Genomic DNA, 56,802 nt, shown 5'->3' with positions numbered 1-56,802 from the left:
GGTGATGGGCATGTGCGCGGCGGCGATCCCGGTGATGCCGCTCGGGCAGGGTCTGGCCACGCTGGTCCGCCGGCGGCTCTACACCGAGCAGGAGCGGGAGACGGGTCTCGCGGCCCTGTTCATGGGCTGTTTCGGTATCTCGGAGGGAGCCATCCCGTTCGCGGCGGCGCGGCCGGCGCAGGTCATCCCGGCGAACATGCTCGGTGGCGCGGTGGCCGGTGCGGTCGCGGGACTGGCCGGGGTGGAGGACGCGGTGCCGCACGGCGGGCCGGTCGTAGCGGTGCTGGGCGCGGTGAGCGGGGTGCCGATGTTCTTCGTGGCCGTGGTGATCGGCACGGTGGTGACGGCGCTGGTGACGGTGACGCTCATGGAGGTGAGCGGGCGCCGGGGGCCTGCGGAGGCCGCCGGGGCCGGTGCCGTCGAGGTCGGTGGCGTCGGGGTCAGTCCGGTGCCGGCCGGAGTGGTCGCCGGGGCGGTCGTACCGGGGCAGCCGGGCCGGGGCCTCTCGTCGGCCGGGGCCGGTGCGCCCGAGGTTGTCGCGGTGCGTGCCTCGGGTGCGCGGACGGCGACCGCGGAGGCCGGCGCGGCCGCGGAGGCGGCAGGGACCACGGCCGCCGGGACAGGCGCTCCGGAAGAGACCGCGGGGGAAGAGACCGCGGGCGAGGAGGCCGGTGCGCGGGCCGCGACCGTTGTGGAAGAAGCGGACGTGGACGCCGGGCCCGAGGTGTTGTCCGGGTATCTGACCCGGCGGACCGTGCGGGTGGCGCTCGGCGCGGTGGAGAAGGACGCCGCCGTCCGGGAGATGGCGGAACTGCTGGCGCGCAGCGGCCGGGTGGCCGACGGGGCGGAGCTGGTGGCGACCGCGCTGCGGCGCGAGGAGCAGGGGACCACCGGGCTCGGCGAGGAGATCGCGATCCCGCACGCCAAGACGGACGCGGTGACGGCGCCGGTCGTCGGCTTCGCGCGGTCGGCCGAGGGCGTGGAGTGGGGTTCGCCGGACGGTACGAAGGCCCGGCTCATCTTCATGATCGCCGTACCGGAGGCGGCCGCGGGCGACGAGCACTTGCGGATCCTCGCGTTGTTGTCCCGCAAGCTGATGGCCGCCGGTTTCCGGGAGCGGCTGCTGGCGGCGCCGGACGAGCGGGCCCTGCTCGCCGTGCTGGGGGAGGTCGGATGAGCTGAGGGGGGAGGTGCGGGTCCGGTTGTCCGGGCCCGCACCGGTTTCGTCCCGGGCGGGAGGGTGCCTCGCGCACGGTGGGTCACCGGCGGGCGCTATTCTCCGCGCCGCGGATGGGCCGCGTGAGCAGGAGGGGACATGGCGAGGAGAGGCCGAGGGCTCGGGATCGCGGCGCTCGTGCTGGTGTTGCTGGGCTCGGCACTGGCGATCGGTGACTTCGTCCGGCTGCGGGAGGCGTACGGCGCCTCCACCGTGGCGGGCGGTGGCAGCATGACGCCGACGTACGAGCAGGGCGAACGGGTCTTCTGGAAACGCGTCGACGGCGACGGGGTGCGGCGCGGCGATGTCGTGATGTTCAGTGCCCCGGAGTCCTACGGGGTTCACGGGCTGCTGATGAAGCGGGTCATCGGCGTGGGCGGGGACCGGGTGGCGTGCTGCGCGCGCGTGGGCTCGCAGGAGCGGGTGACCGTGAACGGGAAGCCGGTCGAGGAGCCGTACGTGTTCGGCGGCGACGCGGACGGCGTGCACACGCCGTACGACGTGACGGTCCCGCGGGGACGGCTGTTCCTGCTGGGCGATCACCGCGCGAACTCCCAGGACTCGCGTTTCCATCTCGACGAGCACGACGGCACGGTGTCTGTGGACGCGGTGCGGGGCCGGGTGACGGACGACCGTACGGCCCCGGCGCTGCTCCTCGGGTTCCTGCTGGTGGGGTGCGTGCTCGTGCTGATCGGTGTCGGGCTCGGGCTCGGGATCGGGGCGTGGGCCGTTCGGCGGCGGGGGGCGGTGCGGGTGCCGCCCGCGCCATGGCCGGTGCGGCCGGTCTGACGGCGGACCGGTCCGGACGGGCGGCTGTGACGACGGACGTCGACGGAGCCCGCCAAAGGTACGGGGGACGTCACGGGGCCCGCCGAAGGGTCGGCGGACGTCGACGGGGCCCGCCGAAGGGTCGGCCGGCCCCGTGGCCGTGGGTGGTGTCAGTGGGTCAGTGGCCGGTCGGGTGCGGGTTCGGGCCGCCGGGGGTCGCCGCCGGGTCCGGGCCCTTGGCCGCTTCGGCCTCGCTGTAGATGTCCGGCTCCAGGTAGATGACGCGGGCGATGGGGACGGCGGCGCGGATGCGGGCCTCGGCCGCGTTGATGGCGCTCGCGACCTCGGCGGCCGTGTCATCGTGCTGGACGGCGATCTTGGCGGCGATCAGCAGTTCCTCGGGGCCGAGGTGCAGCGTGCGCATGTGGATGACGCTGGTGACCGCGTCGCCGTCGACGATGGCGGCCTCGATCTTCTTGACCTCCTCGATGCCGGCGGCCTCGCCGAGCAGCAGCGACTTGGTCTCGGCGGCCAGGACGAGGGCGATCAGGACGAGCAGCACACCGATGCAGACGGTGCCGATGCCGTCCCAGACGCCGTCGCCGGTGATCAGGGCGAGGCCGACGCCGCCGAGGGCGAGGACCAGGCCGATGAGCGCGCCGAAGTCCTCCAGGAGGACGACGGGCAGCTCGGGCGCCTTGGCGCGGCGGATGAACTGCGACCAGGAGAGCTTGCCCCGCAGTTCGTTGGACTCCTTGATGGCCGTGCGGAAGGAGAAGCCCTCGGCGATGATCGCGAAGACGAGGACGCCCACCGGCCAGTACCAGTGCTCGACGTCGTGCGGGTGGACGATCTTCTCGTAGCCCTCGTAGATGGCGAACATGCCGCCGACCGAGAACAGGACGATGGAGACCAGGAAGGCGTAGATGTAGCGCTCGCGGCCGTATCCGAAGGGGTGCTGCGGGGTGGCCTCGCGCTGCGCCTTCTTGCCGCCGACGAGCAGGAGGAACTGGTTGCCGGAGTCGGCGAGCGAGTGGACGCCCTCGGCGAGCATCGAGGAGGAGCCGCTGAACGCGAACGCCACGAACTTCGATGCCGCGATCGCGAGGTTGGCGCCGAGTGCCGCCACGATCGCCCTGGTACCACCTGACGCGCTCATGTGTCCGCGTTGTCCCTTCGCCTCTGTCGGCCTCTGTCGCCCTCGTCCGTCCTGGCGGGCGCCCGGCTTTGCCCGGCCTTTGCCGGTGGGCCATTCTTGCAGCCCGGCCGGGCACCGGTGCGTCAGGTGTCCACAACGGCGGTCATATGATCCACCGGCCGTCCACAGTCCCGGTCATACGATCATGGTGGCTCATGCGATGACGGGTGCTCATGCGATGACGGTGGCGCGGAAGACCGTGCCCGCGCCCGAGATCTCCGCCTTCTCGCCGGCCGGGACGAACACGGACCGACCGGGTCCCAGCTCGTGCTCGCCCGCCCGGACGGCACCGGCCGTGCAGAGCAGGATCTGCGGGGTCTCCCGGGTGAGGTCGTGGATGGTGCCGCCGGCCGGGAGGACGTACCGGGAGAGCCGGAACTCGTCGATCGGCGTCTCGTAGACCTCCTCGTCGTCCGGGGACGCCTCGGGGCGCAGCACGCCCGGGTCGCTCGCTTCGAAGCGGACGATCCGCAGCAGTTCGGGGACGTCGACGTGCTTGGGGGTCAGGCCGCAGCGCAGCACGTTGTCGGAGTTGGCCATGATCTCGACGGCGAGGCCGCTGAGGTAGGCGTGCGGGATGCCGGCGCCGAGGAACAGGGCCTCGCCGGGCTGCAGCCGGACGTGGTTGAGCAGCATCGCCGCGATGACGCCGGGGTCGCCGGGGTAGTGGTGCGCGATGTCGGCGTAGGGGGTGTAGGCGCCGCCGAGGCGGGTGCAGGCGGCGGTGGCCTCGGCGACCGTGTGGGCCATCTCCTCCGGGTCGGCGCTGAGTATCGCCGTGAGGACCTCGCGCAGGGCGGCGTCCTCGGGGTGGGCGTGCAGCAGGTCGACGTACGGCTTGAGGGAGTCGACGCCGAGCCCGGCGAGCAGGTCGGCGGTCTCGCCCGGGGCGCGGAAGCCGCACAGGCCGTCGAACTCGGTGAGCGCGCAGACCAGCTCGGGCTTGTGGTTGGCGTCCTTGTAGTTGCGGTGCGGGGCGTAGACCGGGATGCCCCGCCGTTCCTCGTCGGCGTACCCCTCCTGGGCCTGCTTCAGGTCGGGGTGCACCTGGAGCGACAGGGGCGCGCCGGCGGCGAGGATCTTGAGCAGGAACGGCAGGCGCGGGCCGAACCTGGCGACCGCGCGGGCGCCGAGTTCCCGCTCCGGGTCGGCCTCGATGACCTCGACGAGGGTTCCCCGCGTGGTGCGCGAGGGCGCTCCCGGGTGGGCGCCCATCCACATCTCCGCCTGGGGTTCGCCCGTCGGCTCGACGCCGAGGAGGTGCGGGATGGCGGTGGAGGAGCCCCAGGCGTAGGGGCGGACGGTGTTGTCGAGGCGGTCCATGTGTCTTCTCTGTCTCCGTACGTACGCGGCTCGGCCGACCCTGTCGTGTCTCCTCGGGCCGCCTGCGGGCGCGGCCGGTCGGCCAGGAGCCAGATCAGGCCCCCGAAGCGAGCGCCAGGTAAACGGCGGAGAAATCCGTGACGGCGATCAGTTCCGCGAGGGTCTCCAGTTCGCCGCCCTCCTCCGGTTCGAGTTCGCTGACCGGCGTGTCGTGGCTGAGGGCCACGTCGCGGGCGGCGGGGGCGGCGGTGAGGCCGCTGATCGGGCGGTCGCGGAGCAGTACCACGCGCGCGTGCAGCGCGGGTGCCTCCTCCACGCGGTCGCGGAAGAAGTCGTCCGGGTCGGCGCTGGCGGCGAGCGGTCCTGCCAGCAGGGCGTTGTGCTCGGCGAGCGCCTCGGGCAGTTCGGCGACCAAGGCGGGGCGTCCGGCGAGTTCGGCGAGGGCGGCGGCGAACCGGCGGCCCGCCGGGCCGGCCGAGGGGCCTTCCGTCCACACCAGGGGCAGCGCGTCGGCGAGCTCGGCGGCGAGGGTCTTGGCCGCGTTGCTGTAGGTCGCGATGGCGGGGCCGCAGCGTTCCGCGATGTGGTCGAGGCGGTCGGCGACCTTCTCCAGGACGTCCGGCGGGGCGGTGAGCAGGCCGATCCGGTCCAGGACCGCCAGCAGCGGGGTCAGCAGCGCCCAGAAGACGCCCGGGGAGGACGCGGCGAGCGGCTCCTCCTGGTCGTACGGTGCCGTGGCCATGGGTACGAACAGGCCGTGCGCGCCGGCGACCGCCTCGGCGAGCGGGGTGCGGGGCGGGGCCACGCCGACGACCGAGCAGCCGCGGCGGTAGGCCTGGTCGGCGAGGAGGGAGAGGCTCGGTTCGGTGCCGTCCGGGGTGGCGATCAGCAGCAGGTCCACGGAACCGGTCCAGCCCGGGAGCTCCCAGCGCAGGGCGCCCGCGGCCGGGGCGACGCCGGAGGGGGCGAGCCGGACGACGGGGCTGCCGACGCCGGCGAGCGTGCCGAGGAGGTCGGCGGTGTGAGTGGCGGCGGCGCCGGGGCCCGCGATGAGGACCGCGCGGGGGCGGCCGTCGGGCTTGAGGTCACCGACGCCGGCCTCGGCGGCGTGCCGGGCGGCGGTGCGGACGCGGGCGCCGGCCTCCGCCGCGCCGCGCAGCAGACCTCGGTGGTCGGCCTCGGCGAGGCCCTCCGGGGTGTCGAGCAGCGATTCGTCCAGCATGGGCGGCAGCCTCCGATCGCCGGGGATCCTGGGGTCCTACGCGGTGCGGGGCCTCGTCACGCGGGGCGGCGGGCCTCGTCGACCAACAGGACCGGGATGCCGTCGCGAACCGGGTAGGCGAGGCCGCAGTCCTGACCGGTGCAGGTCAGCTCGGTGTCCTGCTCCTTCAGGGGGGCGTGGCAGGCCGGGCAGGCGAGGATCTCCAGGAGGCCGGCTTCGAGCGCCATGGGGTGTCCCTTCGGGAGGCGGTTGGGTGTCCGTGGATACGCCTGGTCAGCGTACCGCCGATGGGCAGGCGGCTCAGCCCCTGATGATCGCCAGCGCCTCGTCACGGACCTTGGTCATGGTCACCTCGTCCTTGGCCTCGGCGTTCAGGCGCAGGAGCGGCTCCGTGTTGGACGGGCGGACGTTGAACCACCAGTCGGCCGCGGCGACCGTGAGGCCGTCGAGGTCGTCGAGGGTGACGTCGGCACGGCCTTCGTAGGCGGTGCGGATCGCGGCGAGGCGGGCGGACTGGTCGGCGACGGTGGAGTTGATCTCACCGGAGCCGGCGTAGCGGTCGTACTGCGCGACCAGGGCGGACAGCGGGCCCTCCTGGCCGCCGAGGGCCGCGAGGACGTGCAGGGCGGCCAGCATGCCGGTGTCGGCGTTCCAGAAGTCCTTGAAGTAGTAGTGGGCCGAGTGCTCGCCGCCGAAGATGGCGCCGCTGCGGGCCATCTCGGCCTTGATGAAGGAGTGGCCCACCCGGGTGCGGGCCGGGGTGCCGCCGTTCTCCCGTACGACCTCCGGAACCGTGCGGGAGGTGATCAGGTTGTGGATGACGGTGCCCTTGCCGCCGTTGCGGGCCAGTTCGCGGGCGGCGACCAGGGCGGTGATCGCGGACGGGGAGACCGCGTCGCCGTGCTCGTCGACGACGAAGCAGCGGTCGGCGTCGCCGTCGAAGGCGATGCCGAGGTCGGCGCCCTCGGCCGGGACCCGCTTCTGCAGGCCCACGAGGTTGGCCGGGTCGAGCGGGTTGGCCTCGTGGTTGGGGAAGGTGCCGTCCAGTTCGAAGTACATCGGGACGAGGGTCAGGGGCAGGCCGGCGAAGACCGAGGGGACCGTGTGGCCGCCCATGCCGTTGCCGGCGTCGACCACGACCTTCAGGGGGCGGATGGAGGCGAGGTCGACCAGGGAGCGGAGGTACGCCGCGTAGTCCCGCAGCGTCTCCCGCGAGGACAGGGTTCCCGGCCGGGCCGCGGGCTCCGGGGCGCCTTCCGCCAGCCAGCGCTCGGCCAGCTCGCGGATCTGTGCCAGGCCGGTGTCCTGGCCGACGGGGGCGGCACCCGCACGGCACAGCTTGATGCCGTTGTACTGGGCGGGGTTGTGGGAGGCCGTGAACATCGCGCCCGGGAGGTCCAGCGCGCCCGAGGCGTAGTACAGCTGGTCCGTGGAGCACAGGCCGATCTCGGTGACGTCCACGCCGCGGTCCGCCGCGCCGCGCGCGAAGGCGCGGGACAGGCCCGGGGACGAGGGCCGCATGTCGTGGCCGACGACGATGGCCGCCGCTCCCGTCACCTCCGCGAAGGCGGCGCCGAAGAGGCCGGCCAGTGTCTCGTCCCACTGGTCCGGGACCACTCCGCGCACGTCGTACGCCTTCACGATCTGCGACAGATCAGCAGCCACGGCCAACCTCCTGAAAGTCCTATGGGTGCGCCCACAAACTACCCGCCGGGAGCGGGGCGGAGATGCGCGGACGGCGGGTGGACGCCTGGGGCCCCTCACGCGTAACGCCCGGGCGAGGCGAATCGTCACGTCGGGCGGGGGTGGCGGAGGGTGGCGTCCGGCCGTGGCGCGCGGCGGTGCGCGAGGCTCTCGATCGTCCGGGGGGGACGGAGCCCCGCTGGTCCGGTGGGTCCGGAGTCCTCAGTTGTCGGGCGAGCGCAGGACCCTCAGGTGGCCGCGGCGGGCGACCTCCATGGGATCGGCGGCGCGGGATCCGCCGCCGCCCGCCTCGGCCGCGCGCTCCTGGGGGCGGGCCGCCTCGCGCACGGCGTTGGCAAGCGCTTCCAGGTCGTCCCCGCTGGGCCGGGCCGGCGCGGAGCCGTCGAGGAGTCGTACGACCTCCCAGCCGCGCGGGGCGGTGAGGCGCTCGGAGTGCTCGGCGCACAGGTCGTAGCAGTGGGGTTCGGCGTAGGTGGCGAGCGGGCCGAGGACCGCGGTCGAGTCGGCGTAGACGTACGTCAGCGTCGCGACGGCGGGTCGGCCGCAGGCGGTGCGCGAACAGCGACGTACAGGGCTCACGACGTTGGACGGTACCGCACTCTTGAGCGGGCCGCGACGACTCCCCACCCGGTCACTCCACCGTGTCGAGCGGCGAAACGCCTCACACACCCTTTCGAACAGACCTCGCTGACCTGCACGGACGGACTTCCGGCCGAGGCCCGCAGGGACCGGGCCCGGTCATGAGCCGGTACAAACACCGTCAATTGCCTTGAGTTCGGCGGTCCTGGAGAGTTATGGAAACGAGCCAGACCTTGGCCGGAATGGTCATCCCGCGACATGGGGCCCGGGGCCCCTTGCCGCGTGGAGCCGGACGGGCGGAGGGTGCGGGGACTACGCTTCACCAGTGATGGACAACCGTGTATCGCCCCGCGCCACCGGCCCCGGGCCCCGTCGCCGTGATCGCCACGGGAGGGGCATGCGAGGGCCGATCGCCCCGCCGCAGGTGCCGCTGGCGGCCAGTCGTGCCGAGGTGTTCGCGGATCTGGTGCAGGACTCCGTGGAGCGTCTGGAGCGGCGCTGGCCGCAGCTGGCCGACATCGATTTCCTCGTGCTGGAGGTGCCCCGGCTGGACGGGCGGGGCGACCAGCCGGTGTGGGAGGACGAGGCCGTACCGCTCGGCGGGACCATCCCCGCGGGTGACGGACGGCGGGCTCGGGTGGTGGTCTACCGGCGTCCGGTGGAGATCCGCACCAAGGGGCGGGACGAGCGGGCCGCGCTGGTGCACGAGGTGGTCGTGGAGCAGGTGGCCGAGCTCCTCGGACTGACGCCGGAGACGGTGGATCCCCGCTACGGCGAGGACTAGGACCTCTCGCCCGGACCAGGCCCCTCCTCGCGGGACCGGGCCCCTCGTCGGGACAGGGCCCCTTCGCGCCGTCCGGGGCCGGGCCTTCGCGCCGTCCGGATCAGGCCCCTTCGAGGCAGGGCGCCCCTTCGGCGGGCGCCCCGACCGGTCCCCTTACTTCTGCAGTATCGCCAGGTCCTCCTCCGTCTGCGGTACCGCCACCATGCCGTGGTCGTCCGGGAGGGTCTGGACGGTGAAGGCGGGGACGCCGTCCTCGGTGGCGGCGAGGGTGCGGGAGGCGTAGACCGGGCCGCCGGAGACGGGTTCCACCGTGAGGGCGTACGTGCCCTTCAGGCCCGTCGGGACCGGGGCGTCGACGTTCTGGGTGGTGCCGGACCTGACCGTGTAGGTCTTGGTCACCGGGCTTCCGCCCTCGCTGCCCGCCGAGGCGGTGACCTTGACCGTGGCCGTGCCGCCGGGCGCCGTCAGGGCCAGGGTCGTGCCCTTCGCGCTGTTGTCGGCCGAGGTCGCGCGCGCGCCCACGGCGGCGGTGGCCGGGATGAAGGCCGTCTCCTTCTTGTCGCCCTTGCCCCGGACCACCTGGAGGGCCGCGACGACCGGGACCGCCTGGTCGGCGGGGGTGAGGACCAGGGAGCCGGCCTCGCCACGGGTGACGTCGCCGAGGTCGACCGCCGTGGTCATGCCGGACTTGACGTGCAGGGTCTCGCTCCCGGCCGGGGTGATCAGGCCGGCGGGCGAGGCCAGGCGGACCTTCAGGTCGGCGTCGTCGTCGCCGTGGGTGAAGGCGATCAGGCGGACGTCGGTGGCGTCCTTCGGGATACCGGGCAGGACCAGGCTGTCGGAGGGGTCGGCGGCGGCGGCCAGCCAGTCGCCGCCCGCCTTGTCGTCCAGGGCCTGCACGGCCGCGCCGACCCGTCCGCTGCGCACGCTGACGTGCACCGTCAGGTCCTGCTGCCGTTCGTCGGTGAGCGTGGAGAGCAGGATCGGGTCACTCGCGTGCGGGTCGACGGTCAGGTTCTCGCCCAGCGGGGCCTTGATCGCGCCGTTCTTGCCGTACAGCTCGATGTCGACCACGGCGGCGGAGTCGTCGGGGTTGGTCAGGTGGACGTAGTCGGTGCGGCCGGCGGCCGTGGCGGCGCCCGGGAACCAGAACTCGGTGTCGGCGCCGGTGCAGTTGACGCCCTGGAGGCCGCGGCCGGTGCCGGCGGCGACCTCGGTGGTCTGCTGGACGGTCCAGCCGGGCGCGAACCCGCCGTCCGCGGTGCCGATGAGCGCGGGCTCCTCGCCGCCGGAGGTGTCGCCGGTGGCCGGTGTGCCGGGCGCCTTCGGCGTGAGCACCGGCCGACCGGCCTTCTTCCCGCCGGCCTCGCCGCCCTTGCCGCCCTTGCCGTCCTTGCCGTCCTTGTCCTTCTGGCTGCCGGCCCCGTCCGCCGACTGCCCGTCGGCGGCCTGGAGTTGCGCCTTGCCGCCGCTCGCGGCGCCCTTGGTGACGGGCGTGAACGACGTGTACGACGTGTCGGCGATGTCCGACGCGCTCGGCGCCGGACACAGCAGGCTGGTGCGCTCCACCGGCAGTCGTGCGGCCGCCTCGGGAGCGGCTCCGGAGGCGGACGGCGGGTCGAACGCGGCGAACGCGGTGACGGCGGCCAGCGCGGTCGTGCCGGCGATGAGGGACAGGGTGGTGCGGTTCACTGCTGGCTCCCGTCGGGGCGCTGGCTGCCGGTGCCGTGGGGCTGCTGGGCCGGGTCGTAACCCTGCCGGGCGGGGTCGTAGCCCGGCTGGGCCGGGTCGTACCCCTGCTCGGCCGGGTCGTAGCCCTGCTCGGCCGGGTCGTACGCCGGGTCGTAGCCCGGCTGCCGGTAGGCCGACGGGTCGTAGGGCATCTGGTCGGCCGTGCCGCTGTAGGCGTACGGGTCGTACGGGGCCGTCTGGTAGGGGTCGGGCTGCTGGTACGTCTGCTGGTCGTAACCCGTGGCGGTCCCGTACGGGTCGGTGTCGTAACCGGCGTACCCGGCCTGCGGGTAGGCGGACTGGCCGGGGCCCCAGTCCTGGCTCCGCTCGTCCGGCGGGTCCCCCAGGTCGTACGACTGCTGGTGCGGTACGGCGGCCGGGGGCTGGTCCGGGAGCGGGGGTGTGCCGGGCTGCTCCTCGGCGGCCGCTTCCTCGGCCTGGGCGCGCAGGCGGCGGGCGCGGCGGCCCTCGCCGGCGGTGGCCTCGGCGGGCACGGGCTCCGCCTCGGGCAGGTCGTCGTCGACGTCCCGGCGGCGGCCGGGCAGGGCGAGGACGACCAGGACGAGGGCGAGCGCGCCCTGCGCCCAGAGCCAGGCGGTGTGGCCGATCGGGGCGTCGTAGGTGACGTCCAGCCTGCCTCCGGTGGAGGGCAGCTGGAAGCCCTGGGCCCAGCCGTCGACCGTGGTGCGGGTGAGCGGTTTGCCGTCGAGGGTGGCCGTCCAGCCGTCGGCGGCGCTGTCGGCGAGGCGCAGGACGCGGTCACCGGAGCCGGAGGGGATCGTGGTGTGGATCTCCACCGGTCCCGCGGTGACCGGCTGGGCCTTGCCCGAGCCGCCGGCGGGGACGAGGGCCGCGCGGGCGACCTCCTGGTCGACACGCCACAGGGCGTTGCCGTTCTGCTGGCTGAGCCGGGCCAGGCCGGGGGTGGCGTCGAGGACTCGGGCTACCTCGCGGGGGGCGCCCTGGTGGACGAGGACGTACCGCACGGCGAAGCCGCCGAGCTCGTCGGCCTGGTCGGCGCCGGAGCCCGCGACCAGGTTGGCGACGATCTTGTCCAGGCGGGCGTTCCGGCCGTCGGCGGCGGTGAGTTCGGCGTCGCCCATGCGGGCGCCGGCGCCGCGGACCAGGCTGTAGCGCACGCGCGCGGTGGAGTCGCTGTCCAGGACCAGGGTGCGGGCCCGGTCGCCGCCGGTGGAGTCCTCGGCGACGAACGCGGGCACCTGGGCCGGCGTGCGGCGCTCCAGGGGGCCGTCGGCGCCGCGGATCATCCAGCCGGCGGCCACGAGCAGCGGGCCCGCGGCCGCGGCGAAGGCGATCAGGGCCGCGACGGGCTGGCGCCAGCCGAAGCTCTGCTCGGCCACGCGTGCGCGTGCGCCGTCGGCGCCGAGGGCGGCGGCGGCCAGCAGGGCGATGCCGTAGACGAGGGTGGCCGGTCCGGCCCAGGCGGACTTGTTGGACAGGACCGCGAAGACGAGGCCGGCCAGGGCGACGGCCCAGGCGGCGCGGATGCCGAGCTGCCGTTCGGAGCGCAGGAGGGCGGCGAGCGCGGCGAGCACGATGCCGATGAGCATCAGGCCGCTCACGGTGCCGGGGCCGCCGGGGGCGGCACCGAGCAGGTCGGACGCGGAGGCGGCCGAGGGGCCGTACTCCAGGCCGGCCTCCTGGAAGAAGCCGGTCGGGAGCAGGGTCAGCGACCAGGGGGCGAGGACCAGCAGGGGGGTGCCGAGCTGGGCGAGGAAGCGCAGGCCGTGGGCGACGAGGTCGCGGCGGCGCAGTGCGAGCACGCCGAGGCCGAGCAGCAGCGCGATGGGCCAGACGATCGGCGTGAACGCGGTGGTGACGGTCAGCAGCAGGGCGTACGCCCAGGTGGCGCGCCAGCTGCCGCGCGCGCCGGTGCGGTTCGCCAGGCCGGCGGCGGCGATGCCGGCGCGTGCGATGAGCGGCAGCAGCACGGCGAGGACGGCGGTGCCGATGCGGCCGCCGGCCAGGGCGCCGGTGGTGGCGGGCAGGAAGGCGTAGGCGATGGCGGCCCAGGCGCGCAGCAGCCGGGAGGTGACCAGGGGCCGGGAGGCGAAGTAGGCGGTGAGTCCGGCGAGCGGCACCGAGCCGACCAGCAGCACGGTGACGGCGAGTCCGGTGGAGCCGAACAGGAGGGTGGCGAGGGTCGCGACGACGGCCAGGTAGGGCGGTGCGGAGGAGGTGCCGCCGGCGCCGGCCGGGTGCCAGCCGTCCAGGTAGCGCGACCACAGGTCGCCCGCGTCGGCCGGGGCGGGCAGCAGGGCTCCGCCGGCGAGCGCGCCGCCACCGAGCAGGGCACGGCAGGCGGCGAGGGAGATGAGCAGCAGCGCGAGGAAGAGCACCGGGCCGGGCCTGCGGGCGATCCGCTTGAGCCGGGCGAACTGCTCGACCTCCAGGAACTCGGCGTCGTCGCCGCCGGGCCCGGATTCCACGGCGCCGCCGTGCCGGCCGGCCGAGGAGGTCTCGGAGTCGCTGCCGCGGGAGAGGTTGCCCGCGATCTGTTCCACGGTGGCCCGGACGGTGGCGCCGGGCGGCGGGAACAGCTGGCGCAGTTCGCCCTTGTCGATCTGGGCGGGGCCGCGGCGGCGCCGGGCGGCGATGATCCGCTCGGGCCGCAGCAGGGTGCTCAGCAGGCCGCGGATCTCGTCGACGGCCTGGCCGGGGACCTTGCCGACGAGGTAGGCGAGGGTGCGCAGGACGGTGCCGAGGACGAGCCGCAGCAGCACCCAGGGCAGCGCGGCCGTACGGGTGTTGACGAGCAGGGTGTAGACGGCGCCCGCTTTGTCGACCTTGTGCGGGGAGGCGGTGGTGCGGCCGGCGCAGTCGACGGCGCGGCGTTCGCGGGAGGCGGCCTCGGCGTGCCGGACGATCGCGTCGGGGGCGATCAGGACCCGGTGGCCGGCCATGTGGGCGCGCCAGCACAGGTCGACGTCGTCGCGCATGAGGGGCAGCCGGCGGTCGAAGCCGCCGAGCTGTTCGAAGACGTCGCGGCGGATGAGCATGCCGGCGGTGGAGACGGACAGCACCGTGCGGACGTGGTCGTGCTGTCCCTGGTCCTGTTCGCGGCGGTCCAGGCCGGTCCAGCGGCGGCCGGAGTGGGCGATGGAGACGCCGACCTCCAGCAGCTGGCGGCGGTCGTACCAGCCGCGCAGCTTGGGGCCGACGACGGCGACGTCGGCGCGGCCGAGTTCGAGTTCGTTGTCGACGACCCTCAGCAGCTGGGCGAGGGCGTCGGGTTCGGGGGCGCAGTCGTCGTGCAGCAGCCAGAGCCACTGGATGGGCTCGCCGTGCGGCAGGTCGGGCATGTCGTAGGTGTCGTCGCGCCAGGTGCGCGTGGCGGGGTCCCAGCCGCTGGGGCGCTTGAGGTACGGCAGGTCCTCCGGGGTGAGGACGGGCGCGGTGCGGCCGGCCTCCTCCACCGCCTGGCCGAAGCCGGTGCGGCGGGCGAGGTGCAGCACGCTCGCGTCGCCGAGGGCTTCGGTGAGCAGCTGGGCGGAGTGGTCCGCGCTGCCGGTGTCGGCGGCCACCGCGCACTGGACGGGGCGCTCCTGGCCGAGCAGCCCGGCGAGCGCGTCGGGCAGCCAGCGGGCGCCGTCGTGGGAGACGAGGACCGCGGTCACCACGTGACGCGGGAACTCGGGCGGGCGGGACGGGTCAAACACGGCGGTGGCAGCGTCGTGTTGGGCTGCCGCATGGCTGTGCACGGACATCGAGGTACGGGCCCCGGTTCGATGGACTGCGGTGGACGCCTGTGTCTCCTCGTGTCGTGCGTCGGGGGGACAGCGGGGCGTCTCGGACGAGCGCCCACACTATCGGCTGCCCATGACGACGGCCCGCCCCCTGTGGATAACCCACCGGTGACGGGCCGTTCGTGAGGTTTTCGCGGGTACGCGTGCGTGGGTGTTCCGCGGGTGTCACGCGCGCGGGCGGCCGTCTTCAGACGGCGGCCTTCTTCAGACGGCGGCGTTCGCGCTCGGACAGACCGCCCCAGATGCCGAAGCGCTCGTCGTTGGCGAGGGCGTACTCGAGGCACTCGGAGCGGACCTCGCAGGCGAGGCAGACCTTCTTCGCCTCTCTGGTGGAGCCGCCCTTCTCGGGGAAGAAGGACTCGGGGTCGGTCTGGGCGCACAGCGCGCGCTCCTGCCAGCCGAGTTCCTCGTCCGCGTCGTCGACCAGCAGTTGCTGCACCAGCTCGGTCATGTGCGCCCCTCGTCTGTCTTTCGCGTCCCCGTGCGTAGCCGTTACCGATTTCGGCTGAACGACACGAGTGAAATTACAAGTGTGCTGCTCCGGGCGAGTCAAGCCGAGATCTGCTATTGGGCCCGTTATTCACTCTGCGGAACCAAGGCCATGCGGAAAGTGTTCAAATCGCCATAAACCTCTGCACGCAGCCGAACCCGCGAGGGCGGTCGAACCCCCGTACAGATTCTCTGTACGGAGCAAGACGCCTCCGTGTTCGATCGCGTTCCGCCAGGCTTCAGCGCTCGGATGTGCCCCATGTGTCCCGGCACCCCCGAGAACAAACCTTTCACCTGACAGAAGAACCGGATGAGGTGAAACATGTCCCACATACCGGGCGCCGAGTTGACAGTGCGGGTGTGAACCGCTGTCCTAGGGGGCATGCTCGCGAACTTGGCACCCACCTCGACCCGCATCGCCGGGTCCCTCGGTGCCGCCCGCGCGCGCTGTAGCTGTTGTTGCTGTCCCAGCTGTTGAGCCAAGCCCGCTCCGGCTGTTCCCGAGTCCATCCCGGCTCGGTCGCGTCTCCCGCTTGCTGATCCCTCATCCGGGACACCCCGCCCGCCCGTGATCCGGGCGGACCGCACGCGTCACGCCGGCTCCACCTCCCAGCTCCAGCCCCCCACTCTTCGCCGAGGACCACCGCATCCGATGAACAGCGACAACGACCTCCAGATCGCCGGCGACATCCTCGAAGTCCCGCACCTGCTCCAGCCGCCGCGCGAGCACCCGGCCACCGTCGCCGAGTTCGTGGGGCTGGCCCGCTCGATCGCCGCCGACCGCGCCCAGTGGGCCCACCTCGTCCGGTACGACGCCACCACCCGCTGGTACCACCGGCTGCGCACCGGCCCCGGCTACGAGGTGTGGCTGCTGTCCTGGGTGCCCGGCCAGAGCAGCGGGCGGCACGACCACGGGCGCTCCTCCGGCGTGCTCACCGTCCTGGAGGGCACCCTCACCGAGCGCACCGGACGCGGCACGCGCGCGCTGGCGGCGGGAGCGCAGCGGGTGTTCGCGCCGGGGTACGTGCACGAGGTCGTCAACGACGCGCTGGAGCCGGCGGTCAGCCTGCACGTGTACCACCCGGGCCTGTCCGAGATGCCCATGCACACCTCTCCGTACTGCGAGGCGCGTCCGGTGACCGCCTGACGCCCTGTCGGGCCGGCCCGCGAGCCCCGTCCACCCGGTCCCCGGACCCGGCCACCGCCCCGCGCCGAGCGGCCGGCGGCTGACACACTGTCCCCATGCGCATTGTGGTTCTGGCAGGCGGCATCGGTGGTGCCCGTTTCCTGCGTGGTCTGAAGCGGGCCGTGCCGGACGCGGACGTCACGGTCATCGGCAACACCGGCGACGACATCCACCTCTTCGGGCTGAAGGTGTGCCCGGACCTGGACACGGTGATGTACACGCTGGGCGGCGGCATCAACGAGGAGCAAGGCTGGGGGCGGACCGACGAGACCTTCCACCTCAAGGCGGAACTGGCGGCCTACGGGGTCGGCCCGGAGTGGTTCGGGCTCGGTGACCGGGACTTCGCCACGCACATCGTGCGGACGCAGATGCTCGGCGCGGGCTTCCCGCTGAGCGCGGTCACCGAGGCGCTGTGCGACCGCTGGCAGCCGGGCGTGAAGCTGATCCCGATGAGCGACGACCGGATCGAGACGCACGTGGCCGTCGAGATGGACGGCGAGCGCAGGGCGATCCACTTCCAGGAGTACTGGGTGCGGCTGCGCGCCTCCGTTCCGGCCGAGGCGGTCGTCCCGGTCGGCGCCGAGCAGGCCAAGCCGGCCCCGGGCGTGCTGGAGGCCATCGCGCAGGCGGACGTGATCCTCTTCCCGCCGTCCAACCCGGTCGTGTCCATCGGCACGATCCTCGCCGTGCCCGGCATCCGCGAGGCCATCGCCGACGCGGGCGTGCCCGTGATCGGCCTGTCCCCGCTCGTCGGGGACGCGCCCGTGCGCGGGATGGCCGACAAGGTCCTCGCCGCGGTCGGCGTGGAGTCCACGGCCGCGGCGGTCGCCGAGCACTACGGCTCCGGACTGCTGGACGGCTGGCTGGTCGACACCGTGGACGCGGGCACGGTCGAGCGGGTCGAGGCGGACGGCATCCGCTGCCGGGCCGTACCGCTGATGATGACCGACGTGGACGCGGCCGCGCAGATGGCACGGGAGGCGCTGGCGCTGGCCGAGGAGGTGCGGGGGGCGTGAGCACGACGGCGTCCGCCGGGGCGGAGGAGCGGCCGGGGTACCGGGTCTGGGCCCTGCCCGGCATCCCCGAGGTGCGTCCGGGGGACGACATCGCCAAGCTGATCGCGGCGGCCGAGCCGGGCCTGGCCGACGGGGATGTGCTGATCGTCACCTCCAAGATCGTCTCCAAGGCCGAGGGCCGGGTCGTGCGGGCGGCCGACCGGGAGGCCGCGATCGACGCCGAGACGGTCCGGGTCGTGGCCCGGCGCGGCACGCTGCGGATCGTGGAGAACCGGCAGGGCTTGGTGATGGCCGCCGCCGGGGTGGACGCCTCCAACACCCCTTCCGGAACCGTCCTGTTGCTGCCCGAGGACCCGGACGCGTCCGCCCGCGCGATCCGGGCCGGTCTGCGCGACACCCTCGGTGTCGACGTCGGTGTCCTCGTCAGCGACACCTTCGGGCGGCCCTGGCGCGCGGGGCTCACGGACGTGGCGATCGGCGCCGCCGGGGTGCACGTGCTGGACGATCTGCGCGGCGGCACCGACGCGCACGGCAACCCGCTCAGCGCGACCGTCGTCGCCACCGCCGACGAGCTGGCCGCCGCCGGCGACCTGGTCAAGGGCAAGGCGACGGGGCGGCCGGTGGCCGTGGTCCGCGGGCTGCCCCACGTCGTGCGCCCGGCGGACGGCGGCGACGACGGGCGCGACGGCACCGGCGAGGGCGCGCGGGCGCTGGTGCGCGCCGCGGCCGACGACATGTTCCGGCTCGGCACCTCCGAGGCGGTCCGGGAGGCCGTGACCGGGCGCCGGACCGTGCGGGCCTTCACCGACGACCCCGTCGACCCCGGCGCGGTCCGCCGCGCGGTGGCGGCCGCGGTCACCGCACCCGCCCCGCACCACACCACACCGTGGCGGTTCGTGCTGCTGGAGTCGGCGGAGTCGCGGGTACGGCTGCTCGACGCGATGCGCGACGCCTGGATCGCCGACCTGCGCCGGGACGGCAGGAGCGAGGAGTCCATCGCCAAGCGGGTCCGGCGCGGTGACGTCCTGCGCAACGCGCCGTACCTGATCGTGCCCTGCCTCGTCATGGACGGCTCGCACACCTACGGGGACGCCCGGCGGGACGGTGCCGAGCGGGAGATGTTCGTGGTCGCGACGGGCGCCGGCGTGCAGAACCTGCTGGTCGCCCTGGCCGGGGAGCGGCTGGGCTCGGCGTGGGTGTCGTCCACGATGTTCTGCCGGGACGTCGTGCGCGAGGTGCTGGAGCTGCCGGCGGACTGGGACCCGATGGGCGCGGTGGCGGTCGGCCGCCCCGCGGAGGAGCCGAGGCCGCGGCCGGAGCGGGACGCGGGGGCCTTCGTCGAAGTGCGGTGAAACCCCCCGGACACCGCCTAGTCTCGTAGGACAGCCCCGGCACCCCTAGGACCTCACCAGTGGCAGGACGTTTCGCCCCGCGCCCCACCCGCGCGACCGTGCGCGGCGGGCATGTCGGCGTACCCACGGTGGCCTCCGCCGGGATACCGCGGCAGAGCGCCGGACCCGCCATGGTGCGGCGCTGGGTGCCGGACGGGCCGCTGGACCTCGGGCTGACCGTCGGACCGCTCCGGCGCGGGCCCGCCGACCCGACGTTCCGGGCCGCTCCGGACGGATCCGTGTGGCGGGCCTGCCGTACCCCCGCCGGACCGGGCACGCTGCGCGTGCGCGCGTACGGCGGTGAGGTGCTCGGCGAGGCGTGGGGCCCGGGCGCCGCGTGGCTGCTGGACGGGCTGCCCGCACTGCTCGGCGCGGCCGACGACCCGGACGCGTTCGTACCCCGGCACCGGTTGCTGGCACAGACCCGGCACCGGCGGCCGGGGCTCCGGCTGACCCGGACCGGGCTGGTGCTGGAGTCGCTGATCCCGTCGGTGCTGGAGCAGAAGGTCACGACCGTCGAGGCGTACGCGGCGTGGCAGACGCTCGTGCGGAGGTACGGCGAACCGGCGCCGGGGCCCGTGCCCGGGCGGATGTACGTGATGCCGGCGCCCCGGACCTGGGCGCTGATTCCCTCCTGGGACTGGCACCGGGCCGGGGTCGACGACAAGCGGGCGTCGACGATCCTGCGGGCCGTGCGGGTCGCCGCACGGATGGAGGAGGCGGCCGGGATGGAGCCGGAGGCCGCGCGGGCACGGCTGGAGGTCGTACCGGGGATCGGGCCGTGGACGTCGGCCGAGGTGGTGCAGCGCAGTCTCGGCGCGGCGGACGCGGTCACCGTGGGAGACCTCCATCTGCCGGGGATCGTGGGGTGGGCGCTGGCCGGGGACCGGAACGCGGACGACGCCGAGATGCTGCGCCTGCTGGAGCCGTACGCGGGCCAGCGGCACCGGGCCGCTCGGCTGATCCTGCTGAGCGGGCGGGTGCGTCCGCGCCGGGGCCCGCGGATGCCGGTCGGTGACATCGGCGGGCTGTGAGTCCTGGCCGGGCGGCGCGCGCCGTGCGGTGCGGTGTGGTGCGGGCCAGGCCGGAGGTCAGGCCGCACGGGGTGTGTCAGCCGTGAGCGGCGGGTCAGGACGCGCGGTGCGGGACGGGCCGTGAGAGCGGTTCGGTCCGTGGTGAGGTGGTGGTGGCCGTGCCGTGCAGCCGCAGCGCCTGGGCCAGGCACACCACCGCGGCCGTGGTCAGAACGGTGCGCGCGAGGTTGGCGGCCGACCAGGCGCCCTTGAACCGGTCGGCCAGCGACGGGTCCGCGATCTTCGCCGGGTCGCCGAGACGGGCGAGTTCGCCGTTCAGCGGAAGGTTCACCGCGACGGTGAGCACCAGGACGGCCAGGTAGAGCACACCGGCCCCGGCGGCCCACGCGGCCGCCGCCCGGCGCCCCCGCCGGTGTTCGGCGACGGCGGCGCACACCGTGGCCGCCAGGGCGCCGAGGAAGAGGACCGCGAACGGACCACTGTTGTCGATCGCGTCGTTGAAGTTGCGCATCGCCGTGAGATAGGCGGCGTCGTCGAGACGGGAGAGCCCCGGCATGACCGACAGGTCGTAGGCGTAGAACAGGCCGGACAGCAGGCCCATCGCGACGCAGGCCACGGTCAGCAGCACGCCGGCTGCGCCGCCGGGACGGCGCGGTTCCACTGGCATGATCATTTCCTCACTGTCTTCGGGTGTGCGGATGTACGGGCGGGTGGACGGGCTGCCGGTCCAGGACGACCGTCCCGGTCGGCGTCGGCCGGGAGACCGCCGTCGGCTCGCCGCCGTTCGCCCGGTACTCCTGCGGGCTCACGCCCCGTACGCGCTTGAACGCCGAACTGAGCGCGAACGCGCTGCCGTAGCCCACCTCGTGGGCCACCTGGGTCAGGGTCGTGTCCGGCCGGCACAGCAGGTCGGCGGCGAGGGTCAGTCGCCACCCGGCCAGGTAGGCCATCGGCGGCTCCCCCACCACCTCGCTGAAGCGGCGGGCCAGGGCCGCCCGGGAGGCGCCGACCTCGCGGGCCAGCGACTGAACCGTCCAGGGCCTGGCGGGGTCGTCGTGGAGCAGCCGGAGAGCGGGGCCGGCGATCGGGTCGGACTGCGCGCTGTACCAGGCGGGGACGCCGTTCTCCGGCTGCCGGAGCCAGTCCCGCAGCAGGCCCACGAAGAGCAGGTCCAGCAGGCGGTCGAGGACGAGTTCCTGTCCCGGTTCGTCGCGGGCGATCTCTCGGGCCAGCAGGGGGATCAGCGGGTCGTCGGTGTCCGCGGCGGTGCGGACCAGGAGGGCGGGCAGGGCGTCGAGCAGACGGCGGCCGACCGCGCCCGGCGCCTGATAGGTGCCGCTGAGCATCACGGAGGCGTCCGGTGCGTCGGCCTCGCCCCAGGTGCGCACGCCGAGCGCCATCGAGTCGGTGAGATCGGTGCCGTCGACGGTGGTGCAGCGCTGGTCGGGGCCCACGATCACACGCACGGGAGTGCCCTGGTCGTCGGCGAGGGTGTACGGGTCGGGTCCGCGCAGGACGGCGAGGTCGCCCGGCCTCAGCAGGACCGGGGTCGCGCTGTCGGGCATCACCCAGGCGTCCCCGCGGACCATGGTGACGAGGGACACGGGGGCACGGTCCTCGACGCGGAGCGACCAGGGCGGCCGGAACACCGACCTGAGTACGAACGCGCCGCGTGCCTTCGGGCCTTGCAGCAGGCCGGCCAGAACATCCATGGGACGACTGTCGCAGAGGGGGCGGACGCGGAACCGTCAGACGGACCAGACGCCGGTGGCGGCGGTCTTCCTGGCGAACTCGGTGAAATCCAGGGGCGGTCGTCCGAGGGCCTCCCGCACGCCCTGCGTGACACTGGCGTTGCGCCCGTCGAGGATGAGCCGGAAGAGGTCGGCGAACTCGGCCGGCAGTCCGTTCTCCGCGAGCAGCCGGCGGTAGTCGTCCAGGGAGACCGGCGTGTATCTGATCTCGCGTCCGGTGGCCTCGGACAGTTCGGCGGCGACGTCGTGCAGGCTCAGCAGCCGGGGGCCGGAGACCTCGTAGGTCCGGCCGATGTGCCGGTCGTCGGTGAGGGCGGCGGTGACGACGTCCGCGATGTCGTCGGCGTCGACGAACGGTTCCACGGCGTCCGCGGTGGGCAGCGCGAGTTCGCCGGCCAGGACGGGCTCGAGGAAGAAGCTCTCGCTGAAGTTCTGGTCGAACCAATTGGCCCGTACGACGGTCCAGTCCGCCCCCGACGCCTTGAGCAGGTCCTCGCCGCGCACCGCGCCCTCCTCGCCGCGGCCGGAGAGCAGGACCAGTCGGCGCGCGCCCCGGCGTACGGCCAGTTCGGCGAACGCGCCCACCGCCTCGGCGGCTCCGGGGAAGGCCAGGTCGGGGTAGTAGGTGACGTAGACGGCCGCGACCCCGTCGAGCGCGGGCTCCCAGGTACCGGGGTCCTCCCAGCGGAAGGGCGGCTCCCCGGCGCGTGAGCCGACGCGCACCGGCAGGCCGCGGAGGGTGAGCCGCTCCGCGACGCGCCGTCCGGTCTTTCCGGTGCCGCCGATGACGAGTGTCTTCGGGTCCTTGGTGTCCGTGCTGTGTGGTGTCGTCATGTGTTCAGTCAACGGCAGCGGAACGGCGACGGCCATGGCCCCAACGCTCGGACGCATAAGCAGGCGTCTACGGGTGGCGGGCTCCCGGAGCCGGCCGGACCGGGCGCGGCGGCCACGGGAGCGGCCGCGGCACCGCCTACTGGTCGGAGGAGAACCGCACCGCCCCCGCCGGGATGCGGGCGTCGCACCACACCCGTACGCCGTCGCGGAGTTCGTTGTCGGCGCCCACGATCGCGCCGTCGCCGACGACCGTGCCGGTCAGGACGGAGCGTTCGCCGACGCGGGCGTGGCTGCCGATGAGGGAGTCGGTGATGACCGCGCCGGGTTCGATGACGGCGCCCGGCAGGATGGTCGAGCCGAAGACCCTGGCTCCCTGCGCCACGGACGCGCCCTCGCCCACCACCGTGCCGCCGGTGAGCTTGGCGTCCGGCGCCACCCTGGCCGTGGGCAGGACGAGGCGGTCGCCGCAGCGGCCGGGGACGGCCGGGGACGGCGCGCGGCCGAGGACCAGGTCGGCCGAACCGCGCACGAAGGCGGCCGGGGTGCCGAGGTCCAGCCAGTAGGTGGAGTCGACCATGCCCTGCAGATGGGCGCCGGCCGCGAGCAGGCCGGGGAAGGTCTCGCGCTCCACGGAGACCGGGCGGCCCGCCGGGATCGTGTCGATGACCGAGCGGCGGAAGACGTACGCCCCCGCGTTGATCTGGTCGGTGACGATCTCCTCCGGGGTCTGCGGCTTCTCCAGGAAGGCGAGGACGCGGCCGGTCGGGTCGGTGGGGACGAGGCCGTAGGCGCGCGGGTCGGTCACCTTCGTCAGGTGCAGGGAGACGTCGGCGCCCGTCGACTCGTGGGTGTCGACCAGGGCTTCGATGTCCAGACCCGTGAGGATGTCACCGTTGAAGATCAGCACCGGGTCGTCGGGGCCGGAGTGCAGGCGGGCGGCGACGTTGCGGATGGCGCCGCCGGTGCCGAGGGGCTCCTCCTCCGTCACGTACTCCAGGTGCAGGCCGAGCGCGGAGCCGTCGCCGAAGTAGGGCTCGAAGACCTCGGCCAGGTAGCTGGTGGCGAGGACGATGTGCTCGACGCCCGCCGCTCGCGCCCGCGCCAGCTGGTGGGTGAGGAACGGCACGCCGGCGGCCGGGACCATCGGCTTGGGCGTGTGCACCGTGAGCGGTCGCAGCCGGGTGCCTTTGCCGCCGACCAGGAGGATCGCTTCTGTCACCTGTCGTCTCTGCTTCCTGCCGGGACCGGCCGAACTACTCGTGGGCTCTCGTTTCTCGGCCGGTCAGTGTATGCAGACCGTGCGACGACGCCTCCGCCGGCCGCGCGGTGTCCCGCGGGATCGGTGTGCGGTTTCCCCCGGCCGCGCCGGGCCGGTCCCCCGGCCGGCCCACCCTGTCCCCCGGGCCGCCCGCCCGTCGCCCCGACGGCGGTGGACACGGGCCCGGCCTCAACGTCCCTGGTAGTGCGAGGCGCTGGAGCGGGCCGTGCCGAGCTTGGCGTAGAGCCGCTTGCCGGGGCATTCGGTGGCGAACCCGTCCCGATGGCCTGAGATCACGTTCAGTCGTACGTTCTTCCCCTTGGGGTAGAGGTTGCCACCGGCCGACGTGAGATATGTCTTTCCGCTCGGATCCACCCCGTAGAGTCCGAGCTTCCACGCGGTGAGCCGGGCGACGGCCGTCACGGCGGCGCCGGCCGGCTTGTTCGTGCCGTAGGTGCCGATCACGGCGATGCCCATGCTGTCGGTGTTGAACCCGGCGGTGTGCGCCCCGAGCACCGCCTTGGCCACGCCACCGGCCCGGCCCTCGTAGAGGTTTCCGCACTTGTCGACGAGGAAGTTGTAGCCGACGTCCCGCCAGCCCATGCTCTGGACGTGGTAGCGGTAGATACCGCGGATGACGGAGGGGGCCTGGGCGCAGGTGTACTTGTTGCCCGTGGCCGTGTGGTGCACGAAGGCCGCCTTGATCTTCTTCGTGTAGACGAACCCGCGTCCGCGCAGTGATTCGTCGGCTCCCCAGCCCCGGCGCGTGACGATCCGGGGGCGCGGCCCGATGTGCGGCTTCTCCCGCGCGGGGCCCTGGAGCCGCGTCATCTCGTCCTCGGTGGCCGCCTGGTCCAGCTCCGGGATCGCGGTGGCGCCGAAGGCGGTGATGTCGGAGTTGGCGCCCGAGGCGGCGATCGCGGCCTCCGTGTCCAGCTCGGTGCGGGGCGGGTCGTCGAGGGGCAGGTCCACGGGCAGCGCCTCCCCCGCGTCCGCCGGCTCTCCGGTGTCCTTCCCGGGGTCGACGAGTTCCAGCCGCAGCCCCGAGGGCAGCGGGGGCCGGGGGACTCCGGCACGCATGCCCGCGCCGCCCGCGCCGTCGCCGTCGTCCGCGCCGTCTCCCTTCTCTCCGCCGCCTCCGCCCTCTCCCTTCCCTTCGACGGCGCCGCCGTCCGCGCCGCCCTCGACGTCCGCCGTGCCGGCGCCGTCCGCGCGCACCCGTACGTCCACGCCGTCCGAGTCGCCGACCCACAGGGGTGCCGTCGCCCCACGCACCCGCCGGGCGGAACGTTCCGCCGTGTCCGGGTCGGCGCCGTGGTCGGCGTTGTCGGCCTCGACGTCCTGCCAGTCGGACCACTCCCCCGTCACGGCGGACCGGGTGCGCACCCGCACCCGGCCGCGCAGCTCGCTGCCGGGGTCGTCCCAGACGACGCCGACCAGGGCGAACCGGTCGAGGCCGGTGCGGTACAGCCCCTGCGCCCGCGCCGCGCCGAGGCCGCGCCGGCCGGAGAGCGGGACGAGGGGCAGTGATCGCGTGCTGCCCGGGATCACTGCCCCGGCCGACCGTTGCACGGTGGCGGACCGCTCCGTCCACCCGGTCGCGGCCGTCGCGCCGGTCGCGGCGGACGCGGGCGGGGCCGGTGCGAGCGCGAGGACCGTGGCACAGGCGGCACCGATCGAGCAGGCGGCGAGCGGGGAGACGCCAGGGGCGGAAGTAAGGAATCCAGGCATACGCATGATCTTGGACATAATCACTCATATCTGTCCATAGGCGAACTGACGGACCGTCGGAGACCGTTCCGCCGAACCGGTGGCCCCACGGCCCCGTGCGCGCGCCCGCCCGCGCGTACTCTGTGCCGGGTGAACGCCACCGATCGCACCCCTGCCGACCTGCTGACTTCCGCGCTCGCCGCGGACCCCGGACGCCCGCTGGTGACCTTCTACGACGACGCCACGGGCGAACGCGTCGAACTGTCCGTGGCCACCTTCGCCAATTGGGTGGCCAAGACCGCCAACCTCCTCCAGGGCGACCTGTCCGCCGGGCCCGGCGACCGCGTCGCGCTGCTGCTGCCCGCGCACTGGCAGACGGCGGTGTGGCTGCTGGCCTGTTCGTCGGTGGGCGCGGTCGCGGACGTCGGCGGCGACCCGGCGGCGGCCGACGTCGTCGTGAGCGGTCCGGACTCGCTCGACGCGGCGCGCGCGTGCGCCGGTGAGCGTGTGGCGCTGGCGCTGCGGCCCCTCGGCGGGCGCTTCCCGCAGACTCCGCCCGGCTTCGCCGACTACGCCGTGGAAGTGCCGGGACAGGGCGACCGGTTCGCCCCGTTCGCCCCCGTGGACCCGGAGGAGCCGGCGCTCATCGTCGCCGGGCGGGAGTTCAGCGGGGCGGAGGTCGTCGAGCGGGCCTCGTCGGAGGCGGGCGAACTGGGGCTCACGGGGCCCGGTTCGAGGCTGCTGTCCGGGCTGCCGTACGACACGTGGGAGGGGCTCAGCGCGGGACTGTTCGCGCCGTTGGCCGTCGGCGGGTCCGTGGTGCTGTGCCGCCATCCGGAGCAGGCGGACGAGGAGGCCCTGGCCAAGCGGATCGAGAGCGAGCGGGTGACCGCGGTGCGACGGTAGGCCGCCCCGCGGGCGCGGGTCCGCCCCGGTTCCCCGCGCCCGCACGGCCGGGCCGCGCCCCGGCGCGGCCCCGCGCACCCCGCCCTGCCTCCGCCCCTGCCACCGTCCCCCGGATGGAGTAACAAAGGGCGCTGCGGGACCTCCTCCCCCGCCATCGTCGTAAGTGCAGGACGCGACGCTCGTACGCCATGAGGGGATGGCTCCACCGTGACCGACACCGCAGGCAAGCCCGTCGGTCACGGCTCCCGGACGGGAGCCTCCGCCACAGGGGACGGGCTGATACGACGCCGGCGGCGGCGCTGGCTGCGGAACTCCGCGCTGGGGGCGGCCGCGGTCCTGGTCGTGACGGGCGGCGCCGGCTGGGCCGTCTACGCCAAGCTCAGCGCCAACATCACCGCCGACGAGGCCGCCGCCGCCGAGCTCGCCCGGTACGAGCGGGAACGGCCCACCGCACTGGTGCGGGGCGCGCTGAACATCCTGCTGATCGGGTCCGACACCCGGGCCGGGGACGGCAACCGCCAGTACGGCAAGGACGTCGTCGGCCAGCGGTCGGACACCACGATCCTGCTGCACCTGGCCGCCGACCGGGAGAGCGCCACCGCCGTCTCGATCCCCCGGGACCTGATGGTGGACGTCCCCTCCTGCCGGCAGGAGGACGGCAGGCGCAGCGACCCGGTGTTCGCGATGTTCAACCACGCCTTCCAGGTCGGGGGTTCGGCGTGCACGATCCGGACCGTCGAGAAGCTCACGGACATCCGGATCGACCACCACATGGTCGTCGACTTCAGCGGGTTCAAGGAGATGGTGGACGCCGTCGACGGCGTCGAGGTGTGCCTGAAGGAACCCGTGGACGACAAGGCGGCGAAGCTGCGGCTGCCGGCGGGCAGGGTCACGCTGGACGGGGAGCAGGCGCTCGGCTACGTGCGGGCCCGCAAGTCGCTCGGGAACGGCAGCGACACCGAACGGATGGGACGGCAGCAGCGGTTCCTCGGCGCGCTCGTCAACAAGGTGCAGAGCAGCGACGTGCTGCTGAACCCGGTGAAGCTGTATCCGCTGCTGGACGCGGCGACCTCCGCCCTGACCACCGACCCGGAACTGGCCAGTCTGCGTGGCTTGTACCAGTTGGTGCGCGGGCTGCGCGACATCCCCACGGAACGCGTGCGGTTCCTGACGGTCCCGAGGGAGTCGTACGTCTACAACGCCAACCGTGATCAACTCGTGGAGCCGGAGGCCGAGAAGCTGTTCGCCCGGCTCCGGGCCGACCAGCCGGTGGCCGTGGCCCCGGAGACTTCACAGAAAGTTCCCGGGGAGGACACAGGTGCGGGCGGCCAGGACGGCCCTTCGCCCGCCCCGACGTTCCCCGGGTACACCGCCTCCGAACACACCTGTGAGTAAGGCGCGCACCAAGTCGGCGAACTTCCGTTCAGAAAATGAGGGGGATTGCCCGGTTGTAGGCAGAGGGAATTTGTCACCGGCGTCGCTCGACGCTGAACTGGGCGGATAGTGTGAGCGATCCGGTGCTCCTGACCACGAGGTCCGTCCTGGGGTCGTGCACCGATTCACCGAGACCCGAGCGCCTTGGAGGGGGAAGGCGCCGCGTGGCCCCGACGGAGGATTCGGACAACCGTGGACGCGCAAGGCCGTGGGCGGGCGGACAACATCGATCCCGCAGACCAGTGGGTGCTCAATCCGAACACCGGCGAATACGAACTGCGACTGAGCCCTTCCGCAGCGCAACCGCCGGTACCGGGACCGCGCAGACCGTCCCCCGGGGACGGGGGCGGTGCGGCGGGCGGCCGTGCGCGGCAGAAGTCCGGGGAGACCCGGCAGCCGGCCGGTGAGAACCAGCAGACACCCCGGGCGCGCGGCGCCGACGTGCCGCCGCCGCGCTCGGCCCGGCGCCGGGGCGCCGAGCCGGAGGCACCGCAGGGACGGCGTGCGTCCCGGCGGCCGGTGAAGAAGAAGTCGCGGACGAAGAAGGTGCTGCTGTGGACCGGCGGGTCCATGGCCTTCGTGCTGGTCGCCGTGACGGCCGCCGGCTACCTCTACATAAAGCACCTGAACGACAACATCACGTCCGTGTCCGACGACGGCGCCGGCACCGGCGGCTTCCGCAAGGACGAGGCGATCAACATCCTGCTGATCGGCACGGACAAGCGCACCGGCAAGGGCAACGAGGGCTACGGCGACGCGGGCAGCGTCGGTCACGCCGACACCACGATCCTGCTGCACGTCTCCAAGGACCGGTCCAACGCCACCGCCCTGAGCATCCCGCGCGACATGATCGTGGACGTCCCGGACTGCCCGACCCAGCAGGAGGACGGCAGCGAGAAGGTCATCGCGGGCACGCAGGGCGTCCGCTTCAACACGAGCCTCGGGCAGGACGGCCGGACGCCGAGCTGCACCATGCGCACGGTGACCGAGCTGACCGGGATCAAGCCGGACGACTTCATGGTCGCCGACTTCAACGCGGTCAAGACGCTGACCGAGGCGGTCGACGGCGTCGACGTCTGCCTGGCCAAGGACATCGACGACCCCGACTCGCATCTGAAGCTGTCCAAGGGCACCCACAAGATCTCCGGTGAGCAGGCGCTGGCGTTCGTACGCACCCGGCACTCCGTCGGCTTCGGCGGCGACCTGAGCCGCATCGGGCTCCAGCAGCAGTTCCTGGGCGCGCTGATGCGCAAGCTGAAGGGCAACGCCACCCTCACCAGCCCGACGAAGATGCTGAAGCTGGCGGAGGCCGGCACCAAGGCGCTGACCGTCGACGACAAGCTGGACAGCATCGGCAAGCTGAAGGACCTGGGACTGGAGCTGGGCAAGCTCAACCCGAAGAACCTGGCCTTCACGACGGTGCCGGTCAAGGACAACCCGGCGGACGGCGTCGTACACAAGACGGTGATCGTCGACCCGGCCCTGGCCCCGCAGGTCTTCGAGGCCATCCAGAACGACGTCTCCTTCACCGACGTGAAGAAGCAGCAGAAGGCGAAGAAGGACGCCCAGGCGGCCCGGCTCAAGGGCACCAAGGCGCCCGCCTCCGAGGTGCGGGTGCGCATCCTCAACGGCGGGGCCGAGACGGGAAGCGCCCAGGCGGTGCTCAGCTGGCTGCAGAACAACCAGGGCGTGAGCAAGTCGGAGAACGACGGCAACGCCCCGGCCGAGCTGACCAGGACCACGCTGGAGTACGCGCCCGACCAGGCGGCCCAGGCCCGCCGGCTGGCCGCGATCATGGGGTTGTCCGGGGCCGCGATGAAGCCGGGCAAGAGCGTCACCAACGCCCAGGGGCTGCCGGCGATGACGCTGACCCTGGGCAAGGACTTCAAGGGAGCCGGGGTGTCCCTCACACCGCCGACCAAGGCGCCGAGCGTCGAGAAGTCGACGGCCGACAAGGTTAAGTGCGCATCGTAGGTAACCCAAGGGGCCCGTCGTGCGTCTAACCGGACGCGGGGCGGGCCCGTTGCTTGGCGCGAGGGTGGGGAGGGCAGGGGGTTTGGCGCAGAGCGAGGTGCGCGGGGAGGCTCCGGCGGTCGAGGACACGATGTCGCTCAAGCCGAAGGCCTCGGACATGCCGGCGCGTTCCGGACGGCACGGAGGCGGGCGGCCGCCGGGCCGCGCGCAGACCGACCGGAGACGGCGCAGACGGCGCGTGCTGCGCTGGTCGGCGATCGTGCTGGCGGTGGTGATACTCGGCACCGCGGGCGCCGGGTATGCCTACTACCAGCATCTCAACGGCAACATCCGCAAGGGCGCGCGGGCCAACGGCGACGACTCCAAGGCGCACCGCACCGCGCCGAACGCGGACGGCGAGACCCCGCTGAACATCCTGCTGATCGGCTCCGACAGCCGGAACTCCGCGGAGAACCTGAAGCTCGGCGGCAACAGGAGCCATGCCGGCGATCCGCCGCTCGCGGACGTGCAGATGCTCATCCACCTCTCCGCGGACCGCGAGAGCGCCTCCATGGTCAGCATCCCGCGCGACACCCGGGTGGACATCCCCGAGTGCACGGACCCCGAGACCGGCAAGGTCTACCCGCCGACGAACGACATCATCAACGTCACCCTGGCCCGCGGCGGCGCCGGCTGCACGCTGCTCACCTGGGAGAACCTCACCGGGGTCTACATCGACCACTGGATGACGATCGACTTCGCGGGCGTGGTGCGGATGGCGGACGCCATCGGGGGTGTCGACGTCTGTGTGAAGCAGAACGTCTGGGACCACCCGACCCCGCAGGTGTCCGGCGGGTCCGGACTGAAGATGAGGGCCGGCACGCACAAGGTGAAGGGCAAGCAGGCCCTGCAGTGGCTGCGCACCCGGCACGCCTGGGGCGACGACCTGATGCGGGCCCGCGCCCAGCACATGTACCTGAACTCGATGATCCGTACGCTGAAGAAGCAGAACGTGTTCACCGACACCGGCCGGCTGATGGACCTGGCCGAGGCGGCCACCAAGTCGCTGAAGGTGTCGGAGGAGATCGGCACCGTCAAGAAGCTCTACGACCTGGGCATGCAGCTGAAGTCCGTGCCGTCGGACCGCATCACCTCGGTGACCATGCCCAACGTGAAGGACCCGGACAACGAGAACCACGTCCTGCCGGACGAGGCCAACGCCCACAAGATGTGGCAGATGCTGCAGGACGACGTGGCGTTCGACAAGAACGGCGGGAAGTCGGAGTCGGGGAAGGCCGCGAGCAAGGACAAGCCGGCCAAGACGCCCTCGCTCGACGCGGCCCGGCTCGGAGTGCTGGTGCAGAACGCCACCCGGACCTCCACCGAGGCCGCGGTGCAGCAGCGGGCGTCGGCGATCGGCCAGGTGCTCGTGCAGAAGGGCTACGCCCGGGCGCAGGCCGACACCTCGGGGAGCCTGGCCGAGGACAAGACGGTCGTGCGCTACCCGAGCGCGGACCTGGAGGGCGACGCCCAGGCCGTGGCCAAGGCGCTGGGGATCCCGATGAGTGCGGTGCAGAAGTCCACCGGCGTCTCCGGGGTCACGGTCGTCGTCGGCGCGGACTGGCGCGAGGGCACGTCGTACCCGAAGCAGTCCAAGCCGAAGGCCGGCGACCTGCCCGCCAACTCCGACGCCGTCAACGGCTCGGACACGACGAAGTGCATGGACGTGTACAGCGTCTACCAGTGGTAGCCCGCTGAACGGCGACGAGGGGCCCCTCCCGGTGGGAGGGGCCCCTCGGCCATGGCTCAGACGGTGTCGAGGACCGCGGGCCGCCGGGAGGCGATGACCTTCCTCGCCAGAGACTTCGGGCTGGTCAGGAAGCCCCATCCCCAGGACATGTGCATGGTGGCGAGGGCCACCGGGATCTGCAGCCGGGCCTTCGGGGGCAGCCCCCTGCCGGCCGGGACCGAGCCCGCGACGATCGCGGCCAGGTAGCCGCCGGGGATCAGGAGGGCCCACGGGGTCAGCGCCGCGCCGACGACCAGGCCGGCGGCTATCGCGCACACCGCCGTCGGCGGGGCGAGGTAGCGCAGGTTGATGGAGCCGGAGTGGTAGCGGGCGACGACGTGCCGCCAGCGGCCGTAGTCCTTGTACTGCTTGGCCAGCGCGCGCACGGACGGCCGCGGCCGGTACGACACCTTCAGCTCGGGCGAGAACCAGATGAGCCCGCCCGCCTCGCGGATACGGAAGTTCAGCTCCCAGTCCTGGGCGCGGATGAACTCCTCGTTGTAGCCGCCCTGCTGCTCCAGCGCCTCGCGGCGGAAGACGCCGAGGTAGACGGTCTCGGCGGGAGCGGCCTCGCCGCCGGTGTGGAAGGCCGCGTTGCCCACGCCGATCCTGGAGGTCATGGCGGCGGCGACCGCGTGCTCCCAGTCGTTCTCGCCCTCGGCGTGCATGATGCCGCCGACGTTCTGCGCGCCGGTCTCCTCCAGGAGGCGGACCGCGGTCTCGATGTAGTTCGGCGAGAGCATGCCGTGGCCGTCGACGCGGACCACGACCGGGTGCCGGGAGGCCTTGATCGCCGCGTTCAGCGCCGCGGGCGTACGGCCGGTCGGGTTGGGGACGGTGTGCACGCGCGGGTCTTCACGTACCAGCTCGGCGGCGATCTCGTCCGTGCGGTCCGTGGACGGACCGAGGGCGATCACGACCTCCATCTCGCCGGCGTACTCCTGCGCGAGGATCGCTTGGACGGCACCGCGCAGATGCCGCTCCTCGTTCAGGACGGGCATGATCACGGACACTGCGGGGAGCCGCACGTCGGGCTTGGCGTTCATAGGGGCCTCACGTTACCGCGAACGGGGGACACGGATGCGCGCCGCCGGGCCTGCGGCGCGGGCTGGAGATCGTATCGGCCTACTGTGCTTCCGGATCCCGCGTACGGCCTCGTCCGGAGGTGCATCCCTTGCCCAGCCCGCCCCGGTCCCCGGCGCCCCCGCGGCGCCGCCAGCAGCCGCCCCGCCGCGTACCGCACCCGCCCGAGCGGCCCGTGCGCTCCGTCCGGCCGCCACGGCGACCACGCTGGGCCATGCGGGCGGTCACCACCCTGTCGGTCGTGGTGCTCGCCTCCGCCGGGATCGGGCACGCGGTCGTCAGCAGCCTGGACGCGGGCATCGCCCGGATCGACGCCTTCAAGGACATGAAGAACCGGCCCCAGGCCGGCCACGGCATGAACGTCCTGCTGGTCGGCACGGACGGCCGGGACAAGGTCAGCGAGCAGGACCGGCGCACCTTCCGGCTGGGCGGACAGCCCTGCCACTGCACCGACACCATGATGATCGTGCACATCTCGGAGGACCGGGAGCGGGCCACCGTGGTGAGCCTGCCGCGCGACTCCTACGCCGAGATGCCCTCGCACATCGACCAGAACTCGGGGCAGCGGCACGGCCCGCACCCGGTCAAGCTCAACGCGGCCTACGCCGAGGGCGGCCCCCAGCTGACCATCCGCACGGTCGAGAACATGACCCATGTGAAGATCGACCACTATCTGGAGGTCGACTTCACCAGCTTCATGAAGACCGTGGACGTGCTCGGCGGGGTCAAGGTCTGCACGCCGACACCGCTGAAGGACCGGTACACCGGGCTCGACCTCGCGGCCGGCACGCACACCCTCCAGGGCGGGCAGGCCCTGCAGTACGTGCGCGCCCGGCACGTCGACGGCGCCAGCGACCTCGGCCGGATGAAGCGGCAGCAGGGTTTCCTGGCCGCGCTGATCGAGAAGGCGACCTCCTCCGGGGTCCTGCTCAACCCGATGCGGTTCCGGGACGTCACCCGGGCGGTGCTCGGCTCGGTCCGCGCCGACGCCGGGTTCGGTACGGACGAGCTGCTCGACCTCGGGCGCGCGATGCGGAGCTTCTCGCCGTCCGCCTCCGAGTTCACCACCGTGCCCATCGGGCAGCTGAACTACCAGGTCAAGGGCATCGGCTCGACCCTGCGGTGGGACCAGGCGAAGGCGGACCGGCTGTTCGGGGCGCTGCGTGACGACAAACCGCTCACCGCGGACCGCCCGCGCCGGGGCCGGGGTCCGGCTCCGGTGCCGGTGGAGGTGGCCCCGGACAGCATCCGGGTCCAGGTGGCGAACGGCACCGGCACGGTCGGGCTGGCCAAGCGGGTCGACGCGGCGCTCGCGGCGACCGGCTTCGCCACCACCCACCAGCCGGTGACCGCCCCCGCCCATGTGCCGCACACGGTGATCGCCTACGACCCCCGCTGGGACCGTTCCGCCCGCTCCCTGGCCGCGGCCCTGCCGGGCAGCGAGCTGCACCCGGCACCGGGCCAGGGGCCGCTGCTGAAGGTGACCGCCGGTGCCGACTTCAGGAATGTCCGCAAGGTGCGCTTCGACGACCCGGCCCAGCCGCAGCAGAGCGTGGTGCGCGGCAACGAGGTGACCTGCTGACCGCGCCCCCGCACGGCCCACGGGCACACCGCCGCCGGTCCGCCGCCGCCGTCGGTCCGGCTCGGCTGTAGTCGGTCCGACGTCGGGGGCCGGGGCGGCGCGGCGGTGCCGCGGGGGCGACGCAGGCGACGGGGGTGCGGGACCGCGGACGCGCGGGCCGGCGCTCCTTCGGGGCTCTCAGTCCTCGAAGCCTTCGGCCGCCCTCTTCTCGCGCAGCTCGCGGATCGCCCGGCGGCGGGCCAGGCGGTGGGTGCGGCGGATCTGCGCCTCCTGGCAGCGGCGCCGGTCGCGCTCGGTCTCCGGTATCACCGGCGGCACCCGGCGCGGCTTGCCGTCGGCGTCCACGGCCGCGAAGACCAGATAGGCCGAGCCGACCTGGGTGGGCGGGGCCGACTCGTTCCAGCGCTCGGCGAGGACGCGCACGCCGACCTCCATGGAGGTCCGGCCGGTCCAGTTCACCTGTGCCTTCACATGGACCAGGTCACCGACGCGGACCGGTTCCAGGAACGCCATCTCGTCCATGGAGGCGGTGACGGCGGGACCGCCGGAGTGCCGGCCGGCCACCGCGCCCGCCGCGTCGTCGACCAGCTTCATGATCACCCCGCCGTGCACCGTCCCCAGCAGGTTGGTGTCGTTGTGGGTCATGATGTGGCTGAGGGTGGTGCGCGAAGCGGACGTGAACTTGCCCGGGATGTCCGGTTCCACTTCCGTGGCCTGGTCTGTCATGGCCTCCACCTTATGCCGAGGGCTCATTCGCGGAATTTGTGTCGTCTTCGCAACAGCGCCGCCCTGATTTTCCGACAAGCCTTGTGGAGCACACCGCGCCTCCCGGCACACTGGGGCGCATGAATGACTGGCCCGAGGGATGGTCCGACAACAACCGCGGCCCGCGCTACGGACGCGGCAGTGCCGGCGCACAGCCGGAGGGGGCCCGCGTGATGCGTCAGGTGCAGCGCGGCCCGGCGGTACCGCCCGGACCGCGCTCGGCGTACGGCGACCCCGGCCCGGCGGCGCCGCCGCACGGGGCCGGCGTGCCGCAGCAGCCGTCGTACGTCGACGGCCGGGGACACGACGGCTACGGCGACTACGACAGCGGTTACAACACCGGCCAGGTCTACGGCAGCCCCGGCGGCCGGGGCCCGGACGACCCGACGGGCACGCCCGGCCGCGGCCCGCGCCCCGCGCCGAACTGGCGGCGCCGGATCAAGTGGACCGCGATCACCGTGGCGACCGTGCTGGTCGTCACATCGGTCGCGACCTACTTCTGGGCCGACTCCAAGCTGCGCCGCGAGGTGGACCTGTCCAAGGTCATCGACCGGCCGGAGGCGGGCGACGGCACGAACTACCTGATCGTCGGCTCGGACAGCCGTGAGGGCATGTCCAAGGACGACGAGAAGAAGCTGCACACCGGTGGCGCCCCGGGCAAGCGCACGGACTCGATGATGATCCTGCACGTGGGTGACAACGGCGACACGCTGATCTCGCTGCCGCGCGACTCGGACGTGGTGGTCCCGTCGTACCAGGGCTCGACGTCCGGGAAGGTCTACCCGGCGCAGGGCCGGCACGCGAAGCTGAACGCGACCTACGCCGAGGACGGGCCGACGCTGCTGGTCCGCGCGATCGAGTCCAACACCGGCCTGCACATCGACCACTACGTGGAGATCGGCTTCCAGGGCTTCGCGAACATCGTGGACGCGGTCGGCGGTGTGGACATCGACATCGACAAGGGCTTCAAGGACAAGTGGTCGGGCGCCGACTTCAAGTCCGGCAAGCAGACCCTGAACGGCCAGCAGGCCCTCGCCTTCGTCCGCACCCGGCACGCGTTCGCCGCGTCCGACCTGCAGCGCACCAAGAACCAGCAGAAGTTCCTGGCCGCGCTGGCCCACCAGGTGGCGACGCCGTCGACGCTCCTCAACCCGTTCAAGTTCTACCCGGTCATGGGCGCGGGCCTGGACTCGCTGATCGTCGACAAGGACATGTCCCTGTGGGACCTGGCCTCGATGTTCTGGGCGATGAAGGGCGTCAACAGCGGTGACGGCACCTCGATGAACATGCCGATCTCCGGCTCCACCGGCGGAAACCTCGTCTGGGACAAGACGAAGGTGAAAACCCTGGTGGACCAGCTGAACAACGACGAGAAGGTGACGGTCTCCGGCAACTGACACCGGCCGTCGCAGGAGGATCAAGGGCACCCGCGCGGGTGCCCTTGTCCGTTCCGGCCGGGGCAGGCTCACATGTTGGCGCCCGCCATCGCCCGACAGGTGTCCGCGCAGCGGCGACACGCCTCCGCGCAGCGCATCATCTGCTGGTCGTCCGGCATGGCCATACACGCCTCGGCGCACATGTCGCACACCTTGGCGCAGAGCGCGCACATCTCGGCGGACATGGGCGAGCGGCGCATCATCATGTCGGCGCACATGCGGGTCGTCTCGGAGCAGTCCATCAGCGCGCGCATGATCTGCATCTGCTGCTGGCCGCCCTTCTGCATGCAGGAGCTCATGGTCTCCTCGCACATGCTGTGGCAGCTCATGCAGGCTTCGATGCAGTCCTGCATCTGCTGGGTGAGGGCGGGCATCATCTGCGACTGGGTCATGGCTCCTCCTCGGAGGCGGGGGGCCCGGGACGGGCTCCGTGTGCTTCCGTCCTACGTCCCACCGCCCGCCCCCGCATGTGACCGACCGGTCGGGAGGTGCACCGGGACAGGTCACGCGGTTTCCCGTTCCGTCAACCATGACCGCTTGACCGGTACGCCCAGGCCTCGGGAGTATCGATCTCGATGCGGGGCACTGGCAGCGGCTTGGGAGAGGCGAACCCGGACCATGAAGGTCACCAAGCTGGTCAGCACGTGCGACATCAAGGACTGCCCGACGATCTACGCGACGGATCGCGGCACGCTCCTGGTACAGGGTGAGACGCCGACCGACCACGGGCTTCGGATTCCCGCGCACGAAACCCTGGTCGAGACGCCGGTGGAACTGATCCAGAAGGCCATCCGTGACAACCTCATCTAGGACTCTCGGCGACCTCTTCGACGCGTTCGAGCGCGAGGCATTCCGGCTGGAGACCCTGGACGACTACAGCAAATCCGGAAGCGTCGACGCCTACCAGGCATTCCTGGCCGGGGATCCACAGCCGGACGTCCATAACGCGGGATGGGTCGAAGAACTACGCTCGCACACGGCGTAGGGGAAGCGGGTATACCGGGTCCACATCCTCTCCCGTCCACTCACGGACTATCTCAGGTTCGAACTCGGCTGGGGGTACCGGAGGAACGCGACCGGGGGTGAAGAGTTCTTCATCCTCGACGTCACCGACAAACCCAACCCCTTGGCGGGAGTTCCGGACTTCTGGCTCTTCGACTCCGAATCCGCGGCCGTGATGAATTACGACGGAAGCGGGAAGTACGTGGGGTCGGAAGTTCTACCGCAGGAGAGAGCAGTGGAGTTCAGTCGGTACCGCGACGCGGCACTCGCGCACGCGGAGCCGTTCACCGAATGGTGGGCCAAGTACAAGGCGTGAACAGGGCACAGCTCGGAGCCGCGCTGCGGGCGCTGCGCGTGGCATCCGGCAAGGACGACGCCTGGGCCCTCGGTGACAGCAAGCAGCCGGAGGCGCAGCCGGCGCGGTTCACGACGGAGGAACTGGGCGCGGCCGGCATCGACCCGGCGCGCTTCGGCCTGAACGTCTGATCCCTTTCTACCGGCGGCCGGGCCGGATTCATCCCCGTCCTCGGGTCCGGCTCGGCCGGCTACTCTCGAAACGGGAACGACTGGTGCACCACCACGGCTACCTGTGGACCGGCCCGAAAGAGCGCTTCGACAACGAGGCTCTGCGGCGGCCCCCGCACCCTGAGCCGCCCCCGGCCGGGAGCAGGCCGGAGCTGATCCAGCGCCACCGGGAAGTGGCGGCCGAATTCCGGACCGTTGACCTCCCCCCGTTGGAGACGGCGTTCTGGCTGCTCAAGCCCGGCTCTCTGATCTGCGACACGTGGGATGAGGCTGAGGAAGCGGCGGCCTGGATCGGGACCCGCTTGGCCGCGTACGTGCACCGGTTCGCTGCCGAGAGGGACCGTGACACCACCCGTCTGGCCCGGCTGGTCGACTCCGCTGCCGAGCGGCTCGGGTCTGGGTCTGATGTGTCGTTCGGCTTCTACCTCGAACGACCCTCATCCTTGGTGGTGTTGCGGCGGCTAGCGCCATCCGTCCTCCAAGAAACCAGAAAGCCCCCGAAGACCCTCGGGGGCTCATGCGTATGAAGTGCTAGGTAGTTCAGCCGCCTTGGCTACCTGCTTCAGTCATTTCCTCAAGTATGGCTTTGACCTTGTCCGTCAACTCTCCACCCGCCTTACCGGCAACTGTGGTCAGGAAGCCGTCCCTTCTCGCCCGCTTCAGGTGATCCTTCACCGTCTCAGGTCGGCGGCCGATGAGCCGGGCCAGCCATGGAATGGGCGCAGGAGCCCCAAAATCCGCCATGACGGTGTACGTGGCTACAAGCAAGGTCAAGTACCGCTCTGAGACGCCCTCGCCCTCCAGGGCGAGCCCCGCCGCCTCTCCCATCTCATTCACCTTCCCTGACAGTTCCTCCAACGTCCGCTGAGCTTCGGGAGCCTGCTTGGCCAATTCCAACGCGGCGACCACGTCGAGCCTCCGCAGGACAGTGGTCGAGATGCCCCGCGCCACCTCACGAGCAGGGGCATCTTCGGCCGGCTCGATGGTGATCCGCTGCGGCCCTCCGCTGATCGGCCCTACGGGCCACCACATGTGGACCACCCAGGCGCCTTGCTTCTGAGTGATCTCGAACCCGCTGCCATCCGCTTCCATATCACTCAAGTTAGCACACCCAGGGTGTTCCACCCTGTGTTGACAACCCAGGGTGGTCAGTGCGCAAACTTGAAACGCCGGGGAGTGACCGGCGCGACGGCGGGGCGGGCCCGTACGTCGGAAGCAGCAGGAGGGGGCCGCTTCAGTGGCAAGGGCATGGGTCGCGCGGTCAAAGGACGACCCGAAGAAGTGGACGACGTTCTGGTACGACCCGGACGGCAAGCAGCGACAGAAGACGTTCGAGACCAAGAAGCGGGCTGACGACCAGCGCAAGCGCAAGGAGCAGGAACTCGACGCCGGCACCTACCTGGACGACCGCTTGGGCAAGCAGCCCGTGACGGCCGTGTGGGAGCAGTGGACCAATCAAAGGAAGCTGGAGAACAGCACCAAGAAGCAGTACCGGTCCATCCTCAACACGACCATTGAGCCGTTCTTCAAGGCCCGTTCCATCGTGTCCCTGAAGGTCGCAGACGTTGAGCAGTGGCTCTTGTGGATGGAGCAGGACCGGAAGCTTTCCGCCCGCACACGCCGTCAGCGGTTCTCGTTCTTCTCCGGGATGATGGACTGGGCTGTCGTCAACGAGATCATCGGCCGGAACCCGTGCAAGAAGGTCAAGGGCGCGGGCAGCCGCGCCAAGGAGATCCGGGAGCAGAAGAGCACCGCAAGGCGACTCACGACGAGGGAAGTTCTGGCGATGCTGGATGCCGCTCCTCCGCGATACCGCGCGATGCTGTGGCTCATGGCCGGGTGCGGCCTGCGGCTGGGTGAGGCCATGGCGGTGTCCCGCGATCAGATCGACTTCAAGGCCGAGACGCTTCGGGTCGACTTCCAGATTGCGGAGGACGGGGACACCGAGTCGGGGAAGAACAGCGCGATCCAGCGTCGGCACATCAAGGCTCGTGACGAAGGCGAGCCAGGGCGTACCGTCCCCCTCCCGCCGAACGTCGCCTTCGAGCTTCGGCGGCACATCAAGAACCAAGGCGTATGGGGGCCTGAGCGGCTTCTCTTCCCCAACGTGACGCGGACTGGCTACCTCTACGCGTCGTACTTCTACCCGAAGATCTGGATGGAGGCTCTGGGCAAGGGACAGGTGAAGTACTGCAAGGCGCACTCACTCCGGCACTACTACGGGTCGCGGCTGCTGTACGCCGGAGTCCCCGAGAACGATGTGGCCGACTGGATGGGCCACAGCAGTACGGACGTGCTGAGGGAGCACTACCACTACATCTTCGAAGGGGCCGAGCAGCGCGGTCGGACCGCCATCGCGACGATGTTGACGCCCGGCGCCGACGACCCGACCGAGGCATCAGAGGTCGCCTGATACGCGTACGACAACAGCCCCCGGCGTCGCGCCGGGGGCTGTGTTGTTTGTGGAGGTCAGTGGCTGTTTGCAGTCCGGCTTCCGCCCAGGATTCCCCCAGCATGACGCCCAGGAACGGCCCTGATCGGGCCGCAACGGGCAGAAAGCCGAGCAGGTCCCTCCGGACGTTCGAAACAGCTTCTGACCTGCAAAAACCCTGCTAGGGGAGGTTCCTCGCCATCACGATCCGCTGAACTTGGTTCGTGCCCTCATAAATCTGGGTGATCTTGGCGTCGCGCATCATGCGCTCCACCGGGTAGTCGCGGGTGTAGCCGTAGCCGCCGAGCAACTGGACGGCGTCGGTGGTGACCTCCATGGCGACGTCCGAGGCGAAGCACTTGGCGGCCGCGCCCTGGAAGGTGAGGTCGCTGTCGCCGCGCTCGGAGGCGGCCGCGGCCTGGTAGGTCAGGGCGCGGGCGGCGGCGATCTTCATGGCCATGTCGGCGAGCATGAACTGGATGCCCTGGAAGTCGGCGATCGGCTTGCCGAACTGCTTGCGCTCCTGGACGTAGCCCTTGGCGTAGTCGAGGGCGCCCTGGGCGACACCGAGCGCCTGCGCGGCGATGGTGATGCGGGTGTGGTCGAGGGTCTTCATCGCCGTGGCGAAGCCGGTGCCCTCCTCGCCGATCATGCGGTCGGCGGGGATGCGGACGTTGTCGAAGTAGACCTCGCGGGTCGGGGAGCCCTTGATGCCGAGCTTCTTCTCCGGGGCGCCGAAGGAGACGCCCTCGTCGGACTTCTCGACGACGAAGGCGGAGATGCCCTTGGAGCGCTTGGAGGGGTCGGTGACGGCCATCACCGTGTAGTACTCGGAGACGCCCGCGTTGGTGATCCAGCGCTTCACGCCGTTGAGGATCCAGTGGTCGCCGTCGCGGACGGCCTTGGTCTTCATGCCGGCCGCGTCGGAGCCCGCCTCCGGCTCGGAGAGGCAGTACGAGAACATGCCGTCACCCTTGGCCAGCGGGCCCAGGTACTTCTTCTTCAGCTCCTCGGAGCCGGAGAGGATCACCGGGAGCGAGCCGAGCTTGTTCACGGCGGGGATGAGGGAGGAGGAGACGCAAGCGCGGGCCACCTCCTCGATCACGATGACGGTGGCGAGCGCGTCGGCGCCGGCGCCGCCGTACTCCTCGGGGACGTGCACGGCGTGCAGGTCGTTGGCTACGAGGGCGTCGAGGGCCTCCTGGGGGAAGCGGGCCTCCTCGTCCACCGCCGCGGCGAACGGCGCGATCTTCGCCTCGACCAGGGAACGGACGGCGTCCCGGAGCATGTCGTGCTCCTCGGACGGGCGGTACAGGTCGAAGTCAGCCGATCCGGCCACGGTCTCTCACGCTCCAAAGACGCAGTGATACTGACGCTAATTACCGTTAAGTAACTCAAATTTTAGAGGGCGGCTCGCGGCGCGCCTACGTGAGCTACGCGACAGCGGGGAAATTGCCCGGTGGGAGGCCCGACTATGCTCGGCTCCGCATCACCGACGTACCCGATCTGGAGCGCACCCATGAGCCTGAAGATCACCGTGATCGGCACCGGCTATCTCGGCGCCACGCACGCCGCGGCCCTCGCCGAGCTGGGCTTCGAGGTGCTGGGCCTGGACGTCGTGCCCGAGAAGATCGCCATGCTGGAGCGCGGCGAGACCCCGATGTACGAGCCGGGCCTGGAGGAGCTGCTGCGCAGGCACGTGGCCGGGATCGAGGGCTCCACCGGGCGGCTGCGGTTCACCACGGACTGGGCCGAGGTCGGCGCCTTCGGCGATGTGCACTTCGTGTGCGTGAACACCCCCCAGAAGCACGGCGAGTACGCCTGCGACATGTCGTACGTCGACGCCGCCATCGCCTCTCTCGCCCCGCATCTGCACGGTCCGGCCCTGGTGGTCGGCAAGTCGACCGTGCCGGTGGGCTCCGCCGACCGGCTGGCCGCCTACCTCGCCGAGCACGCGCCGGCGGGCGCCGACGCCGAGCTGGCCTGGAACCCGGAGTTCCTGCGCGAGGGCTACGCCGTGCGGGACACCCTGCACCCGGACCGGATCGTGGTCGGAGTGCGCAGCGAGCGGGCGGAGAAGCTGCTGCGCGAGGTGTACGCGACGCCGACGGAGGAGGGTGCCCCGTTCGTCGTCACGGACTTCCCGACGGCCGAGCTGGTGAAGACGGCCGCGAACTCCTTCCTCGCGACGAAGATCTCCTTCATCAACGCCATGGCGGAGGTGTGCGAGGCCGCCGGCGGTGACGTGGCGAAGCTCGCGGAGGCCATCGGGCACGACGACCGGATCGGCCGCAAGTTCCTGCGTGCCGGGATCGGCTTCGGGGGCGGCTGTCTGCCCAAGGACATCCGGGCGTTCATGGCCCGCGCGGGTGAGCTGGGCGCCGACCAGGCGCTGACCTTCCTGCGTGAGATCGACTCGATCAACATGCGCCGGCGGGGCCAGATGGTGGAGATGACCCGGGAGGCGCTCGGCGGCGGGTCGTTCCTCGGCAAGCGGGTGGCGGTGCTCGGCGCCACCTTCAAGCCGGACTCGGACGACGTCCGTGACTCGCCCGCGCTGAACGTGGCCGGCCAGATCCACCTCCAGGGCGGTCAGGTGACCGTGTACGACCCGAAGGGCATGGACAATGCCCGCAAGGTCTTCCCGACCCTGGGCTACGCCGACTCCGCGGAGGCGGCCGTCCGGGGCGCCGACGTCGTGCTGCACCTGACCGAGTGGCAGGAGTTCCGCGAGCTGGACCCGGCGGCGCTCGGCGAGGCCGCCGCGGCCCGGCTGCTGCTGGACGGCCGCAACGCCCTGGACTCGGAGCTGTGGCGGCGGGCCGGCTGGACGTACCGCGCGATGGGCCGGCCGACCGCCTGACGACACGCGAGAGGTGACGCCGGTTCGGCCGAGGCTCAGTCGGCCGAACCGGCGTCTTCCCGCATTCTGCCCCACGGGACACATACGTGGCCGCTGAACGTCGTGCGGTTCACTGCTCCTTCGCCCGGTACCGGCGCATCTTCGCGCGGGCCCCGCACACCTGCATCGAGCACCAGCGCCCGCGGCCGGCGGGGCTGCGGTCGTAGTACGCCCAGTGGCAGGTCTCGGCCTGGCACGCCTTGAGCCTGGTCCAGGTGCCGGCGACCAGCGCCTCGGCGACCGCTGCGGCGATCCGGGAGGGCAGCGGGCCCGTGTCGGCGGCGGCGAGGCGGGCCGAGCCGTCGTGGTCGTCGACGGTGACGTACAGGGGTGCCCGTGCCAGCAGCGTGCCCAGCGGGGTCACGGTGCGGTGCGGCGGATGGCCGGCGTGGGCGAGCAGTGCGGCCCGCAGCGCCTCGCGCAGTTCCCGGGCCTCGGCGAGCCCCGCCTCCGTGACGCCGAGGCGGTCGCGGCCCTCCGGTGTGTCCAGCAGGTCGGCGCCCGTCTCGATGTCCAGGGTGTTCACCAGCGACTCGACCAGGGCCAGGCCGCCCGGAGCTGCCGATCTCTCGCTCATGCTTGCGACGTTACCTCTTGTGCGCGAGCATGCAGTAACCGTTACCGGTAACTCATGTCTATAGGTAACACCAGGAGGTAGTCATGGCTCTTGCCAAGCTCGACGTCGTGGTGCTGGACTGTCCCGATCCCCGTGCGCTGGCCGGCTTCTACGCCGCCGTGCTGGGCGGCACGGTGGAGGGGGACGGGGACTGGGTGGATCTGAAGGTGCCCGGCGGGCCGTCCCTGGCCTTCCAGCGGGCGTCCGGGTTCGTGCCGCCCGAGTGGCCCGCTGCGGACCGCTCCCAGCAGTTCCACCTGGACCTGGCGGTGGAGGACCTGGACACGGCCGAGAAGGGGGTGCTGGAGCTGGGCGCCCGGCCGCTGGACACCGAGGACCGGTCCCGGACCTTCCGTGTCTACGCCGACCCCGCTGGGCACCCGTTCTGTCTCTGCGCCTGCTGAACGAGAAGCTGAAACGAGAACAGGAGACACACCATGGCGTCCGTGGCCCGATTCCGTTCCGTCGTGCTCGACTGTCCCGACCCGCACGCACTGGCCGCCTTCTACGCGGCGGTGGCCGGGGGCACCCCGCGGGCCGAGGACGACGACTGGGTGGTCCTGCAGGTCCCGGACGGGCCGCGGCTGGCGTTCCAGCGGGCCGAGGGGCACACCCCGCCGGAGTGGCCGCGCGCGGACCACAACGGCCAGCAGTTCCATCTCGACTTCGACGCCGGCCCGGCCTGGGCGGATGTCGACGCGGCGCACGAACGGGTGCTCGCGCTCGGCGCCCGTCCGCTGGACCTGGAGGACCGGGAGAAGAAGGACTTCCAGGTGTACGCCGACCCGGCCGGGCACCCCTTCTGCCTGTGCCGGATCGAGCCGTGACGCCTTCATAGGCCGCGTCCGGGCCGCCTCCGGGGAGCCCGGTCGCCGCTAGGGAGTGCCCAGGTCGCCGATCCGGGCCGTCGACGTGTCCCGGCGGTGCTGTGCGGCGCGGGCCGTGAAGTCCGCGCTGCGCAGCACCCGCTGCACATTGCCCCAGGTCAGCAGGGACAGCTCGGTCCCGGACCAGCCGCGCCGCAGCAGCTCGGCGATCAGGTGCGGATAGCGGGAGGCGTCGGCGAGGTCACGGGGGTGGACGACCCCGGAGTCGTAGGTGCCGGACAGGCCGACGCACTCGGGGCCGGCCACGTCACGGACATGGTCGAGATGGTCGGCGACGTCCGGGACGGTCGGGCCGGTCTGCTCGGCGGTCAGCGGCACCATGCACAGGCCCTTGGCCTCGCCCAGGGCGACGAGCAGTTCGTCGGGCAGGTTGGCCGGGTGCGGGCGCAGGGCCCGGGCGGCCGAGCGGGAGCACAGCACCGGGGTCTTGGACAGGGCGAGGGTCCGCTCGGCGGTGGCCGGGGAGGCGCCGGAGACATCGGCGAGCACCCCGAGCCGGTTCATCTCGCGCACGACCTCCTCCCCGAACCGGGTCAGCCCGGACGCGCCCGCCCAGACCGTGCCCGCGAGGGTGAGGACGCGCAGACCGAGGTCCCGCAGGATGCGCAGGATGCCGAGGGAGTCCGCCACCACGGCGCCGGGCGCGGGCCCCAGCACCACGGCGACCCGGCCGCAGTTGCGGGCGTCGATGATCTGACCGGCGGTGCGCACCAGCCGCAGCCCCTCCGGGTGCGCCTCGATGACCGTGCGCACCAGGTCCAGCTGCTCGAGCGCCGCCTCCACCGGGCTTTCGCCGCCCCGCCCCTCGGGCAGGTGCAGCGACCAGAACAGCGCGCCGACATGCCCCTCGCGCAGCCGGGGGACGTCCGTGTCGACGGCGGCCTCGCCCAGCTGCAGGTCGTACCAGGACAGGTGGCGCAGGGCCCAGGGCAGACCGCTGTAACCGTCGGCGACGGGGTGCTCCGCGAGCAGGGTGTGCGCCTGCGCCAGCAGTTCGGCGTCCGGCTGCTCCGGACGGGGACGCCCGGGTTCGAGCGGCACCGCGACGGCGGGCGGGGCGTCCGGCAGGATGTCGTCCTCGCCGACCTCGGTCGTGGTGGGGATGTCGTCCTGCAGGTCGGCCATGGCGGGGCTCCGTACGTCGTCCTGGGCTACGTCGGTCGTGAGCGGCGGCGTGCTGTGGCTGGCGTACGGACACGCTCGCACGGAGCGGGCGGAACCTCCTGGTGGGTGGGGCGTTCGGGGGTACGCACGGCGGGGGCGGCCGGCCGCGCCGCCCGCCCCCGCCGCGGGGATCAGCCCCTCGTGCCGTCCAGCGACTCGATGGTGGCGAGGGACGGGGCCCGCGTGGCCCGCAGGTCCCGGGCCACGTCCTCCGCCGCGCCCAGCACGCGCACCGCGTTCTGCCAGGTCAGCTTGGCCAGGTCGGCCTTGGACCAGCCGCGGTCCAGCAGCTCGGCGAGGAGGTTCGGGTAACCGGAGACGTCGTTGAGGCCGTCCGGGGTGAACGCGGTGCCGTCGTAGTCGCCGCCTATGCCCAGGTGGTCGATGCCGGCCACCTCGCGCATGTGGTCCAGGTGGTCGGCCACCGTCGACACCGTGGCGACCGGGCGCGGGCTGCGCTCCTCGAAGGCCCGGTGGATCTTCATGGCCTCGGGGCTGGTGTCCAGGTGGTGCAGGCCGTGGGCGCGCATGTTCTCGTCCGCCGCCGCGGTCCACTCCACCGCCGCCTGGAGCACGAACTTCGGCACGAAGGTCACCATCGCCACACCGCCGTTGGCGGGCAGCCGCTCCAGGACGTCGTCGGGGACGTTGCGCGGGTGGTCGCACACCGCACGCGCGGAGGAGTGGGAGAAGATCACCGGGGCGGAGGCGGCGTCCAGCGCGTCCCGCATCGTCGTCGCCGCCACGTGCGAGAGGTCGACGAGCATGCCGAGGCGGTTCATCTCCCGGACGACCTCGCGGCCGAACGCGGACAGGCCGCCCGTGTTCGGCTCGTCGGTCGCGGAGTCGGCCCAGTCCACGTTGGAGTTGTGGGTGAGCGTCATGTAGCGCACGCCGAGCGCGTACAGGCCGCGCAGGGTGCCCAGCGAGTTGGCGATGGAGTGGCCGCCCTCGGCCCCCATCAGCGAGGCGACACGGCCGTCCCGGCGCGCCGCCTCCATGTCCGCGGCGGTCAGCGCGGGCGCCAGACGGGCCGGATAGCGGTCCAGCATCCGCCGGACGCAGTCGATCTGCTCCAGCGTGGCCGCGACCGGCTCCGGCTGCTCGGCGGGGACGTACACCGACCAGTACTGGGCGCCTACCCCGCCCTCGCGCAGCCGCGGCAGGTCGGTGTGCAGGTGCTCACGCTGGTCGCCGGCGATGTCCAGGGCGTCCAGGTCGTAGCCGGCGTGCTTGCGCAGCGCCCAGGGCAGGTCGTTGTGCCCGTCGACCACGGGGAACTCGCGCAGCAGCGCGCGTGCTTCGTCCAGCGCGGCCACTGCGGTCACTTCCCGAAGCCGAAGCCGCCGGCACCCTCGGCCTTGGCGCGCAGCCGCTTGCCCTTCTCGGTGGCCTGGTCGTTGAGATCCTGCTGGAAGTCGCGCATCTTGTGCAGCAGCTCCTCGTCGTGCGTGGCGAGGATCCGGGCCGCGAGCAGACCGGCGTTGCGGGCACCGGCGACGGAGACCGTGGCGACGGGGACACCAGCCGGCATCTGCACGATCGACATCAGCGAGTCCATGCCGTCGAGGTACTTCAGCGGCACGGGCACGCCGATGACCGGCAGCGGGGTGACGGAGGCGAGCATGCCGGGCAGGTGGGCGGCGCCGCCCGCGCCCGCGATGATCACCTTCAGGCCGCGGTCGGCCGCCTGCTCGCCGTACGTGATCATCTCGCGGGGCATGCGGTGCGCGGAGACGACGTCGACCTCGTAGGCGATCTCGAACTCGTCCAGGGCCTTGGCCGCGGCTTCCATGACGGGCCAGTCGGAGTCCGACCCCATGACGATGCCAACAACAGGGCTCATTCGGTGATGGTGCCTCTCAGGTAGCCGGCTGCGTGACGGGCGCGCTCCAGCACGTCGTCCAGGTCGTCGCCGTAGGTGTTGACGTGTCCGACCTTGCGGCCGGGCTTCACGTCCTTGCCGTACATGTGGATCTTGAGCTTGGGGTCGCGGGCCATGCAGTGCAAGTACGCGGAGTACATGTCCGGGTAGTCGCCGCCCAGGACGTTGACCATCACGGTCCACCTGGCGCGCGGGCGCGGGTCGCCCAGCGGCAGGTCGAGGACCGCGCGGACGTGGTTGGCGAACTGCGAGGTGATCGCGCCGTCCATGGTCCAGTGGCCCGAGTTGTGCGGGCGCATCGCCAGCTCGTTGACGAGGACGCGGCCGTCGCGGGTCTGGAACAGCTCGACGGCGAGGTGTCCGACGACGCCCAGCTCCCCCGCGATGGTCAGGGCCATCTGCTCGGCGTGCAGGGCGAGGTCCTCGTCCAGGCCGGGCGCGGGAGCTATCACGGTGTCGCAGACGCCGTCCACCTGCTGCGACTCCACCACCGGGTAGGCGACGGCCTGGCCGTGCGGGGAGCGGACGACATTGGCGGCCAGCTCGCGGACGTAGTCGACCTTCTCCTCGGCGAGGACCGGGACGCCCGCCCTGAACGGCTCGGCGGCCTCCTCGACGGAGCCGACGACCCACACGCCCTTGCCGTCGTAGCCGCCCCGGACCGTCTTGAGCACGACCGGGAAGCCGTCGCCCTCCTCCGCGAAGGCGGCGACATCGGCCGGGTCGGCGACGATCCGGTGCCGTGGGCACGGGATGCCGATCGCGTCGAGCTTCGCGCGCATCACGCCCTTGTCCTGGGCGTGCACCAGCGCGTCCGGCCCCGGGCGCACGGGGATGCCGTCCGCCTCCAAGGCCCTGAGGTGCTCGGTGGGTACATGTTCGTGATCGAAGGTGATCACATCGCACCCGCGCGCGAACTCGCGCAGCGTGTCCAGGTCGCGATAGTCGCCGATGACGACATCGCTGACGACCTGCGCCGCGGAATCCTGAGGGGTGTCACTGAGAAGCTTGAACCTGATGCCCAACGGGATGCCCGCTTCGTGCGTCATACGCGCGAGCTGCCCCCCGCCGACCATGCCGACTACCGGGAACGTCACACCCCTAGCGTATCGGCCACGCGGGCGCGGCCGGATCGCGTCCCTCTCCCGATCTCTTACCCGGTACTTTCCCGTCTCTTTCCGTCCTGTTTCCGGGCAGTGGCCCAGTCCACAGGCACCGGGGGCCCCGCACGGCTAGCATGGCGGGGTTGACGAAACCTACCGACGGGAGCCGCACCGCCATGGAACCTCGTTCCTCGGGGCTGCAACGGCTCGTACGTGAGGTGGTCAAGTTCGGTGCCGTCGGCGGCGCCGGCGTCCTGGTCAATCTCGGTGTGTTCAACCTGGTCAGGCACGTCTCCGAGCTGCCGGTGGTGCGCGCCAGCATCATCGCGACCGTCGTGGCGATCGTCTTCAACTACGTCGGCTTCCGGTACTGGACCTACCGGGACCGCGACAAGAGCGGGCGCACCAAGGAACTCACGCTGTTCCTGCTGTTCAGCGCGGTCGGCCTGGTGATCGAGAACGGCGTGCTGTACGCGGCGACCTACGGCTTCGGCTGGGACACCCCGCTGCAGAGCAACGTCTTCAAGTTCGTCGGCATCGGCGTCGCGACCCTGTTCCGGTTCTGGTCGTACCGCAGCTGGGTGTTCCGGACGCTGCCGGCCCGGGAGGCCGTGGCCGGCGCGGAATCGATCCTGAAGCAGGAGTCGCAGCAGCCTGCACCGCGGCAGCGCGTTCCGTAAGCAGCCCGGCCGCGAGGGGCCGGCGGCCGTCCGCGGCGCACATCGTGGCCGGTCGCGACGTTCCCCGCGCCCCCTTCGGGGCGCTCAGCGCACCGTCGGCCGGCCCTCGTCCGTCTTGCGTGCCGGGGGCGTGCGCGAGAGGAACAGGCCGAAGACCGGGGGCTGCGCCTGGAGCAGCTCCAGCCGGCCGCCGTCGGCCTCCGCGAGGTCCCGGGCGACGGCCAGGCCGATACCCGTGGAGTTCCGTCCGCTGATCGTGCGCTCGAAGATCCGCGCGCCGAGGTCGGCCGGTACGCCCGGACCCTCGTCGGTGACCTCGATCACGGCCTGGTTGCCGGTGACCCGGGTGCGCAGGGCGACGGTACCGCCGCCGTGCATGAGGGAGTTCTCGATCAGGGCGGCCAGCACCTGGGCGACCGCGCCGGGCGTGCCCACCGCCGTCAGGTGCCGCTTGCCGGAGCTGACGACGGCCCGGCCGGAGCTGCGATAGGCGGGCCGCCACTCGGCGAGCTGCTGCTGGATGACCTCGTCCAGCTCGAAGGAGACCGCGGAGCCGGTGCGCGGGTCGCGCGAGTTGGTCAGCAGCCGCTCCACCACGTCGGTCAGCCGTTCCACCTGCGTCAGCGCGATGGTGGCCTCCTCCTTCACCGTGTCCGGATCGTCGGTGAGGGTGATCTCCTCCAGCCGCATGGACAGCGCGGTCAGCGGTGTGCGGAGCTGGTGGGAGGCGTCGGCCGCGAGGCGCCGCTCGGCGGTCAGCATGCGGCCGATCCGCTCGGCGGAGGAGTCCAGCACATCGGCGACCCGGTCCAGCTCGGGGACGCCGTACCGCTTGTGCCGCGGACGGGGGTCGCCGGAGCCGAGGCGCTCGGCGGTCTCGGCGAGGTCGGTCAGCGGGGAGGCGAGCCGGTTGGCCTGCCGCACGGCGAGCAGCACCGCCGCCACCACCGCGAGCAGCGCGACCAGCCCGATGATCAGCAGGGTCCGGCCGACCTCGCGGGTCACGGCGGAGCGGGGCTCCTGCACGGTGACCGTCTCGCCCTCCTCACCGTGCTGCGTGGAGTGGATGGTGTCGCCCTCGGGCTTGCTGCCGATCTCGATGGGCGCCCGGCCGGGCATGCTGATGACCGCGTACTGGTCCTTGCTGACCGGGTTGCGCAGCACGTCCGCGTTCACGTTCTCCGCGGCGAGGATCCTGCTGTCCACGATGCTGGCCAGCCGGACCGCCTCCGACTCCACCCGTTCCTGGGCGCTGTTGCTGATCGTCCGCGTCTCGACGATCACGAGGGAGACACCGAAGACGGCGATCACCACGAGGACGACGGCGAGGGTGGACTGGATGAGACGTCGGCGCATGGTCGGTTACCTGTGATGATCGTCGGGCGCGGGTCAGCTCTTCTCGAACCGGAAGCCCACGCCGCGCACCGTCGCGATGTACCGGGGGTTCGCCGCGTCGTCGCCGAGCTTCTTGCGCAGCCAGGAGATGTGCATGTCGAGGGTCTTGGTCGACGACCACCAGGTGGTGTCCCAGACCTCGCGCATCAGCTGGTCCCGGGTGACCACGCGGCCGGCGTCCCGCACCAGCACCCGCAGCAGGTCGAACTCCTTGGCGGTCAGCTGGAGTTCCTCGTCGCCCATCCAGGCCCGGTGCGACTCGACGTCGATCCGCACCCCGTGCGTGGCCGGCGGCTGCTGCGGCTCCGCGGAGCCGCGCCGCAGCAGCGCCCGCACCCGGGCGAGCAGTTCGGCGAGCCGGAAGGGCTTGGTGACGTAGTCGTCGGCGCCCGCGTCCAGACCGACGACGGTGTCCACCTCGTCGGCCCGCGCGGTCAGGATGAGGATCGGCACGGTGTGCCCGTCGGCGCGCAGCCGGCGCGCGACCTCCAGGCCGTCCATGCCAGGCAGGCCCAGGTCCAGCACGACCAGATCGACACCGCCCTGCATCCCGGCGTCGAGCGCGGCGGGTCCGTCCTCGCGCACCTCGACCTCGTAACCCTCCCGGCGCAGGGCGCGGGCCAGCGGCTCCGAGATGGACGCGTCGTCCTCGGCGAGCAGTACACGAGTCATGAAGTGATGGTAGACCGCCCGCGCGCGGTGCCGGGGTGTGATCGGTTCCAGGGATTCTTACCTTCGGAGCCCGCTGGTACGAACCATTGACCTGGGGATGCGATCGTAGGGGGGACCTTCGAATCCCTTCGCGCGGTTCCCGCGACACCTGTGATCCGTGTCTCAAGTCCTTCCATATCCGGCAGTGTCCTGCCGTATGGTGACCTGAACGCCTGTAGTACGCACCGGGGGCCTTTGGCGCGCAGTAGACGCTGAAGGTCTCTTTTGTGTACGGGCTGGTCAAGATCAAGATCAGCCTTGAAAGGAATGACCTCTGGCCGGGCTCCGGACGCGACGACGCGTCGTGGGGCGTGGATCCCGGTGGTCGCCGTCCGCCGCTCCGCGATCCGGAGCGGACTCCCCCCGGGCGTGGGGGTGGACGACCGACATGCCGGTGCCGGCCACACCCCCAACGGGCGCGCAACGCTCCAGCCGCGCGTCCCGACGAGCAAGGAACGACCATGGCGTCCAGCCTGACGAAGGACTCGGTCCGACCGGGCACCCCCGGTTCCGAGAAGACCTTCTTCGGCCACCCCCGCGGACTGGCCACCCTCTTCATGACCGAGATGTGGGAGCGTTTCTCCTACTACGGCATGAGGGCTCTCCTCCCGCTGTACCTGGTGGCCCCGGGTGGCCTGCACCTGAGCGCCGGCACGGCCAGCGCGATCTACGCGGTGTACCTGTCCCTCGTGTACCTGCTCGCGCTGCCCGGCGGCTGGTTCGCCGACCGTGTGCTCGGCCCCCGCAAGACGGTCGCCGTCTCCGGCCTGATCATCATGCTCGGCCACCTGTGCCTGGCACTGCCCGCCGCGGCGAGCTTCTACGTCGGCCTGGTGCTCGTCGCCATAGGTTCGGGTCTGCTGAAGGCCAACATCTCCACGATGGTCGGCCACCTCTACGACGGCCCGGAGGACCCGCGCCGGGACGGTGGCTTCACGCTCTTCTACATCGGCATCAACCTCGGCGCCTTCGTCGCGCCGCTGGTCATCGGCACCGTCGGTGAGAACGTCAACTGGCACCTGGGCTTCGCGCTGGCCGCGCTCGGCATGGCGCTGGGTCTGGTCCAGTACCTGCTGGGCGGTCGCCACCTGAACCCGAAGAGCAGCGAGGTCCCGACCCCGCTGTCGGCCGAGGAGAAGGCCGTCACGCTGCGCAAGGGCCTGATCTGGCTGGCGGTCGCCGTGGTCTTCTACGGCATCGTCGGCGGCACCGGCCACTTCACCCTGAACTGGGCGCTGATCCCGCTCACCCTCATCGGTCTGATCGTGCCGATCCTGGTCATCGGCCGCATCCTGCGGGACAAGGACCTGGACACCGCCGAGCGGTCGAAGGTGTCGGCGTACATCTGGTTCTTCGTCGCCGCGGCCGTCTTCTGGATGATCTACGACCAGGGTGGTTCGACCCTGTCGCTGTTCGCCGAGGAGAACGCCAAGAACTCGGTCTTCGGCTGGGAGTTCCCGGTCTCCTGGTACCAGTCGGTCAACCCGGTCATGATCATGGCCCTGGCGCCGGTCTTCGCCTGGCTGTGGCTGTGGCTGAACCGGCGCGGCAAGGAGCCGAGCACGATCGTGAAGTTCTCCTCCGGCCTGGTGCTGGTGGGTGCCTCCTTCTTCGTCTTCCTCGCCCCGCTGTCGATCGCCGAGGGCGGTCACAAGGCCGCTGCGATGTGGCTGGTCGCGATCTACTTCGTGCAGACCATCGGTGAGCTGACGCTGTCGCCGGTCGGCCTGTCCGTGACCACGAAGATGGCGCCGCAGAAGTACGCCTCCCAGATGATGGGTGTCTGGTTCCTCGCGGTGACCGCGGGTGACTCCGTCACCGCCCTGCTGTCCAACCCGGCCGTCGGTGGCGTCAACCTCGACAAGATGGGCTTCGTCGCCCTGGAGGCCGTGCTCGCCGTGGTCGCCGGCTTCGCGGTGTGGATGTACCGCAACAAGGTCAAGAAGCTGATGGGCAACGTCAACTAGTCCTCGCGACTCCGCAGACGGAGGGCCGTCGCACCCTGGGGTGCGACGGCCCTCCGTCGTGTCCGGCCCGGCTTCCGCCGGTGCGGTGGGAGTTACCGGCGGGCCCGGCGTCCCGGCAGGGCCGTGAAGACCGCGCCGCCCAGCAGGATCGCCGTCCCCGCCACCAGGCCCAGGGCCTTCAGCGCGCCGTGGTCGCCCGCGCCGGTCTCCGCGAGGCCGCCGTCGTCGCCGGTCGCGGCCGAGCCCGAGGAACCGCCCGACACCGCGGAGCCGCCCGACACCGACGTGCCGCCGGCCGCCCCGCCGGGCTGCCCGGTGGTGTCCAGGGTGAGCGAGACCGCCGTCTTCGTCGGCGTGCACGTCGTGGTCGTACCGAGCGCCTTGACCGTCAGCACGCCCGGGGACAGCGTCGAGGAGCCGCTCGCCCCCGGCTTGTAGGTGCCGGTGAGGTCGGGAATCTCGATCGGGTCGCCGGCCTTGACCGGGTTCGCGTTGGTCGGCCCCTCCACATGCACCGTGCCCTTGTCGGCGCCGCCCAGCACCACCTCCATGGACGGCTTCACGGAGTCCTTCGGGATCTCGGCGGGGCTGTCCATGACCGACTTCTTGAACCGCACGGTGAGGGCATAGCTCCCGCCGCTCTTCTTCGCGTCGATCTGCACCGGCGAGGTCGCGTTCTTGTCTCCGATCGGGGTCTTGCAGGCGTACGGGACCTGCACCTCCTTGCCGGTGAAGTCGGTCTGCCCGGTGCCGCCGGTCGCCGTCGGGGTGGCCGTGGCGGTGTGCGTCGGGGTCGCGGACCCGGTGGGCGTCGCGGAGTGGGTGGGAGTCGCGGTGGACGTGCCGCCGCCACCCGCCGTCACCTGGATCGTCGCCGCCTTCTGCACGGTCTCCTTGGGCGTGCACCTGGTGTCGGTCGACATCGCGTTCACGGTGTACGCGTCCGGTGTCAGCGTCACCTCGCCCGCGGCGGTCAGCTTCAGGGTGCCCTTCATGTCGGAGAGCACCATGGCGCCGCCCTTGGGGATCGCGGGGTTCTCCCGGGGCCCTCGCAGCGCGACGTCGGCGGTCTGCGCGCCGGCGGCCTTCAGCACGCCGGACGGCTGGACGGAGTTCGCGGGCAGGTCGATGATGTCCGGGTTCCTGGACGCGGCCTGGACGAACTTCCACCCGATGTCCACCGTGTCGCCCACCTTCGCCGTGGCCGGCGCGGTGATCTCGACCTTGGTGGTGCCGTCGACGGGATCGATGCCGGCCGGCGGCACGCAGTGGGTGGCGTACGACACCTCGGCCGCCTGTGCGAGGGCCGCCGCCGGGCCCAGCAGGACGCCCCCCGCACAGAGCACCAGCAGGGCGCCCGTGCTCCCGGCCCTTGTGCCTCTCCTTCGCATGCTCACGTGGGTCCCTTCATGGTGGGAGTCGTAGGACTCGTCGGGCTGTCGTCGTGCGGTGCGGAGGACCGGCCGGCCGGGCCGTCCGGAGCGGAGTCCGGGGAGAACCACGGCAGGGTCGGAGTCGTGACGGCCGCGTCGGCCGGGGAGGCCGGGGGGCCGGCGGTGCGGGAGCGGCGCAGGAACAGGGGCAGGGGCAGGCGTGGGCGGGCGGCGGGCCGGGGCAGGCTTCGCCGGTGGCGCGTGGCTCCCGGGCGGCGCGGCCGGACCCGGTCCACCACGGCCATGCCGACGCGGAACAGCGCGGCCGGGACGACCAGGCAGAGCAGGATCCAGAACAGCGTCACGCCCCACGGCCGGCCCACGCCCCACGGCTGCTCGGCGAGCACCCGGCCGCCGTACCGCAGCGTCACGGTGTAGTCGCCGTGCGCCCCCGCCGACAGCTCGACCGGCAGCCTGATCTGCGCCTTCTTGCCGGGCGCGAGGGTGCCGTGCCACTGCCGCTCGTCCCACTCGGGAGCGAAGACGCCGTGCGCGGTGCCGACCTGGAACACCGGGTTCTCGATCGTGCCGGCGCCGGTGTTGCCGACGGTGAGGACCAGGGTGCGGCCCGGTGGCGCCCCGAACCAGGTCAGCAGGCCGCTCGACCCGGTCAGCCGGGTGTCGGAGAGCACGGCCAGCCGGCCCCCGGAGCGCTCGGCGGGCAGCGGGGCCACCGGGTGCCCGGCGACCCCCAGCCCGGTGTCCGCCTCGGCCCGGGCGCCGGTGACGGTGGCCACGTGGACCACGCAGGGGCAGGGCACGGGCGGCTCGGCGACCGGCAGCCGCCGGCTGAAGCGGCCGTCGGCGTCGGTGGTCACGGCCCGGCCGTCGCCGTTCGCGCAGGAGTTGGTGCCGCCGATGACACCCCGGGCCGGGGTGGCGCGCCCGCAGACCAGCATCATCAGCAGGGTGCGGGGCCGCCAGCCGGTGCCGCTGACGGTGACCGAGCCGCCGGTGCCGGCCTGGGAGGCCGACAGCGTCACGGACGGTCCGTCCGCCGCCCGGACGGGACCGGCCGGCCCGGCCAGGGTCAGCAGCAGTGCGGCGACCGCCGGCAACACGATCCGCCTCATGACACCGCTCCCGTCGGCTCGGCCCCGGCGGACCGGGGCGCGGTCCGCGCGCGGTGCCCGCGCCGCCGGCCGAGGAGTACGGCCGCACCGGCGGCCAGCGCCGCCGAGCCGCCGGTCACCGCGCCCCACGGCACGAACGCGGCCGACGTGTCCGCGGTGTCGCGTGCCCCGCCCGCCGCGGTCACCGTCAGCCGTACCCGCACCTCGTCCAGCACCGGCCGGCCGGCCCACGGCTCGCTCAGCGTGCGCCGGGCGCCCGGCGGCAGCCGGACCGGCAGGGTGCGCGGAGCACGGTCCAGGACCCGGCCGAAGACGCCGTCGGCGCGCACCGAGAGCCGGGGCACGAGGACGGTCGTACCGCGGTTGACCAGCTCGTACGTGATCCGGTCGGCGCCCACGGCGAGGTGCTCGACGGTCAGCGCGGCGAGTGCGGGGCCGCCGACGCGCAGCCGGACCGGCACGGTCGCGGTACGGCCGTGCGCGTCCCGCACGACGATCGCGCCGGTGCGGTCTCCGGGTCCGGCGTCCGGGGGCACGGTCACCGTGAAGGGCACCTCAGCGCGGGTGCGGGCCGGGATCCGCAGGTCGCTCCGGGCGAACACCGCCGGGACGCCGTCACCGCGCAGCCGGACCGTGACCGGGGTGCGGCCGGGGTTGGTCACGGCCACCGTGTCCCGCAGGACCGTCCCGGCCGTCCCCTCGGCATAGAACGCCGGCCGCCCGCCCCCCACCGGCGCGACCACCCAGCCCCCCGCCCCCACCGCGACGGCCGGGCCGACGGCGAGCAGGGGAAGCGGCAGGAGCAGGGCGATGAGTGCGAAGGGGGTGCGCCGGGTGGCCGTGGGGCTCGGCGGGCGTGGGGTGCCTGCGGTGCCTCCGGTGGTCGTGGGGCTGGAGGAGCCCGGGGTGCGCAGGGTGGCCGTAGGGCTTGAGGGGCGGGTAATGGCCGCGATGATCTGGGTGCGCAGGGAGGTCCTGGCCCTTGAGGTGCCCCTGGGGCGCAGGTAGCGCGGACGGCCCGCCGTGGTCGCACTGCCCGGGGTGGCCGGAGGGGAGTCGCTCGGGGTGCCCGCCGTGGTCCCGGTGCGCGGGGGGCGTCGGGGCGGGCCGGGGGCGCGG

51 protein-coding genes and 1 pseudogene (2 of these 52 cut by a window edge) are annotated in these 56,802 nt (G+C 72.4%); 23 read left to right on the top strand and 29 right to left on the bottom strand.

The window, feature by feature from the left end:
* On the top strand, positions 1-1,177 hold the 3' portion of the coding sequence (locus tag FHS34_RS17760; RefSeq protein ID WP_184966311.1) for a fructose-specific PTS transporter subunit EIIC. It extends 1,067 nt beyond the left edge of the window; only the last 1,177 of its 2,244 coding nucleotides appear in the window; the start codon falls outside the window, past its left edge; the stop codon is at positions 1,175-1,177.
* 138 nt (positions 1,178-1,315) lie between these two features.
* Positions 1,316-2,005: a signal peptidase I gene (gene lepB / locus FHS34_RS17755; RefSeq protein ID WP_184966309.1), complete on the top strand. Its 690-nt coding sequence runs from the start codon at positions 1,316-1,318 to the stop codon at positions 2,003-2,005.
* 157 nt (positions 2,006-2,162) lie between these two features.
* Here lepB and FHS34_RS17750 read toward each other — a convergent pair whose 3' ends face one another.
* From FHS34_RS17750 to FHS34_RS17725, 6 genes are all read right to left on the bottom strand, one after another.
* Complete coding sequence (locus FHS34_RS17750; RefSeq protein WP_184966307.1) at positions 2,163-3,143, bottom strand: cation diffusion facilitator family transporter; 981 nt, start codon at positions 3,141-3,143, stop codon at positions 2,163-2,165.
* A gap of 210 nt (positions 3,144-3,353) precedes the next feature.
* Positions 3,354-4,505, bottom strand: coding sequence for a mannose-6-phosphate isomerase, class I (gene manA, locus FHS34_RS17745; RefSeq protein ID WP_184966305.1), 1,152 nt, complete (start codon positions 4,503-4,505; stop codon positions 3,354-3,356).
* Between the two features lie 94 nt (positions 4,506-4,599).
* Positions 4,600-5,727: an SIS domain-containing protein gene (locus tag FHS34_RS17740; protein WP_184966303.1), complete on the bottom strand. Its 1,128-nt coding sequence runs from the start codon at positions 5,725-5,727 to the stop codon at positions 4,600-4,602.
* Between the two features lie 56 nt (positions 5,728-5,783).
* A complete protein-coding gene (locus FHS34_RS17735; RefSeq protein WP_184966301.1) occupies positions 5,784-5,954 on the bottom strand; it encodes a Trm112 family protein in 171 nt (56 codons plus the stop codon).
* A gap of 73 nt (positions 5,955-6,027) precedes the next feature.
* The gene (locus FHS34_RS17730) at positions 6,028-7,392 is read right to left on the bottom strand and encodes a phosphomannomutase/phosphoglucomutase (RefSeq protein WP_184966299.1); all 1,365 of its coding nucleotides are present in this window, start codon (positions 7,390-7,392) and stop codon (positions 6,028-6,030) included.
* Between the two features lie 240 nt (positions 7,393-7,632).
* Positions 7,633-8,058 carry a DUF3499 domain-containing protein gene (locus FHS34_RS17725; protein WP_184966297.1) on the bottom strand — a complete coding sequence of 142 codons (426 nt, stop codon included), beginning with the start codon at positions 8,056-8,058 and terminating at the stop codon, positions 7,633-7,635.
* A 349-nt stretch (positions 8,059-8,407) separates the two neighbouring features.
* Here FHS34_RS17725 and FHS34_RS17720 point away from each other — a divergent pair, with 349 nt between their 5' ends.
* Positions 8,408-8,794: a metallopeptidase family protein gene (locus FHS34_RS17720; RefSeq protein WP_184966295.1), complete on the top strand. Its 387-nt coding sequence runs from the start codon at positions 8,408-8,410 to the stop codon at positions 8,792-8,794.
* A gap of 153 nt (positions 8,795-8,947) precedes the next feature.
* On the opposite strand, the gene FHS34_RS17715 is transcribed toward FHS34_RS17720, so the two are convergent.
* From FHS34_RS17715 to FHS34_RS17705, 3 genes are all read right to left on the bottom strand, one after another.
* Positions 8,948-10,486 (bottom strand): DUF5719 family protein, encoded by a 1,539-nt coding sequence (locus FHS34_RS17715; RefSeq protein WP_184966293.1) that lies wholly within the window; start codon positions 10,484-10,486, stop codon positions 8,948-8,950.
* The gene (locus tag FHS34_RS17710) at positions 10,483-14,253 is read right to left on the bottom strand and encodes a glycosyltransferase family 2 protein (RefSeq protein WP_184966291.1); all 3,771 of its coding nucleotides are present in this window, start codon (positions 14,251-14,253) and stop codon (positions 10,483-10,485) included. The genes FHS34_RS17715 and FHS34_RS17710 overlap by 4 nt, the downstream gene beginning before the upstream one ends.
* Before the next feature lie 226 nt (positions 14,254-14,479).
* The gene (locus FHS34_RS17705) at positions 14,480-14,743 is read right to left on the bottom strand and encodes a WhiB family transcriptional regulator (protein WP_003975777.1); all 264 of its coding nucleotides are present in this window, start codon (positions 14,741-14,743) and stop codon (positions 14,480-14,482) included.
* A gap of 690 nt (positions 14,744-15,433) precedes the next feature.
* Here FHS34_RS17705 and FHS34_RS17700 point away from each other — a divergent pair.
* The 4 genes from FHS34_RS17700 to FHS34_RS17685 all read left to right on the top strand — a co-directional run bounded on the left by FHS34_RS17700 (position 15,434) and on the right by FHS34_RS17685 (position 19,408).
* The gene (locus tag FHS34_RS17700) at positions 15,434-15,928 is read left to right on the top strand and encodes a cysteine dioxygenase (RefSeq protein ID WP_184966289.1); all 495 of its coding nucleotides are present in this window, start codon (positions 15,434-15,436) and stop codon (positions 15,926-15,928) included.
* A 95-nt stretch (positions 15,929-16,023) separates the two neighbouring features.
* Entirely contained in the window at positions 16,024-16,983 is a 960-nt protein-coding gene (gene cofD, locus FHS34_RS17695; protein ID WP_184966287.1) for a 2-phospho-L-lactate transferase, read from the top strand.
* Entirely contained in the window at positions 16,980-18,335 is a 1,356-nt protein-coding gene (locus FHS34_RS17690; protein ID WP_184966285.1) for a coenzyme F420-0:L-glutamate ligase, read from the top strand. The genes cofD and FHS34_RS17690 overlap by 4 nt, the downstream gene beginning before the upstream one ends.
* 59 nt (positions 18,336-18,394) lie before the next feature.
* On the top strand, positions 18,395-19,408 hold the full coding sequence (locus FHS34_RS17685; protein WP_184966283.1) for a DNA-3-methyladenine glycosylase family protein: 1,014 nt from the start codon (positions 18,395-18,397) through the stop codon (positions 19,406-19,408).
* A 94-nt stretch (positions 19,409-19,502) separates the two neighbouring features.
* Here the strand turns inward: FHS34_RS17685 and FHS34_RS17680 are convergent, their stop codons facing one another.
* The 5 genes from FHS34_RS17680 to FHS34_RS17660 all read right to left on the bottom strand — a co-directional run bounded on the left by FHS34_RS17680 (position 19,503) and on the right by FHS34_RS17660 (position 24,982).
* Positions 19,503-20,075, bottom strand: a complete 573-nt coding sequence (locus FHS34_RS17680) for an anthrone oxygenase family protein (protein ID WP_225817494.1) — start codon at positions 20,073-20,075, stop codon at positions 19,503-19,505.
* Between the two features lie 10 nt (positions 20,076-20,085).
* Positions 20,086-21,120 (bottom strand): AraC family transcriptional regulator, encoded by a 1,035-nt coding sequence (locus FHS34_RS17675; protein ID WP_184966279.1) that lies wholly within the window; start codon positions 21,118-21,120, stop codon positions 20,086-20,088.
* Between the two features lie 36 nt (positions 21,121-21,156).
* A complete protein-coding gene (locus FHS34_RS17670; protein WP_184966277.1) occupies positions 21,157-21,993 on the bottom strand; it encodes an NmrA family NAD(P)-binding protein in 837 nt (278 codons plus the stop codon).
* Positions 21,994-22,129: 136 nt separating this feature from the next.
* Positions 22,130-23,212 (bottom strand): mannose-1-phosphate guanylyltransferase, encoded by a 1,083-nt coding sequence (manB, locus tag FHS34_RS17665; RefSeq protein WP_184966275.1) that lies wholly within the window; start codon positions 23,210-23,212, stop codon positions 22,130-22,132.
* 228 nt (positions 23,213-23,440) lie between these two features.
* Complete coding sequence (locus tag FHS34_RS17660) at positions 23,441-24,982, bottom strand: peptidoglycan recognition protein family protein (RefSeq protein ID WP_372478576.1); 1,542 nt, start codon at positions 24,980-24,982, stop codon at positions 23,441-23,443.
* A 129-nt stretch (positions 24,983-25,111) separates the two neighbouring features.
* Here FHS34_RS17660 and FHS34_RS17655 point away from each other — a divergent pair, with 129 nt between their 5' ends.
* The 4 genes from FHS34_RS17655 (at position 25,112) to FHS34_RS17640 (ending at position 31,004) form a co-directional block, all read left to right on the top strand.
* Entirely contained in the window at positions 25,112-25,867 is a 756-nt protein-coding gene (locus FHS34_RS17655; protein WP_184966271.1) for a TIGR03089 family protein, read from the top strand.
* 207 nt (positions 25,868-26,074) lie between these two features.
* Positions 26,075-27,262 carry an LCP family protein gene (locus FHS34_RS17650; RefSeq protein ID WP_184966269.1) on the top strand — a complete coding sequence of 396 codons (1,188 nt, stop codon included), beginning with the start codon at positions 26,075-26,077 and terminating at the stop codon, positions 27,260-27,262.
* Between the two features lie 231 nt (positions 27,263-27,493).
* Positions 27,494-29,275 carry an LCP family protein gene (locus FHS34_RS17645; RefSeq protein ID WP_184966267.1) on the top strand — a complete coding sequence of 594 codons (1,782 nt, stop codon included), beginning with the start codon at positions 27,494-27,496 and terminating at the stop codon, positions 29,273-29,275.
* Between the two features lie 82 nt (positions 29,276-29,357).
* A complete protein-coding gene (locus tag FHS34_RS17640; protein ID WP_225817493.1) occupies positions 29,358-31,004 on the top strand; it encodes an LCP family protein in 1,647 nt (548 codons plus the stop codon).
* Between the two features lie 56 nt (positions 31,005-31,060).
* Here FHS34_RS17640 and FHS34_RS17635 read toward each other — a convergent pair whose 3' ends face one another.
* Positions 31,061-32,089: a glycosyltransferase family 2 protein gene (locus tag FHS34_RS17635; RefSeq protein WP_184966265.1), complete on the bottom strand. Its 1,029-nt coding sequence runs from the start codon at positions 32,087-32,089 to the stop codon at positions 31,061-31,063.
* Positions 32,090-32,217: 128 nt separating this feature from the next.
* Here FHS34_RS17635 and FHS34_RS17630 point away from each other — a divergent pair, with 128 nt between their 5' ends.
* Entirely contained in the window at positions 32,218-33,708 is a 1,491-nt protein-coding gene (locus FHS34_RS17630) for an LCP family protein (RefSeq protein WP_443732462.1), read from the top strand.
* A 177-nt stretch (positions 33,709-33,885) separates the two neighbouring features.
* Here the strand turns inward: FHS34_RS17630 and FHS34_RS17625 are convergent, their stop codons facing one another.
* Positions 33,886-34,461, bottom strand: a complete 576-nt coding sequence (locus FHS34_RS17625; RefSeq protein WP_184966261.1) for an acyl-CoA thioesterase — start codon at positions 34,459-34,461, stop codon at positions 33,886-33,888.
* Positions 34,462-34,553: 92 nt separating this feature from the next.
* Here FHS34_RS17625 and FHS34_RS17620 point away from each other — a divergent pair, with 92 nt between their 5' ends.
* Positions 34,554-35,870 (top strand): LCP family protein, encoded by a 1,317-nt coding sequence (locus FHS34_RS17620; protein WP_184966259.1) that lies wholly within the window; start codon positions 34,554-34,556, stop codon positions 35,868-35,870.
* A gap of 68 nt (positions 35,871-35,938) precedes the next feature.
* On the opposite strand, the gene FHS34_RS17615 is transcribed toward FHS34_RS17620, so the two are convergent.
* Positions 35,939-36,301: a four-helix bundle copper-binding protein gene (locus FHS34_RS17615; protein WP_184966257.1), complete on the bottom strand. Its 363-nt coding sequence runs from the start codon at positions 36,299-36,301 to the stop codon at positions 35,939-35,941.
* 226 nt (positions 36,302-36,527) lie between these two features.
* On the opposite strand from FHS34_RS17615, the gene FHS34_RS17610 reads away from it, so the two are divergent.
* The 4 genes and pseudogenes from FHS34_RS17610 (at position 36,528) to FHS34_RS17595 (ending at position 37,963) form a co-directional block, all read left to right on the top strand.
* Positions 36,528-36,719, top strand: a complete 192-nt coding sequence (locus FHS34_RS17610) for a hypothetical protein (protein ID WP_184966255.1) — start codon at positions 36,528-36,530, stop codon at positions 36,717-36,719.
* Positions 36,703-37,227: pseudogene (locus tag FHS34_RS17605) on the top strand (DUF6879 family protein). Before FHS34_RS17610 ends, FHS34_RS17605 begins: the two are co-directional and overlap by 17 nt.
* Positions 37,224-37,397 (top strand): hypothetical protein, encoded by a 174-nt coding sequence (locus FHS34_RS17600; RefSeq protein ID WP_225817504.1) that lies wholly within the window; start codon positions 37,224-37,226, stop codon positions 37,395-37,397. Before FHS34_RS17605 ends, FHS34_RS17600 begins: the two are co-directional and overlap by 4 nt.
* Positions 37,398-37,480: 83 nt before the next feature.
* Positions 37,481-37,963 carry a hypothetical protein gene (locus FHS34_RS17595; protein WP_184966253.1) on the top strand — a complete coding sequence of 161 codons (483 nt, stop codon included), beginning with the start codon at positions 37,481-37,483 and terminating at the stop codon, positions 37,961-37,963.
* Positions 37,964-37,976: 13 nt separating this feature from the next.
* Here FHS34_RS17595 and FHS34_RS17590 read toward each other — a convergent pair whose 3' ends face one another.
* A complete protein-coding gene (locus tag FHS34_RS17590; protein ID WP_184966251.1) occupies positions 37,977-38,528 on the bottom strand; it encodes a hypothetical protein in 552 nt (183 codons plus the stop codon).
* Between the two features lie 145 nt (positions 38,529-38,673).
* Here FHS34_RS17590 and FHS34_RS17585 point away from each other — a divergent pair, with 145 nt between their 5' ends.
* A complete protein-coding gene (locus tag FHS34_RS17585) occupies positions 38,674-39,849 on the top strand; it encodes a tyrosine-type recombinase/integrase (RefSeq protein ID WP_184966250.1) in 1,176 nt (391 codons plus the stop codon).
* Positions 39,850-40,048: 199 nt separating this feature from the next.
* Here the strand turns inward: FHS34_RS17585 and FHS34_RS17580 are convergent, their stop codons facing one another.
* Positions 40,049-41,206 (bottom strand): acyl-CoA dehydrogenase, encoded by a 1,158-nt coding sequence (locus FHS34_RS17580; protein WP_184966248.1) that lies wholly within the window; start codon positions 41,204-41,206, stop codon positions 40,049-40,051.
* 180 nt (positions 41,207-41,386) lie between these two features.
* On the opposite strand from FHS34_RS17580, the gene FHS34_RS17575 reads away from it, so the two are divergent.
* Positions 41,387-42,730, top strand: coding sequence for a UDP-glucose dehydrogenase family protein (locus FHS34_RS17575; protein WP_184966246.1), 1,344 nt, complete (start codon positions 41,387-41,389; stop codon positions 42,728-42,730).
* Between the two features lie 109 nt (positions 42,731-42,839).
* On the opposite strand, the gene FHS34_RS17570 is transcribed toward FHS34_RS17575, so the two are convergent.
* Entirely contained in the window at positions 42,840-43,346 is a 507-nt protein-coding gene (locus FHS34_RS17570; protein ID WP_184966244.1) for a CGNR zinc finger domain-containing protein, read from the bottom strand.
* Positions 43,347-43,429: 83 nt separating this feature from the next.
* Here FHS34_RS17570 and FHS34_RS17565 point away from each other — a divergent pair, with 83 nt between their 5' ends.
* Positions 43,430-43,789 carry a VOC family protein gene (locus FHS34_RS17565; protein WP_184966242.1) on the top strand — a complete coding sequence of 120 codons (360 nt, stop codon included), beginning with the start codon at positions 43,430-43,432 and terminating at the stop codon, positions 43,787-43,789.
* A 33-nt stretch (positions 43,790-43,822) separates the two neighbouring features.
* On the top strand, positions 43,823-44,212 hold the full coding sequence (locus FHS34_RS17560; protein ID WP_184966240.1) for a VOC family protein: 390 nt from the start codon (positions 43,823-43,825) through the stop codon (positions 44,210-44,212).
* Positions 44,213-44,260: 48 nt separating this feature from the next.
* Here FHS34_RS17560 and FHS34_RS17555 read toward each other — a convergent pair whose 3' ends face one another.
* From FHS34_RS17555 to FHS34_RS17540, 4 genes are all read right to left on the bottom strand, one after another.
* Positions 44,261-45,397 (bottom strand): dipeptidase, encoded by a 1,137-nt coding sequence (locus FHS34_RS17555; RefSeq protein WP_184966238.1) that lies wholly within the window; start codon positions 45,395-45,397, stop codon positions 44,261-44,263.
* A gap of 170 nt (positions 45,398-45,567) precedes the next feature.
* A complete protein-coding gene (locus FHS34_RS17550) occupies positions 45,568-46,755 on the bottom strand; it encodes a dipeptidase (RefSeq protein ID WP_372478577.1) in 1,188 nt (395 codons plus the stop codon).
* Positions 46,756-46,760: 5 nt separating this feature from the next.
* Positions 46,761-47,282 carry a 5-(carboxyamino)imidazole ribonucleotide mutase gene (gene purE, locus FHS34_RS17545; protein WP_184966234.1) on the bottom strand — a complete coding sequence of 174 codons (522 nt, stop codon included), beginning with the start codon at positions 47,280-47,282 and terminating at the stop codon, positions 46,761-46,763.
* Positions 47,279-48,418, bottom strand: a complete 1,140-nt coding sequence (locus tag FHS34_RS17540; protein WP_184966232.1) for a 5-(carboxyamino)imidazole ribonucleotide synthase — start codon at positions 48,416-48,418, stop codon at positions 47,279-47,281. Before FHS34_RS17540 ends, purE begins: the two co-directional genes overlap by 4 nt.
* Positions 48,419-48,600: 182 nt before the next feature.
* Here FHS34_RS17540 and FHS34_RS17535 point away from each other — a divergent pair, with 182 nt between their 5' ends.
* On the top strand, positions 48,601-49,104 hold the full coding sequence (locus FHS34_RS17535) for a GtrA family protein (protein WP_184966230.1): 504 nt from the start codon (positions 48,601-48,603) through the stop codon (positions 49,102-49,104).
* 84 nt (positions 49,105-49,188) lie between these two features.
* On the opposite strand, the gene FHS34_RS17530 is transcribed toward FHS34_RS17535, so the two are convergent.
* Positions 49,189-50,460 (bottom strand): sensor histidine kinase, encoded by a 1,272-nt coding sequence (locus FHS34_RS17530; RefSeq protein WP_184966228.1) that lies wholly within the window; start codon positions 50,458-50,460, stop codon positions 49,189-49,191.
* Positions 50,461-50,493: 33 nt separating this feature from the next.
* Positions 50,494-51,171, bottom strand: a complete 678-nt coding sequence (locus FHS34_RS17525) for a response regulator transcription factor (RefSeq protein ID WP_030615631.1) — start codon at positions 51,169-51,171, stop codon at positions 50,494-50,496.
* Positions 51,172-51,671: 500 nt separating this feature from the next.
* On the opposite strand from FHS34_RS17525, the gene FHS34_RS17520 reads away from it, so the two are divergent.
* Positions 51,672-53,177, top strand: a complete 1,506-nt coding sequence (locus FHS34_RS17520) for a peptide MFS transporter (protein WP_184966226.1) — start codon at positions 51,672-51,674, stop codon at positions 53,175-53,177.
* Positions 53,178-53,269: 92 nt separating this feature from the next.
* On the opposite strand, the gene FHS34_RS17515 is transcribed toward FHS34_RS17520, so the two are convergent.
* The 3 genes in view from FHS34_RS17515 to FHS34_RS17505 are tightly spaced (at most 2 nt apart) and all read right to left on the bottom strand, a layout consistent with a single transcriptional unit that may run on beyond the window.
* Positions 53,270-54,568: a hypothetical protein gene (locus tag FHS34_RS17515; RefSeq protein ID WP_221509010.1), complete on the bottom strand. Its 1,299-nt coding sequence runs from the start codon at positions 54,566-54,568 to the stop codon at positions 53,270-53,272.
* A 2-nt stretch (positions 54,569-54,570) separates the two neighbouring features.
* On the bottom strand, positions 54,571-55,683 hold the full coding sequence (locus tag FHS34_RS17510) for a hypothetical protein (protein ID WP_184966224.1): 1,113 nt from the start codon (positions 55,681-55,683) through the stop codon (positions 54,571-54,573).
* Positions 55,680-56,802, bottom strand: partial view of a COG1470 family protein gene (locus FHS34_RS17505; RefSeq protein WP_308288297.1) — the 3' portion only. It continues 14 nt past the right edge of the window; 1,123 of the gene's 1,137 nt are visible here — the last part of the coding sequence; the start codon falls outside the window, past its right edge; it ends in the stop codon at positions 55,680-55,682. Before FHS34_RS17505 ends, FHS34_RS17510 begins: the two co-directional genes overlap by 4 nt.

The sequence above is a fragment of the Streptomyces echinatus genome, from assembly GCF_014203595.1.
GTDB classification, from domain to species: Bacteria; Actinomycetota; Actinomycetes; order Streptomycetales; family Streptomycetaceae; genus Streptomyces; species Streptomyces echinatus.
Note: the sequence above shows the minus strand (reverse complement) of the source record. Positions and strands in the feature narration are given on the sequence as shown.

Bases quoted from the DNA above. Each gene is read 5' to 3' on its own strand.
- lepB (WP_184966309.1), top strand. From the start codon at position 1,316: ATGGCGAGGAGAGGCCGAGGGCTCGGGATCGCGGCGCTCGTGCTGGTG.
- FHS34_RS17750 (WP_184966307.1), bottom strand. From the start codon at position 3,143: ATGAGCGCGTCAGGTGGTACCAGGGCGATCGTGGCGGCACTCGGCGCC.
- manA (WP_184966305.1), bottom strand. From the start codon at position 4,505: ATGGACCGCCTCGACAACACCGTCCGCCCCTACGCCTGGGGCTCCTCC.
- FHS34_RS17740 (WP_184966303.1), bottom strand. From the start codon at position 5,727: ATGCTGGACGAATCGCTGCTCGACACCCCGGAGGGCCTCGCCGAGGCC.
- FHS34_RS17735 (WP_184966301.1), bottom strand. From the start codon at position 5,954: ATGGCGCTCGAAGCCGGCCTCCTGGAGATCCTCGCCTGCCCGGCCTGC.
- FHS34_RS17720 (WP_184966295.1), top strand. From the start codon at position 8,408: ATGCGAGGGCCGATCGCCCCGCCGCAGGTGCCGCTGGCGGCCAGTCGT.
- FHS34_RS17710 (WP_184966291.1), bottom strand. From the start codon at position 14,253: ATGTCCGTGCACAGCCATGCGGCAGCCCAACACGACGCTGCCACCGCC.
- FHS34_RS17705 (WP_003975777.1), bottom strand. From the start codon at position 14,743: ATGACCGAGCTGGTGCAGCAACTGCTGGTCGACGACGCGGACGAGGAA.
- FHS34_RS17700 (WP_184966289.1), top strand. From the start codon at position 15,434: ATGAACAGCGACAACGACCTCCAGATCGCCGGCGACATCCTCGAAGTC.
- cofD (WP_184966287.1), top strand. From the start codon at position 16,024: ATGCGCATTGTGGTTCTGGCAGGCGGCATCGGTGGTGCCCGTTTCCTG.
- FHS34_RS17680 (WP_225817494.1), bottom strand. From the start codon at position 20,075: ATGCCAGTGGAACCGCGCCGTCCCGGCGGCGCAGCCGGCGTGCTGCTG.
- FHS34_RS17675 (WP_184966279.1), bottom strand. From the start codon at position 21,120: ATGGATGTTCTGGCCGGCCTGCTGCAAGGCCCGAAGGCACGCGGCGCG.
- FHS34_RS17670 (WP_184966277.1), bottom strand. From the start codon at position 21,993: ATGACGACACCACACAGCACGGACACCAAGGACCCGAAGACACTCGTC.
- FHS34_RS17660 (WP_372478576.1), bottom strand. From the start codon at position 24,982: ATGCCTGGATTCCTTACTTCCGCCCCTGGCGTCTCCCCGCTCGCCGCC.
- FHS34_RS17635 (WP_184966265.1), bottom strand. From the start codon at position 32,089: ATGAACGCCAAGCCCGACGTGCGGCTCCCCGCAGTGTCCGTGATCATG.
- FHS34_RS17625 (WP_184966261.1), bottom strand. From the start codon at position 34,461: ATGAGCCCTCGGCATAAGGTGGAGGCCATGACAGACCAGGCCACGGAA.
- FHS34_RS17620 (WP_184966259.1), top strand. From the start codon at position 34,554: ATGAATGACTGGCCCGAGGGATGGTCCGACAACAACCGCGGCCCGCGC.
- FHS34_RS17615 (WP_184966257.1), bottom strand. From the start codon at position 36,301: ATGACCCAGTCGCAGATGATGCCCGCCCTCACCCAGCAGATGCAGGAC.
- FHS34_RS17610 (WP_184966255.1), top strand. From the start codon at position 36,528: ATGAAGGTCACCAAGCTGGTCAGCACGTGCGACATCAAGGACTGCCCG.
- FHS34_RS17590 (WP_184966251.1), bottom strand. From the start codon at position 38,528: ATGGAAGCGGATGGCAGCGGGTTCGAGATCACTCAGAAGCAAGGCGCC.
- FHS34_RS17575 (WP_184966246.1), top strand. From the start codon at position 41,387: ATGAGCCTGAAGATCACCGTGATCGGCACCGGCTATCTCGGCGCCACG.
- FHS34_RS17570 (WP_184966244.1), bottom strand. From the start codon at position 43,346: ATGAGCGAGAGATCGGCAGCTCCGGGCGGCCTGGCCCTGGTCGAGTCG.
- FHS34_RS17565 (WP_184966242.1), top strand. From the start codon at position 43,430: ATGGCTCTTGCCAAGCTCGACGTCGTGGTGCTGGACTGTCCCGATCCC.
- FHS34_RS17560 (WP_184966240.1), top strand. From the start codon at position 43,823: ATGGCGTCCGTGGCCCGATTCCGTTCCGTCGTGCTCGACTGTCCCGAC.
- FHS34_RS17555 (WP_184966238.1), bottom strand. From the start codon at position 45,397: ATGGCCGACCTGCAGGACGACATCCCCACCACGACCGAGGTCGGCGAG.
- purE (WP_184966234.1), bottom strand. From the start codon at position 47,282: ATGAGCCCTGTTGTTGGCATCGTCATGGGGTCGGACTCCGACTGGCCC.
- FHS34_RS17535 (WP_184966230.1), top strand. From the start codon at position 48,601: ATGGAACCTCGTTCCTCGGGGCTGCAACGGCTCGTACGTGAGGTGGTC.
- FHS34_RS17530 (WP_184966228.1), bottom strand. From the start codon at position 50,460: ATGCGCCGACGTCTCATCCAGTCCACCCTCGCCGTCGTCCTCGTGGTG.
- FHS34_RS17525 (WP_030615631.1), bottom strand. From the start codon at position 51,171: ATGACTCGTGTACTGCTCGCCGAGGACGACGCGTCCATCTCGGAGCCG.
- FHS34_RS17520 (WP_184966226.1), top strand. From the start codon at position 51,672: ATGGCGTCCAGCCTGACGAAGGACTCGGTCCGACCGGGCACCCCCGGT.
- FHS34_RS17515 (WP_221509010.1), bottom strand. From the start codon at position 54,568: ATGCGAAGGAGAGGCACAAGGGCCGGGAGCACGGGCGCCCTGCTGGTG.
- FHS34_RS17510 (WP_184966224.1), bottom strand. From the start codon at position 55,683: ATGAGGCGGATCGTGTTGCCGGCGGTCGCCGCACTGCTGCTGACCCTG.